Source organism: Bacteroidota bacterium (assembly GCA_016195025.1).
Classification (GTDB): Bacteria; Bacteroidota; Bacteroidia; order Palsa-948; family Palsa-948; genus Palsa-948.
In genome coordinates this window covers 1-57,671 of sequence record JACQAL010000057.1, presented here as the reverse complement: position 1 = coordinate 57,671, position 57,671 = coordinate 1, and the positions used below count along the sequence as shown (strand labels likewise).

Here is a 57,671-nt window from a genome sequence, read left to right as displayed (position 1 = left end):
TTCTCCGTACATGTTCTTGTGAAGGAAATTATCTTCCGTGGAATATTTCAGGGAAACTTTTATAGAGGTATCGAGCGAGTTAATGTTCATCAAGCCGAACGCAATTAATTTTTGTTCGAGGAAAGTCAGCCCCCTCCCTGTTTCCCTCCCCCGTTGGGGGAGGGTTGGGGTGGGGGCAGATGAAAATAGATTCGGTAAAACTGAAGCCGAAAAAATATTCTCTCCGAATATCATTTGCTCGAAGGTTTTTGGAACTCGCGAGAAATCTTTTACAGGAGTCCGGAAAAGAAAAAGCAAAAGCAGTTCAGTTGAAAGAACAATTACTGCTAAAAAAGAATATCGCCTGAGGAAATTCACCGAGCCAAAATTAATCTTTTGGCGCGAATGTAAAATAAAGCAATTGCAGAGAAGATGAGCGCTTCTCCCGCTATGAAAATCCACCAGTCAAAATGCGTGGGAGTATAATGGCTGATGGCATCAAGCACTTCGCCTTTATAAGTTTGAATGCAGTGGTAACAATCAAGCACAAACGAAAAAATCACAACAAAACTTCCTGTGGAAAATAAAATCCATTCCTCCCAATTTATTTTTATAGAAGAAATCTTTTCATTGTAATAAATAAGAATGAGTGTTGCGTAAATCATGGTGAGAGAAATTAGTATTGGCGCAATCACCGGACCCACCCACGGAAGAGGAATCAGAAAAAGAATATCCCTAGTGAAAAGCGATTCAGGCCAGTTGAGCAGAACTTTCAGGAACACATAATAAAAAATATCCCATACTGCGAAGCAATAAAGAAACCACGCGAATCGTTGTGTAGAATTTTTTCCTGCAATAATTCCGATTCCTGCAAGCATGATGATGGTGGCAAGTTCTCTTCCAATTTCAGTGATAGCAATTAAATTATTCATGTTCGTTAAAGGGAAATTAAAACCAAGCGGATAATAAATTGCGCGGAGGTAAACCACCACTGCCGATTCAAGGTAACCCATGGCAATGCTGAAGAGCGTGAGCCAGATGAGAGTTCGTTTCATGATTTTTATTGCAACGTTAAAGCTGTTAAGATATTTTTAGTTTAGTTTTTTAACAATGTAAAAAGTCATTTGTTGAAATAAATTTAAGAATTAAATGTTTTGTTATATTTTCTTGGCATAATTTTGGATTTTAATAACAAAACTAAGCAACATGAAAAAATTTCTTTATATCCTTCTTATTACAGGAACATCTGCAATTGCTCAGGAGAAACCGAATCCGCCTGCGCCAAAACCACAGGTAAATCCCAATGCTTCGCCCACCGCAGCTGAAATAACTTTTGAAGAACTTTCACATGATTTCGGAACCGTGAAAAAAGGTTCGTCCATCGTTTATAAATTCAAATACAAAAACACCGGCAAAGAAGCGCTCGTGATTAATGAATGCCGTGCGGGATGCGGCTGCACCAAACCTCATTGCTCGAAGGAGCCGCTTAAGCATGGCAAATCAGATTACATAGAAGTGCATTACGACAGTACGCGCGTTGGAAATTTTGCCAAGGAGGTCACTATTTCTTCCAATGCGAAAACTCCTCTGGTAAATCTTGTAATCAGAGGCATGGTTGTTGAAGAAACGGAAGGAACCGATGCTCCTGCAAAGGATGAAGAAAAAATGAAATCGAACGAAAACAAGAAGTAACATAATTCAAAATATATTTTAACTTTGTTCACATTAAAAAAAAGTATCATGAAAAAAACAATTTTATCTCTCGGAATTTTAATTTGTATTGGAATCCTGAGCGGAGTCGAAGGATCTTTCGCACAGGAAGCACCCAAAACAACTCCGAAGCAGGAACCGGTCAAGACCGCCATTACGCCAACTCCGATTGCGCCTCCGGCACAGGATGCAAAAGCAAATCCCAATGCTCCTGAAATAACTTTTGAAGAAACTGCACACGATTTTGCAACACTTCAGAAAGGAGACGAATGCTCGCACGAATTCAAATTCAAAAATACCGGCAAAGAGCCGCTCATCATTTCGAATTGCCAGGCATCGTGCGGATGCACCACTCCTTCTTGTCCGAAAGAACCCATTGCTCCGGGTGCAAGCGGAGTCATCAAAATTAAATACGATAGTAACCGCGTGGGAGTTTTCACAAAAACAGTTACGATAACTTCAAACGCAAAAAATTCTCCTCTTACTCTTTCTATCAAAGGAACCATTGAAGGTCCTGCACAGGAAGAAGCCTTTCCCGGAACGAAAAACGGAGGAATGGGACAATAAAAAAAGTAAAGTAAAAATTCAAAGAACTCACAACTAAAAAATCAATTATGAAAAAAACAATTCTTGCAATCGCGGCAATCCTGTTCACCGCGTTTATCACCAAAGCTCAAACAGCAGCACCGGCACCAGCTCCTGCTCCGCAAAACACAGCGACTGTTGCTCCTGAAAATCCAAATGCCCCGGACATTATTTTTGAAAATGAAAATATTGATTACGGAACAATAGAAAATGATGCAGACGGCAACCGCGAATTCAAATTCAAGAATAAAGGAAAAGAGCCGCTGATTATTTACAGTGCGACCGGTTCATGCGGATGCACGGTTCCTACTGCACCTAAAGACCCGATTAAACCGGGAGAAACCGGAGTAATCAAAGTTCACTACGATACAAAGCGCGTGGGAAGTTTTGAAAAAACTGTTACGGTTTCTTCCAATGCAAAAACTCCGAGCAAAACTTTGAAGATTCACGGCACCGTGAAGGCAGCTCCAACTCCTGCAGGAACTGTTACTGCTTCTCCGTCTGTTCCGCCAACAAATCCTCACTAAGTTTTTTTTGAAATTGTGAAGCGATTTCAAAAATTTATCCCGTACATTTTTATTTTGTACGGGATATTTTTTTTCTTTTTTGTCATTCTGAGCGGAGTCGAAGCAACCGCACAGGAAAAAAAATCAGGCGCATTTCTTAAAATTAAAAATCCAAAATACAATTTTGGTTTTGTAAAGCAGGGAACCACCGTGAAAATTGAATATGAGTTTACGAATTCAGGAACGGATACTCTTCGCATTTCAACTATAGAAGTTACCTGCGGATGCACGGTAGGAGATTTTCCGCATTACCCGATTAAGCCCGGAGATTCGGGAATAATTCTTCTTACCTTCAACACCAAAGAAAAATATGACAGGCAAGATAGAACGGTGGATGTAATTTCAAACGCTTCAAATTCTCCTACAAAACTTCGTTTCAAAGGAGTGATTCAGGAAAATAAATCAGAAAAAAAAAGTAACAGGTAAAATTTAAGATGTAATATTTAAGAAAGAAAAATTATTGTGATACATTTGCCAGTAAATATTACCTATTAAATCTTCGATATTAAATTACTGCAATGCCAAAAATTTCTCACAAAGCGAAGCAAATGCCTGCATCTCCCATCCGCAAACTGGTTCCGTATGCAGAGCAGGCAAAAAAAATGGGAAGAAAAGTTTATCATTTAAACATTGGTCAGCCGGATATTGAAACTCCCGAAACAATGCTGAACGCTATTAAAAATTTTTCACCGAAAGTAGTGGAGTATTCTCACAGCGCAGGAATTGAAAGTTACCGAAGAAAACTTGCAGGGTATTACAAGAAGCACAGCATTAACATAGATTTTTCCGACATCATTATTACTACAGGCGGCTCGGAAGCAATTGAAATTGCAATGATGACTTGCCTGAACGAAGGAGATGAAATAATTATTCCCGAACCTTTTTACGCAAACTATAATGGATTTTCCACGCGGGCAGGAGTGGTGGTGAAGCCGGTTCGTTCTAATATTGAAAGCGGTTTTGCTCTTCCTTCCATTACCAAGTTTGAAAAAGTGATTACGAAGAAAACAAAAGCAATTATGATTTGCAATCCGAATAATCCAACCGGTTATTTATATTCCAGAGAAGAGTTGGAAGCGCTTCGCGATTTAGTTCTCAAGCACGATTTATTTTTATTTGCCGATGAAGTTTACCGTGAATTCTGCTATGATGGCGAAGAACATTTTTCTGTGATGCGTTTGAAAGGAATTGAAAACAATGTCATCCTTCTCGATTCCGTTTCGAAAAGATATTCCGCCTGCGGTGCAAGGATTGGCGCGCTCATTTCTAAAAACAAAGATGTGATGGCGTATGCTTTGAAGTTTGCGCAGGCGAGATTGAGTCCGCCAACTTTCGGACAAGTTGCAGCCGAAGCTGCCATTGATACTCCGCAATCTTATTTTGACAAAGTGAAAAAAGAATATGTTGCACGAAGAGATTATGTGATTGATGCGCTGAATAAAATTGAAGGAGTGTTTTGCCCGAAACCTGCCGGAGCATTTTACTGCATTGTGCGCCTGCCGGTTGATGACGCAGATAATTTTTGCCAGTGGCTTCTTGAAAAGTTCGAATACAAAAACCAAACGGTGATGCTTGCTCCCGCAACAGGATTTTATTTTACTCCTGGTGCAGGCAAAGATGAAGTGCGCATTGCTTACGTGTTAAAGATTGAAGATTTGAAAAATGCGATGAAGTGTTTAGAGGAAGCACTGAAAGTTTATCTGGGAAGAAAAGTAACCGAACGGGTGAAAGAGAAAGCAATTTAATTTTTTCCTCTCAGCGCTCTCCTCACACTTCCATATTTTAAAAGTAATTTTTTCGCAGAAGAGTAGGGGAGTTTAAGTTCGCGCATAATCATTTTTGTTCCGCGCTCTACCAGTTTGTTGTTCGAGAGATGCATGTCCACCATTTTATTTCCTCGCACACGCCCGAGTTTTATCATCACCGTGGAAGAAATCATATTCAAAACTAATTTCTGTGCGGTGCCGCTTTTCATTCGTGTGCTTCCGGTTACAAATTCCGGACCGACAACAACTACAACCGGATATTTTGCTGTGAGCGCAACCGGCCTGCCGGGATTGCAAGTGATGCAAGCAGTAATAATTTTATTTGCGTTGCATTTTTTCAACGCACCAACTACATAAGGCGTTGTTCCGCTTGCGGTAATTCCAATCACAACATCTTTTTTAGAAATTTTATTTGCTTTTAAATCTTTCCAACCTTGTTCCAAATTATCTTCAGCAAACTCAACTGCTTTTCTAATTGCTTTATCTCCACCTGCGATAAGTCCAATTACTTTTCCGTGTTCCACTCCATAGGTTGGCGGGCATTCCGATGCATCTACAATTCCCAATCGTCCGCTTGTTCCTGAGCCAATGTAAAATAATCGTCCGCCAGTTTTTAGTTTGCTTACAATTACTTTTACTAATTTTTCTATAGCGGGAATCGCTTTCTGAACAGCGCGGGGAACAGTTTGGTCTTCCTTATTTATACTGACAAGAAGTTTTTTCACATCCATCTTTTCAAGATGGTCGTAGTGAGAATCTATTTCAGTAATCTTTTTCATTTCTTCTTTCTCAGTTTTTCTTGCTTTATTCCTTCGCTGAAAAGATTTTGTTTCCATTCCTTGAAATCATCGTTGCAAAGCATTGTAAAGTTATCATCAATCGTATAAGTAAGCTCTTTGCTTTTGAAAATATATTTTATGTGCTCGGTGCTTTTCCTATCTGAACTTTTAATTTTTGAAGCGCAGCCGGTAAAAAGTTTTTCCAGTTTTTTCATTCCATCGAGCGGTAAAATGATTTTTAATTCTCTTGGCATTTCTCCGTCAGGAAAATCCGGATCCTTCCATAGAATTTCTTCAGTGGTATCTTGCTTTGTAAAAATAAAAGTATGAGTGTATCCGCCCCAGTCGCCTCTATATTCTTCGGTGAGGGAAAAGGATTGTTTGAATATTTTTTTTAGCGTGTCATTTTGAGAGAAGCCGTGAGAATAAACAAATAAAAATGAAAGTAGAAAAAATAAATTTATTCTAATGAAATGCATCAGTAAAGTTTTGGAAACTTTTGGGGATTGCTCTCGTGCATCAAATCATAAACCGTTTCGAAAACATCTTCAGCATTCGGCTTGGAAAAATAATCTCCATCGCTTCCGTAAGCTGGACGATGCGCTTTTGCGGAAATAGTTTTTGGTTCCGAGTCGAGAAAATTATATCCGCCTTGCTCTTCGAGAATTTTTTCCATCATGAAAGCCGAAGAACCGCCTGGCACATCTTCATCCATAAAAATAATTCTGTTTGTCTTTTTCAACGATTCGACAATGGAATGATGAATGTCGAAAGGAAGCAAAGTTTGCACATCAATCAATTCAACCGAAATATTTTTCTTTTCAAGATGAGTGATTGCTTCCATTGCAATTCTGCAATTGGGTCCGTAAGTAACGAGCGTAACATCATTTCCTTCTTTGAGAATTTCAGGAACACCGAGCGGATTTCCGAACTCGCCAAAATTCACAGGAGATTTTTCTTTCAAGCGGTAAGAATTCAGCGGCTCAATAATTATTCCCGGTTCATCAGAAGCGAGCAGCGTGTTGTAAAATCCTGCGGCCTTTGTCATATTTCTCGGAACACAAACGTGAATTCCGCGCAGCGCATTTATCACCATTCCCATAGGAGAACCGCTGTGCCAGATTCCTTCGAGGCGGTGACCGCGTGTGCGGATAATCACCGGAGCTTTCTGCCCGCCTTTCGTTCTGTACTGCACTGTTGCCAGATCATCGCTGAGAATTTGCACCGCATATAAAAGATAATCGAGATATTGAATTTCTGCAATCGGACGAAGCCCGCGCATTGCCATTCCGATTGCCTGCCCAATGATTGTGCACTCGCGAATTCCCGTATCGAACACGCGATGCTCACCATATTTTTTTTGCAAACCTTCCAGCCCCTGATTCACTCCTCCTATTTTTCCTGAATCTTCTCCGAAAATATGTACGGCAGGATATTTTGAAAGTATGGCGTCAAAATTTTCGCGTAGGACTTCTCTTCCGTCAATCATTTTTTCTTCTGAAGAAAATTCTACGGAAACTTCTTCCACTTTCAATGCTGAAAAATTTGATTCGCTGTGCAAGTGAGAAGAATATCTTTCAAAGTTCAGCGAGAGTTGTTCTTTAATCCAATGAGAAAGTTTTTCTCTCGCAGAATTATTTTCTTGAGTAACCCATAATGCTTTTCTCGCTATGGAAATCACATCTTTTCTTGTCGGGTCAATGGTTGATTTCAATTCATTGATTAATTCTTCTATTCCATTGATTTCACTTAATAAGGAAAGAACAATATTCAATTCTTCTTTTATCGGAACATTAAAAATTTTCCACGCATTATTTTTTGCTTCGCGCGCGCGGAGTTTTGCATCCGCTTCTATTTTATCCAACTCATCCGAGGAAGCAATTGCAGAATTTAAAATCCACTCGCGCATTTTTTTGAGCGGGTCGAAATCAATTTCCCATTGCAGGCGCTCCTTCGATTTATATCTTTCGTGCGAACCGCTCGTGCTGTGCCCTTGTGGCTGCGTCATTTCATCTACGTGAACTAAAACCGGAACGTGTTCCTCGCGCGCAATCTTCACTGCCTTCTCATACGTTTCGCAGAGATGCGGAAAATCCCATCCGCGTGTTTTCAGAATTTCATAGCCGTTTTTATTTTCATCGCGCTGAAATCCTTTGAGCGCTTCAGAAATATTTTCTTTTGTTGTCTGATATTTTTTAGGAACGGAAATTCCAAAATTATCATCCCACACCGAAACAATCATCGGCACCTGCAAAACTCCTCCGGCATTTATTGCTTCCCAAAACATTCCTTCGCTCGTGCTTGCATCGCCAATTGTTCCGAAGGCGACTTCATTTCCTTCATCGGAAAAATTTTTGAACTCTTCGCTGTGAAGATTCGGATTGTTGCGGTAAAATTTTGAAGCGAGCGCCAGCCCGAGCAATCGCGGCATCTGGCTTCCCGTAGGAGAAACATCGGAAGAAGAATTTTTAATCTTGGTTAAATCTTTCCACGTGCCGTCAGAATTCAGAGAGCGCGTTGCGTAATGCCCGCCCATCTGCCTGCCCGCGCTCATCGGGTCCGCTTCCACATCAGCGTTCGCGTACAAACCTGCAAACCATTGTTCGAGAGTAATTGTATTTGTTGCGAGCATAAATGTCTGGTCGCGGTAATAGCCGGAGCGGAAATCTCCTTCGCGAAAAACTTTTGCCATCGCAATCTGCGCAACTTCTTTTCCATCTCCGAAAATTCCAAACTTGGCTTTGCCCGTGAGAACTTCTTTTCTGCCGAGTAAACTTGTTTCGCGGCTTTCGTTGGCAATGCGGTAATCGCTGAGAATTGTTTTTTTGAATTCTTCGAACGATAATTTTTTTTCCACGCTTGCAGTTGTAGATTTTTTTGCCATAATCAATACGGACAAATATAATGAAAGATGGCTATGCGATTAACGATTTTAAGGATGGGGAAATCAAATTTTATCAGCATATATCTTGCCTTTGTTATCTTCGCTTTCTTATGAAATGGATTGCAAAAGCAATTGTTCAGAAGGGAATTTCGTTTCTTCCCTATAGCCACAATATTAATTTTCTTTTTCAAAAATATATTACGCGCGGAGTTTTTCTTTCCGATGAATATTTTGAAGACAGGTTAATTCACTGCGCGAATCATTATAAATATTTCAGAAAATATAATTCCACAAAAGATTTTTCTCATTTAGAAATCGGAACGGGATGGTATCCGGTAGTTCCGGCAGGAATGTTTTTGTATGGAGCATCCAGCATTACCACTGTTGACTTAACGCGGCTAAGCAACCCGCAATTTACACTTGCTACTCTGAGAAAATTTCACGAATACCATAGAAAAAATAAATTAGAAAAATTCCTCCCTGGAATTTCTGAAGAAAGATTGAAAATTGTTTTGCACGAAGCAGAAAATCCTTCCAAAGATTTTTTTGATTTGCTCGAGAAGCACAATATTGTTTACATGGTGATGGATGCGCGAAAGCTTTTTCTTCCGGATGCGAGCATGGATTTAATTACTTCGAACAATACGTTTGAACACATCTATCCCGAAATCCTGGAAGGCATTCTCCAAAAATTAAAATTGCTTTGCAAAAGTGGCGGAGTCATGAGCCACGCAATTGATTTGAGCGACCATTTTGCGCATATGGATTTAAGCATTACCATTTACAACTTTCTGAAATTTTCCGATGTACAGTGGAAATGGATTAACAACAATGTTCAGCCGCTAAACCGTCTGCGGATTTATGATTACGAAACGCTTTATAAAAAACAAAATATTCCAATTGCCGAGCGAATTGACCGTGAGCCGCTGATGAATGATTATAAAAAAATAAAAGTAAATGAAAAATATTTATCTCACCCTTCTGAAGAAAATGCGGTGAGCCATTCGCATCTTGTTACAGTGATGTAATCACATTCCAACATCCATTCCGTCCGTATTCATTTTCATATTTTTTCGTTTGAAAAGCGAAGTGTCAAATTTTCCGAAGCGGTAAGAAAAATTAAGGCGCACAAAATGAGGGTCACGGATGCGCGAAGTAGTTTGAGAGAAGAAGGTGGAATTGGTGATAGTTTGATTTATATCTGTTCCGAAAATATCGCGAACATTCACACTCACGCTCGCGGCTTTATTTTTCATGAATTCATATTTGATAGCACCGTCAATTGAATAGCGCGGATTAATATAGCCCTGCGCAGTGGAAGCAGGCGATTGCTGCCATCCACTCATGCCGCCATATTTATTATCACCGCGCGTTACGGGAACATTTGTTTTTGAGCGGTACTCAAATGCGATTTGCAAACTGATATTTTTCGGAAGTTTGAAAGTGAAATTTTCTTTCGTGAACCAGGAGAATCGCTCATTGGAAAGATTGGCTTCAAGATTTTTTGCATTAAGCACAGCATAATAAAAATTAAAGTTGGTTGTAAACTCCAGCCATTTTTTTATTCCATGCTTGCTTGTAAGTTCTGCGCCATACACTTCGCTTGAGTTTGCGTTTTCATACGTACTGAGAATTATATTCCGGTGAAGCACAGTATCATATTCTCTCTGCTGATAGTTTGTAATAATGTTATCTGTGTTCTTAAAATAAACAGTTGCCAGAAGATTATTTTCCCGGTTAAAAGTTTTCAGATAAGAAAACTCGAGCGAGTGTGTAAACTCAGGTTTCAAGGCGGGATTTCCTCGTTTCAGATTAAGCGAATCGGAATAATCGGTGAAAGGAATGATTTGAAAAAAAGACGGGCGGTTAATTCTTCTCGAATAAGAAAACTGAAAATTATCTTTTTTGGTTAAATCATACGTGGAAGAAAAACTTGGAAACAAACTTATTGGATAATAATTTTTAAATGTTTTATTTGAATCCAGAAGTTCTCCGGTATAAAAAGAACTTTCTCCACGTAAACCAAATTCCCAGTTGAATTTCTTTTTCTGGATTCCAAAAGTTGCATACGCTGCATAAATCTGGTCAATATATTTATAATTGGTGCTTTGATTTTTTATCAATGTAAATTCTCCGGTGCTGTCGTTCTTAATAAAATTTTTTGTCAAACTTCCAAAATCCCTGTAAGAGCCGCGGATTCCGGTTTCCAGTTTCTTTTTAGTTGAATCTTTGGAATTAAACGGAAGAACCAAATCAGTTTGCCCGGTGAACATTCCATTGTGGCCGGTTCCATCCATGTTTTGAAAAATATCTTTCCCGATATGATTTCCGTTTACATCAGAATATTTTGTGGTATAATCTCCGCTAGCCAGAAACTGGCTTTTGTTATAATTTAAATCGGCAGTCCACTCCTGTTCTTGCCGGGGAAAAAGATGTTTGTATTGAAGCGAAGCACCTGTATTGGAAAATTGCCGCGATGTGCCGGAAGTTCTGTCATAGGAAGAAGAATTTTTATTTGGAAAGGTCGTATCAGTTCTTGTAGTAAGTTCATCAGAAGGAGAAAATTTTCCATGCACATAATTTCCTGAGAGCGTAAAAGTATTTCTGTTATCCATAAACCAGTCAAATCCTCCGCGCGTCATCATGAATAATCCATCGGTGATTGATTTCTGATTCTGAGAAATAGTTGTGAGCGGATACCCGATTAAATTTTCGCGATTGGTTTTTCCGGTAGTAAGTGAATAGCGCTCGTTGTACATTGAGCTGAGAAAAATATTTATTTTTCCGTTGCGCATATTTATATCTGCACCGCAATTGGCTCTTGCATATTGGTCAACACCGAGGCGAACATTTCCGTTGTAGCCCATGCGCCTGTCTTTTTTCAAAACAATATTTAAAATTCCCCCTTGCCCGCCCGATGCATCGTACTTTGCAGAGGGATTTGAAATTATTTCCACGCTCTGAATTGCATCGGCAGGAATCTGGTCGAGCGTTAGCGTAGTTGGTTTTCCGTCTACAAAAATCTGCGGCTCGGCATTCCGCATGGTAACATTTCCGTCCACATCCACGCTCACGGAAGGAACTTGTTTCAACACATCCTGTGCAGTTCCTCCGGCAGAAACAATATTTTTTTCAACGTTAAAAACTTTTTTATCCAGTTTTAGTTCCATTACATGTGCGCTTGCTTCTACCGTTACTTCTTTCAGTTGTGTTGCATGAGGTTTCAATTTTATATTTCCCAAATCTTTGTCGGCATTCATCATCCCTTGCATTCCCTCTTTCATATTTACTCCAAACGCAACTGAAATTTCTTTAGTAACATAACCCAGTGCAGTAACTTTCACTCTATAATTTCCCATCACATTTATTTTTTCCAAACTGAAATCACCGTTTGATTCCGTCAATTGCCCTGCAACAACTGCATCTTTTTTTTTCATTTGAAGCGCCACCGGGTCTATGAGTTGAACCGAAGCAAACTCAACCGCTTTGTTAGTGGTGCTGTCAATTATTTTTCCATATAAATGACCGACTTTCATTTTCTCTACCATGTCTTTCCAATTTTCTTTGCCGCCACCGCCACCGCCTTGCCAGTTTCCTTGTCCGCCACCGGGCCATTGCTGAGAAAAGGACTGGAGAATAAAAAATAAAAAAGATAAAGAAAAGAGAAATTTTTTTTCCATGCGCAATAATATAGTTTTTTTCTTTGCTGAAGAGAAGATTTGTTGGTTTAACAATTTTTAACTCACTTTATTTTCTATTCGACTGAGATAAAATTACTACTGCCATCATAATAAATCCAACTCCCATTCCTCCGAACATTCCGATTTGATAAGCATCGAAATACCAGCCGAGCGCCATGCCAATAAACATGCAGCCGACAAATAGCAACCCGCCCGCTTTTTTTGCTGCAGATTTTTTTTCTGTGTTTTGATTTTGTGTTTCCATTTTTTTGATTTAGATTTATTATTTATCCGAATGAATAGAAATATGTTTTGAATATTTATGATGATTTTCTTCCAGTCCTTCGCAATCCATGCATTTTAATTCTTCCGCGCCCATGAGCCATCTTCTTCCCACCATGTCGCCATCCCACGTATCGGTTTCGTTTTGCACATCGTCAAGAATGTGATTCATGTTTTTTCCTATGTAAATTGTTTTTCCCTTCGGCAAGCGAACTTCCACATGCACTTACTGGTTGCGCCATTTTTCATCTTTGGGAATAGAAAAATACGGCATGAGTTCAATCAGAGAATCCTTCTGAGAAATTTCATAATTAATGTTTCGCGCAAAGTGAAGCGCTTCTTTTTTGTCTTTGCCATGCGCTTCATTATATACTACAATTTCTGCGCTGTCTTTTTCTCCTTTCACAATATCGAGCGAAGGATAACCAAAATAAATGTTAGCGCTGTCAGAAGAAATCAAATGATGTTTTCGGAATGAAAAATGAAAACGTCTTTTGCGGTAAGTTTCTTCTTCGTTCCATCCGTTTGCTTCTTTCACATGAAGAAAAAGAGTGTCGCATTTTGTTTTTTTCATAGGGAGAATTTGCCTGCTCGATGCTTCTTCTGAAAACTGATTTCCGATTTGCACGCCCATCGTGACAGCAAGCGCAATTCCGATGAGCCATAAAACTCCCGCGGAAATATTTACAATCCGGTTGCTTCCTTTTATTCCGAGAAGCATTTTCATTCCTCCGTACACGAGCATGATAAGCGGAATGCCAGCAACGAGCGCAATGGCGATGGAAGCAAGCATCATCTGGTCTCCGTTTTCAAAAAATGTATAGAAGAATTCGTGAAGAGAAATAGAATGATTGTCTATTTGAATCACTCCTGATTTTCCAAAGAGAGAAGCGATGATGCAAATAAGAAGAATGGAACCGAGAATCACAAAAAACACTCCGAGTAATTTTGCAAACGCTTTGAAGAATGCGCCAAACACTGAACTAGCAAAATCCACAAACTTGTCTACAAAATCTCTCGCCTTTCCCGATGAAACATTTTGTTTTACTTCTTGTCCCCAACTTTCCATTTTCTTTCCGAAGTGGTGCATTTCTTCTTCCACTTTTTTTCCGATGTTGGAAATGTTCACATCTTCTCCGCGCATTTCCAATTTTTCCGCGGTGGTTTTTGCCTGAGGAATCACAATCCACAATACTATATATAAAAGAAGGCCGAAACCAAAAGTGAAAAAGCAAACTACAAGCGCGAGGCGAAGCCAGAGCGGGTCAAAGTTGAAATACGCACCGATACCCGAGCAAACTCCTCCGAGAATTTTATTATCGGTGTCTCTGAAAATTCTTCTTCGTCTTCCTGTCGAAGTGTAAGTTGCTTGTTCTTTTTTAGATTCTTCGCTATGGGATTTTTCTCCGGCAAAATCTTCCGGCTTGCCCATCACTCCGATTACATAATCCACATCGGTCATCAGCACGACTTGTTTTCTGTCAGATACTTTTTCCGAAAGCATTTCCGCAATCCGGTTCTCAATGTCCGCCATGATTTCGTCTCGTCCTTCCGATTCGGAAAAATATCCGCGAATGGTGTTCAGGTAACTGCTCAGTTTCTGATACGCGTCTTCATCTATATGAAAAATGATTCCGCTGAGATTGATGGTAACTGTCTTGTTCATTGTAATTGGTTTTATTGTTTCGTACTTTTCGTACGGTTTCGTTTTTCGAGATTTATTATTTTGTGATTTTGTTTACTGATTTTACAAGTTCCTCCCAGGTAGATTCCAATTCTTTCAGGAATTGTTTTCCCACCGGAGTGAGTTTGTAATATTTTCTTGGTGGTCCTGATGTGGATTCTTCCCAGCGATAGCTGAGAAGCCCCATGTTTTTAAGGCGGGTGAGCAGGGGATAAAGCGTTCCTTCCACCACTACGAGTTTCGCGTCTTTCATCTTTTCAATAATTTCAGTGGGATACGCGTCGCCGTTCGTGAGCGTGGCAAGAATGCAAAATTCCAGGACTCCTTTTCTCATTTGCGCCTGTGTGTTGTCTATGTCCATTTTTTATTTTGTGTTTTATTTTTCTGATTGACGATACAAAGGTATACATAAAACAGTATCATGCAACACATAATACCATGTTTAAACGCGTATCATGTATAACTTACTTAAAATGAAAGAGAATAATTTCAGTTGAAACGAAACTTTTCTGAGTATTTTTGTGTCAAATGCAATTACACCGATACAAAATCATTTTCTAAAATGAATCTCACGCAAAATTTCCAAGAACTTTTTTCAGTGAATGCAGTAATCAGCATGCTCACGCTTACTGTGCTTGAAATTGTTCTGGGCATTGACAATATTATTTTCATTGCAATTGTTGCCGGAAAACTTCCTTCGCGGCAAGAGCAGAGAAAAGCACGGGCTGCAGGATTATCGCTTGCGCTTATCATGCGGATACTTTTATTATTCAGCATTACTTGGGTAATCGGATTGAAGGAGCCATTGTTTTTCATAGGAGAATTTGGCGCAACGGGAAGAGATTTGATTTTATTTTCCGGAGGAGTTTTTCTTCTTATTAAAACTACTTTGGAAATTCACAATAAGATAGAAGGATATGATGAACTTTCGAAAAATATACGAGCAGGTGCAATGAATGCCATTATTATGCAAATAGTTTTTATTGATATTATCTTTTCGTTCGATTCAATTCTCACTGCAGTTGGATTGGTAACAAATGTTTTAATCATGATTGCAGCAGTAATTTTCGCTATGATAATCATGCTTTGGTTTTCTGAAATTGTAAGCGACTTCATCAACAAGCATCCCACCATTAAAATGCTTGCGCTTGCTTTTCTTTTAATGATTGGAATGATGCTTATTCTCGATTCATTTCACTATCACGTGCCGCGTCAATATATTTATTCTTCCATGCTTTTCTCCCTTTTGGTGGAAGGATTGAATATGAGAATGAGAAGTAAAAAAGCGAAAAGAGATTCTCAAAAATAAATTTCCAGTAGAAAAAAAATTGCGAAGACAACGCTTGCAATTCCATTCATTGTTGCGAATGCAAGATTTACTTTGCGCAAATCATTTGGTTTAACGAGCGTATGCTGATAAATAAGAAGTGAAATAAAAATTCCTGCGCCAATCCAATAGCACAAATGAAATCCAGCATAATATCCTGCAAATAAAACTAAGCTTGCAGAAATCAAATGAAGTATTCGTGAAAAGAGCAAAGCATTTTTTTTCCCCATTAACACCGGAATTGATTTTAAATTTTGCGAATGGTCGAATTCTTCATCTTGTAAAGCGTAAATAATATCGAAGCCGCTTACCCAAAATAAAACCACGAACGAGTATAATAGAGGAAGCAGTTTGAATTCTTCTGTCACAGCGAGAAATGCTCCGATAGGTGCAAGTGAAAGTCCAAGTCCGAGAATTAAATGGCAGAGCGGTGTAAATCTTTTTGTATAACTATATCCGAGAATAACGAGCAGCGCAACTGGCGAGAGATAAAAACAAATTTGATTAATGAAAAAAGTTGTAACGATAAACAAAACACAATTTATAATTACAAATACAAGTGTATTCTTCTCAGAAATAATTCCGCTTGGCAGTTCACGTATTTTTGTTCTGATATTTTCTTTGTCAAATTTATTATCCGCCCAGCGGTTGAATGCCATGGCTGCGCTTCGAGCGAAAATCATGCACAAGATGACTAATCCCAATAATTTCCAGTTCAATTCTGAGTTTGTATTTTTTACTCCCAGAAAAAATCCAATGACTGCAAAGGGCATTGCGAAAATGGTGTGGCTGAATTTTATAAGTGAGAGATAGTTTCTGACAGCTGACATTGCGGGCGAATGTACAAATGAATCCTATTCGTAAATTCGCACTCATGGAGGAAATCATTGTCAGTACATCCAACCCCCGCATAAAAAATGTAATCAAACTCAAGGAAAAATCTTCCGAGCGGAAGTTGCAGGATTTGATTGTAGTGGAAGGCGCACGCGAAATTCTAAGAGCGAAAGAAAATAAATTTGAAATCAAAACTCTTTTTGTCTGTGATATTGTCAATCAAAAAAGGCATAAAGAAATTTTTTCTGGCATTCATCATCTCGTCAGAGTAAGTAAAGAAGTGTTTGAGAAAATTGCTTACCGTGAAAACTCAGACGGGCTTCTTGCGCTCATCAAATCAAAACATCTTCGTCTTTCCGATATAAAACTTTCTGCGAATCCTATTCTTATTATTCTTGAAGCAGTGGAAAAGCCCGGCAACCTCGGTGCTATTGCGAGAACTGCGGATGGAGCCGGAGCAGATGCCGTAATTGTTTGCAATGCGAAGACGGATATTTATAATCCTAACGCAGTTCGTTCCAGCATTGGATGTGTTTTTTCCAAACAAATAATTGCCGCTTCATCCGAAGAAGTTCAAAAATTTCTTGAGGAAAAAAACATTACTCCTTATGCTGCTGCGCTTACGGGAAAAAAGAATTATACCGATATAGATTTTTCCATGCCATGTGCAATTGTTTTTGGCACCGAGGCAGAAGGTCTTTCACAAACATGGCTTTCTTTTTCGGAACAAATAAAAATTCCCATGTCGGGGAAAATAGATTCGCTGAATGTTTCCACAAGTTGTGCGGTGATGGTGTATGAAGCGGTTCGACAAAGAGGGCTGGCAGCAGGGAATTAAGAATATTCTTTTTTATATTTGTAGGTATGAAAAAATATTTCGCAATAGTTTTGTTTTTTATTTCTTCTTTACTCCTTTCTCAGGAGAAAAAAGTTCAGTACACAAAAGATTTTGATTTCAAGAATGGAATTTACCTTTCCTTTTCCGATTTCAAAAATAATAATCCTGTTCTTGCGTCAAAAATAATTTCTGCTTACAATAAATCCGACCGTGATTTTTTTGAAAAAGTCCTTTCTAAAAATTCTTTTTCCATCCTTGATTCCTCCGGAAAGGAACAGCAGTACAAAACGCACGACATCTGGGGTTTTTGCCAGAATGGAACCGTGTACATTAATTACGGTGCGGACTATTCGCGTGTTACCATTATCGGGAGCATTTCACATTTTGTGGCTTCGGTTCAGAGGCAAATCGGGGGAATGTATGATCCGTTTTATTACAACGACCCGTTTTACAATCCAACCAGGTTTGTCTATGTATCGGAGCAATTTATTCTTGATTATGAAACCGGAAAAATTTCTGAATTCAATATGCAGAATATGGAGCTTCTTCTTTCGCGCGATGAAGAATTGTTTAAAGAATTTTCCGCGTTGAAAAAAAAACAAAAGCGCGATTCTATTTTTCTCTACCTGAGAAAATATAACGAGAAGCACCCGATTTATTTTCCGGAATAAAATTCAAAACTCAAACCGATAAGTTTCCGGAACCGGATGTCCATTCAGAAGAAAATGCAATGCATGCTGTCGCCAAATGAAGGATACGAATTGCACGAATGAAAAATGAATTGTGAAAAGCAGAAGATATCGACAATATATAAATGAAAAGAAATGCAATTTTCTTTCTCACGATAAGTGCTATTCAAAAATAATTTTCTTTGGATGAAGCGTTTGAAAACTTCCATCCGCATTTTTCTTTTTTATATTTTCAATATACACAATGCCCCTTCTTCCTACCAGAATATTTGGATTTGCCCATGTTTTAGAAATAATTTTTCCATTTACATGAACGGTTTCCGTGAAGAAGCATCCTTTCAAAAAAGATAAAGAACCATTTTTTATTTCATTTTCTGTATTATATTTTTTCACTTTTATTGTTTCTGGTTCAGTCGAAGAATTTTTATTCTGACCTAAGCAAATGATAACTGATAATAGAAAAGAAAAAAGCAAAATTTTTTTCATTCGCATTTCGAAAGTTCGTAGCAGTTTGTGCTTCGATATTAACATGGCAAACATACAACAAAAAATTTCTTTTTCAAAAACTTTGTATTTGTATATTCGCAGTCCAAATTTTATTTAAACAATGAGCGAAGGCCGCCAGGTAATATTCTCGATGGTAAACGTGAGCAAGATTTTGCCACAGAACCAAAAAGCAATTCTAAAAGATATTTATCTCTCGTTTTATTACGGGGCGAAGATTGGTGTGCTCGGATTGAACGGTTCGGGTAAATCAACATTGCTGAAAATTATTTCAGGGAAGGATACGAGTTTCATAGGAGAAATTCATAAGTCACCTGGCTACAGTATGGGCATGCTCGACCAGGAGCCGGAACTTGACAATAAAAATACTGTTCTGGAAATTGTCCGCGAAGGGGCGCAGGAGCATGTGAGTATTTTAAAGGAGTACGAGGAAGTGAATAATCTATTTTCCGATCCGAAATATTCTGAACCCGATGCAATGCAAAAACTCATAGACAAACAAGCACGTTTGAATGATTTGATTGAGAAGTTTGATTTATGGAATCTCGATAACCGTTTGGAGCAGGCGATGGATGCATTGCGTTGCCCGGAGAGCGATACGCCTGTAAAAAATCTTTCCGGAGGAGAAAGAAGGCGAGTTGCACTTTGCAGATTATTAATTCAGGAACCCGATATTCTTCTTCTCGATGAACCGACAAACCATTTGGACGCAGAGAGTGTTGATTGGCTTGAACAACATTCAAAAAATTATAAAGGAACCGTCATAGCCGTAACGCACGACAGATATTTTCTTGACAACGTTGCCGGATGGATTTTGGAATTGGACAGAGGAGAAGGAATTCCATACAAAGGAAATTATTCCGAGTGGCTCAAGCAAAAAACAAAACGTTTGGAGCAGGAAGAAAAAACAGAAAGCAAGCGTCAGAAATATTTAAAGCGCGAATTAGAGTGGGTGCAGAAAGGAGCGAAAGGACGGCAGGCAAAACAAAAAGCGCGTTTGCAGAGTTATGACAAGATGATGAGCGAAGATGTGAAATCAAAAGAAGAGAAACTGGAAATATTTATTCCGAACGGTCCGCGCCTCGGAAACGAAGTTATCGAAGCGAAAGGAGTTTTCAAAGCGTTCGGAGATAAATTGCTCTATGAAGATTTGAATTTCAAACTTCCTCCTGCTGGAATTGTTGGAATCATTGGTCCCAACGGTGCGGGAAAGACAACTATTTTCCGGATGATCATGGGACAGGAAAAACCGGATAAAGGAAAATTTATTATCGGTCCCACTGTAAAAATAAGTTACGTTGACCAGGCGCATACGGATATTGATCCGAAAAAAACTTTATATGAAGTAATAAGCGGAGGTCTCGACAATATTTTACTGGGAGGAAAACCGATGAACTCGCGCGCGTACATTTCGCGTTTCAACTTTGGCGGAACCGACCAGGGAAAAAAATGCGGAATACTTTCGGGTGGTGAAAGAAACAGATTGCATCTCGCACTTACGTTGAAATCCGAAGCCAACGTTCTTCTTCTCGATGAGCCGACCAACGATTTAGATGTGAACACGCTTCGCGCGCTGGAAGAAGGTCTGGAAAACTTTGCAGGCTGTGCTGTAATTATTTCCCACGACCGCTGGTTCTTGGATAGAGTCTGCACGCACATTCTCGCCTTCGAAGGAGATTCAAAAGTGTATTGGTACGAAGGAAGTTATTCTGAATATGAAGAAAATAAAAAGATGCGTCTTGGTGATGTAACTCCACATCGTGTGCGCTACAAGAAACTTGTTGTGTGAAGCAAATCCGCCACATAGAAAACCTTCACATCTCTCTTTGGCTGATGAAAGATACATGCTGGCTCATGCAATGGAAATTATTTGGCGTAACCATGATTGTTCCTACGCTTGGTGTTGCAATTGCAATTACAGTTATGAATTGGAGAAACCGCGATGATGAATTCTGGATTAACCTTGCAATTTGTTTTTGGATTTCTGCAAATGCTTTCTGGATGTGCTGTGAGTTTTTTCAACATGAAGAATTAAAATTTTATTCTGCGTTTCCTTTTGCACTCGGTTTCTTATGTGTGGGATGGTTTTATGGCAAACGCCTGCTGAGAAAAGAAAGCCCATTGGAATAAGCAGTTCCTTTCATTCCTATATATTTGCATCTTCATGAAACCCTCCATTCCAAAAGGCACGCGCGATTTTTCTCCTGTTGAAATGGTGAGGCGCAATTTTATTTTCAAAACCATCCGCGAAGTGTTTGAGCGCTACGGCTATCAGCCCATTGAAACTCCTGCGATGGAGAATCTTACCACACTTGAAGGAAAATATGGAGAGGAAGGAGATAAACTACTCTTCAGAATTTTGAACTCAGGTCCGATAATGGAAAATGTAAAAGGTCAGATGGTAGATGTGAAACTACAGGACTTGACAGAAAAAGGTTTGCGCTATGATTTGACAGTTCCTTTCGCGCGATATGTAGTTCAACATCAAAATGAAATTACTTTTCCTTTTAAACGCTACCAGATACAACCTGTTTGGCGTGCAGATAAGCCGCAGAAAGGACGCTACAGAGAATTTTATCAATGTGACGCAGATGTTATTGGAAGCGATTCGCTTTTGAATGAAGTGGAGTTAGTGCAAATCATCTGCGATGTTTTCTTTAAACTAAAAATTCCAGTAAGAATCTTATTAAATAACAGAAAAATTATTTCCGGAATTGCTGAAGCTATTGGGGCTTTGGATAAAATGCTTGATATTGCAATCGCAATAGATAAATATGATAAGATAGGATTAGATGGGGTTATAAATGAACTAAGAGAAAAAAAGTTTAATGACGAACAAATAAAAAAAATTGTTGAAGTTGCAATTATGCAGACCGGAGAAGCTGGCTATGGCAAATATTTGAAAGAAAATATAAATATTAGTAAACTCAATTTATTAAAAAACGGACTTGATATTTCAAAATCTTCGTTGATTCAAAAAGGAGTGACAGAATTAGAATATATTTTTGAATCTGCCAATAATCTTGGAATAAAAATATATTTTGATTCTACTCTTGCTCGCGGACTCAATTATTACACAGGCACCATCTTTGAAGTAAAAGCAAATAATGTGCAGATAGGAAGCATCTGCGGTGGCGGGCGCTACGATGACCTTGCAGGAATTTTTGGTTTGCCGAATGTTTCAGGCGTTGGAATCTCTTTCGGCATTGACAGAATCTTTGATGTAATGAATGAATTGAATCTGTTTGAGAAGTTGAATTTGTCTGCGTCTACTACTAAAGTTCTCCTCGCACATTTTGGAGAAGCGGAAAGAAATTATTGCATTGGAGTTGCTTCTCAATTACGTTCAGCGGGCATTAACACTGAGATTTATCCGGATGTTACCAAGAAGATTGCTAAGCAATTTGATTACGCGAACAAAAAACAAATTCCGTTTGTGATTGTGGTTGGAGGCGATGAAATGAAATCAGGGGAACTTGCGTTAAAGAACATGGCAAGCGGTGAGCAGACAAAAATGAAGGTTGATGATATTATTGCAAAACTTAAATAGAACCGTCATTGCGAGAACGTTTCGTTCGAAGCAATCTCCCGGATATTTTTTCTGTGGGATTGCTTCGCTTCGCTCGCAATGACGAATCACGAATATGGCTGCTTATAAAATAACTTCCAAAATAGATTTCGCAATTATTCAGAAAATAATTGCTGAAAAGCAAACACTTGCTTTATCGGATGAGGCAAAGAAGAAAGTTGCAAAGTGTCGTGAGTATCTTGACAAAAAAATAAAATCCAGCAAAGAATCCATTTACGGAATCAACACGGGTTTTGGAGCGCTGTACAACAAAACCATTCCCAAAAAAGATTTAGAAAAGTTGCAGGAAAATTTAGTGATGTCACACGCCTGCGGAATGGGAGATGAAGTTCCACAAGAGATAATTAAGTTGATGATGTTATTGAAAATTCAAGGGCTTTCCCTCGGATTTTCCGGAATTTCGGTTGAACTTATTGAACGATTAATACTACTTTATAACCAGCAAGTTATACCTGTCATATATACTCAAGGTTCATTGGGTGCTTCAGGTGATTTAGCACCGCTTGCGCATCTCTCGCTTCCGCTGATTGGAAAAGGAGAAGTGTACTTTGAAAATAAAAAACAAAGCGCAGAATCTGTCCTGAAAAAATTAAAACTTGCTCCGTTAAAGTTTAAAACAAAAGAGGCACTTGCTCTGCTTAATGGAACTCAATTCATGAGCGCTTACGGAGTCTGGATGCTGCTCAAAGCAAAACATCTTGCTGATTGTGCGGATGCAGTTGGAGCAATTTCTCTGGATGCGTTTGATTGCCGCCACGAACCCTTCAAAGAAATAATTCATAAAGTGCGCGCACATGCGGGACAAATGATTGTCGCGAAGAATATCAAAAAATTATTGGACGGAAGTCAGCTTGTCAAGCGAAAGAAAGAACATGTGCAGGATCCGTATTCGTTTAGATGTATTCCGCAAGTACACGGTGCTTCACGCGATGCGATTGAATTCGCTGAGAAAACTTTTCTGACAGAAATAAATTCTGTCACCGATAACCCAACTATTTTTTCTGATGAGGATGAAATTATTTCTGCCGGAAATTTTCATGGACAGCCATTAGCCATCGCTTTAGATTTACTCGCGATTGCTCTTGCAGAACTCGGAAGTATTTCTGAAAGGAGAACCTATCAATTAATTTCGGGGCAGAGAGGACTTCCTCCTTTTCTCATCGCAAATCCCGGAGTGAATTCAGGATTTATGATTCCGCAATACACTGCTGCAAGTATTGTTTCTCAGAATAAACAACTCTGCACTCCATCTTCTATTGATTCAATTGTTTCTTCCAACGGGCAGGAAGACCACGTGAGCATGGGCGCGAATGCCGCTACAAAATGTTTTCAAGTTGTAAATAATCTTGAACGGATTCTTGCTATAGAATTATTTACTGCAACACAAGCGCTTGAATTCAGACGCCCACTGAAATCTTCCTCAGCTATTGAAAAAATAATTTCTGATTATAGGAAGGAAGTAAAGTTTATCAAAGAAGACAAAGTGATGTTTGAAGAAATTCGGAAATCAATTTTATTTCTTCAAGAAAATAATTTTATTCTTTAAATTATTTTTTTCCTTCCATCTGCTCATCCGCTCTTTTCTTTTCAGCAATCCGATAGTTGAGCGTATTCACATATTGCGCTGCTGCATTTTTTCTTCTAATCTCGAATGATTTTTTTGCCCACTCAAGAGCCACATCTAAATTTCCTTCGCGCTCGCAGGCAACTGCCATGTTATAGTTCGCATGCCAGGAAATTTTTCTGTCGGTGTTCAGCGCCTCCTTTTTCCAGATTTCCATAGCGCCTTTCCAGTCATTAATCTTTCTTGCTTTTTTTCCTGCTTCTTTCATGAAATCATTTCCGCGCGTGTAAAAATATCTCGACACATTAATCCACTGGGGAGAAATTCTGAAACCATATTTATCCCCTGCATGGAAACCTGTTTGCTTCACACACTCGCGTTTATTCGGCAGTGACGCAGTAGCCGCTTCCGGTGTCGGACCTTTTCCATCAAAGTTTTTGAAATCTGAAAAACGGAATTCATCCACAATTCTTTTTTCTTTCGGAAAATAAATTCTCCAGCCGGTTTTTATTTCTACTTGTGCGTGCGTGTAAAATTCTGAGGTAGTGATTACCTGGTCTTCCACCGGATGATTTGCCGCCTGGCAATCGCGCGAATCCCAAATACGATCGTGGTTCACATCTTCCGCAGCATCTTTAATTCCATTCTTGTTCAAATCCCAGCAGGGAAAATGCACCTGCACCGGTTTTGAATCGTAAGTCAAACGGGAATCCGAATCAAAAGATTCAAGGACAATCAGCGCTTCTGAATTATATTGCTGGCATAAAAGTTCAACTTCTTCCCATGGAAGCAGTGGTGCAAAAACTTCCGTGCCGGTTCCTTTGTATTCAATAGATGCCTGAGTGATTGTATAGCGCGGTGTGCGCTGCATGATTTGCATTAAACCGGAAAGCGTTTGGTCGGCTCCTTCTCTGTCCTGATAAATTCCTTCTCCGGTTAAAATTCCCTCCACAACATTCCATACCTGATTTTTTTTGTCGGGCTTTGTTCGATTGACGAGTGTGAATTTTTGAATGTCAGGCGGAAGAGTTACATCTGCCGGTTTCAAAACTTCCAAACCAATCGTTGAGGTGCAACTTGTAAAAGCAATGGCAAGAAATAAAAAAGTCCCGAAGAATACTGGATTAGTCCTTCGGCTAATAAAAATTAGTTTCATAATTTTATTTTTGGAAATTAATTCAAGAATGATGCCACTATTTCTTTATAGAATTTTCTCCCATGAAAACATACTGAATAATGTTTGCACCCATCTTCAATGCTTTCTGCCGTGTCTCTTCCGAATCATGATGCACTTCGGGATCTTCCCAACCATCACCGATGTCGCACTCAAAATTAAAAAGGCAAACCAATCTTCCGTTGTAAATAATTCCAAATGCCTGCGCGGGTTTTCCATCGTGCTCGTGAATTTTCGGAATGCCATTGGGGAAATCATATTTCTGATGGAAGATGGGATGGGATGGAGGAAGTTCAACAAAATCAGTTTCAGGAAAAACTTTTTTCATTTCCCTGCGAATAAAAATATTCATTCCGTAACTGTCATTGATGTTCAGAAATCCTCCGCTTATCATATAGTTCCGCAGATTCTCTGCTTCTTGCGTGGAGAAAGAAACATTTCCATGCCCGGTCATGTGTACAAAGGGGAAATTAAAAATGTCTTTGCTTCCGGTTTCCACCACATTTTCTTCTTCATTAATATTTGTTCCGAGATTTTTATTGCAGAAGCGAATTAGATTCGGAAGAGAAGTCGGGCTCACATACCAATCACCGCCACCGTTATATTTCAAGCGCGCGATTTGGTAAGTGGGTGGGGAAAAAGAAAACAGCAGGGAAATAAAAGCAATAAGGGAAATAGAGGAAATAAATTTTTTCCCCACGCTTCTATATCCCACATTTCTCTTATATCCCATATTCCCCTTTTTTAAAAGTTTGGCTTCAGCATATACTTCGAATAAAATTTATCAATCACGCTCACCACTTCATCGGCAGTATCGGCAACAGAAAATAAATCCATGTCTTCAGCGCTGATGTTTCCTTCTTTGAGTGCAGTATTTTTCAACCAATCGGTAATTCCTTTCCAGTAATCTTTTCCAACGAGAACAATCGGAAACCTTGCGACTTTATCTGTTTGAATAAGTGTGAGCGCTTCGCTGAGTTCATCGAGCGTACCGAATCCACCGGGCAATGCTACAAACCCCTGCGAGTATTTCAGAAAAATTACTTTGCGAACGAAAAAGTATTTGAATGAAATTAATTTATCGTTATCAATATATGGATTTGGTTTTTGTTCGAAAGGAAGTTCAATGTTCAGCCCAACGGATTTTCCTCCGCCTGCTTTCGCTCCGCGGTTTGCCGCTTCCATAATCCCCGGCCCTCCGCCTGAAATTACTCCGTAACCGGAGCGCGTGAGTTTGAAAGCAATTTCTTCCGCGAGTTTATAATAGCGCGTTGCTTGTTTTGTTCGCGCGGAACCAAATACGGAAACGCAGGGACCAATCTTCGACATTTTTTCAAACCCTTCCACAAACTCCGACATAATTCTGAAAATCTGCCAGGCGTCCGTAGCTTTTATATCGCTCCAGTCCTTTTGTTCAAATGCTTCACGAATGCGCGCATCATCTTTGTTTGTCATAGAAGAAAGTTAAGAATTAATTTTTACAACGAACAAAGTTATTGGTTATTTGGAAATAGAATTATAGAAATTATTGCAGAATTTCCTTGCGAAGATATTTTGCAGTATAGGAAAATTTATTGTCGAGAATTTCTTCGGGCGTTCCTTCGCATACAATCGTTCCGCCTTTTTCTCCGCCTTCTGGACCAAGGTCAATAATGTGGTCGACAACTTTTATTACATCCATGTTGTGCTCAATGACGAGAACCGTGTTTCCGCTTTCAACTAATTTATTCAGCACTTCCAAAAGAATGCGGATGTCTTCGAAATGCAAACCGGTGGTTGGTTCGTCAAGAATGTAAAATGTTTTTCCTGTGTCGCGCTTGGAAAGTTCAGTAGCAAGTTTCACGCGCTGCGCTTCTCCTCCGGAAAGTGTAACCGAAGATTGTCCGAGTGTAATATAACCCAGCCCCACATTTTTCAGCGCGCGGATTTTCTGAATAATATTTGGAATCGCTTCAAAAAAATTTACCGCTTCCTCAATACTCATATTTAAAACATCCGAAATAGCTTTCCCCTTGTAACGTATTTCCAAAGTTTCTCTATTATATCTTTTTCCTCCGCAGGTTTCGCATTCCACATATACATCGGGAAGAAAATTCATTTCAATTGTGCGAACGCCTGCTCCTCCGCAGGTTTCGCAGCGGCCGCCTTTCACATTGAAAGAAAATCTTCCGGGCTTGTATCCGCGGATTTTTGCTTCGGGAAGTTGAGAAAATAAATTTCTAATATCAGAAAAAACTCCGGTGTACGTAGCAGGATTAGAGCGGGGAGTTCTTCCTATAGGCGATTGGTCAACTTCAATCACTTTATCAATGTGTTCAAGCCCTTCGATGTATCCATACGAAAGCGGTTTCTGATGCGAGCGATAAAAGTGATGGCTGAGAATCGGGTAAAGGGTTTCATTGATGAGCGTGGATTTTCCGCTGCCTGAAACTCCGGTAACACAAATAAATTCCCCCAGTGGAAATTTTACAGAAACACTTTTAAGATTATTACCTTTTGCGAATTTGAGTTCAAGAAAATTTCCGTTTCCTTTTCTTCTTGTATGAGGAACAGGAATAATTTTTTTTCCAGAAAGATAATCTCGTGTCAAAGATTTTTTTTCACCATCTGTCATCTGCCATTTTCCATCTGCCATCACTCCGACAATTTTTCCTCCGTGCATTCCTGCTGCCGGACCAATATCAATTACATAATCAGCAGCGAGAATCATTTCTTTATCGTGCTCCACAACAATCACCGAATTCCCTATGTTGCGGAGATTCTGAAGCGCATGAATTAATTTTTTATTGTCGCGCTGATGCAATCCGATACTCGGTTCGTCAAGAATATAAAGCACATTCACTAACTGCGAACCGATTTGTGTTGCAAGGCGAATTCGCTGTGCCTCACCGCCTGAAAGCGTTTGCGCGCTTCTGTCAAGAGTGATGTAATCTAATCCAACATCAATCAGGAATTGAATTCGCTTTCTGATTTCTTTCAGGATTTCTTTAGCGATTATTTTTTTTGTTTCATCCAAGCGGTTTTCAATTCCATCAAACCATTTTTGTAATTCAGTTATATCCATCTGCGATAAATCGGAAATACTTTTGTTGCCAATTTTAAAATATTGCGCTTCTTTTTTCAGGCGTGAGCCGTTGCATTCGGGACAAATTTTTTCATTCATGAAATCTTCCACCCACCTGCTGAGCGATGGAGAAGTTGATTCATCATTCTGGCGGATTAAAAAGTTCACGATGCCTTCGAACGAAAGAGAATAATTAAAGGCGGTGCTGTGCGGATCATTCTGCACTTTGAAAATTTCATCCGAGCCGTAAAGAATAATATTCAGTGCGTGTTCAGGAATTTTTTTAATCGGGTCGCGCAATGAAAAATGATATTTATGCGCGATGGCCTCGAGTTGCCTGAAAATCCAGTTGCCTTTAAATTCTCCTATGGGAATGATTCCTCCTTTGAAAATACTTTTATTGAAATCGGGAATTATTTTGTGAACGTCAATTTCGCTTATATGTCCGAGCCCGTTGCATTTCGGACAGGCACCATAGGGAGAGTTGAAAGAAAAAGTATTCGGCTGCGGTTCATCGTAAGAAATTCCTGAAGTCGGGCACATTAAATTTCTGCTGAAGTAAGTTGCGGTATCTTTCTTTTCTTCGATAATCATAATCGTTCCTTTTCCATGCTTCATCGCAAGAGAAATAGAATCGTTCAAACGTTTTTCATTTTCAAATCGCACTTCCACTGTGTCAATAACCAATTCTACATCGTGAACTTTATAGCGGTCGAGCGACATGTTATGTTTCATCTGCACAATGTGTCCGTCCGTTCGAACTTTTGTAAAACCATTTTTTCTGAACTGCTCAAAAAGTTCGCGGTAATGCCCTTTGCGTGCACGAACAATAGGAGAAAGGATTGTAATTTTTCCCCCCTTGAATTTTTTTCGAATCAAATCCAGAATTTGTTCGGAAGTGTAGCGCACCATTTTTTCGCCCGTGACATACGAGTACGTATCGGACACGCGCGCGAAAAGCAATCGCATGAAATCATAAATCTCCGTAATGGTTCCAACCGTTGAACGCGGATTTCTGCTCACGGTTTTTTGTTCGATGGAAATTACCGGGGAAAGTCCGGTGATTTTATCCACATCCGGTCGCTCCATCTCTCCGAGAAACTGCCGCGCGTACGCAGAAAAAGTTTCAATGTATCTTCGTTGTCCTTCCGCATAAATCGTATCGAATGCGAGCGAAGATTTTCCGCTTCCGCTCAAACCGGTAATGACAACTAATTTATTTCTTGGAATGGAAACATCAATATTCTTCAGGTTGTGAACGCGCGCGCCAATCACTTCGAGGAACTCAGTTTCCGATTGCACTTCAGGAATTAATGCTTCAACTTCGCTCATTACTTTTTGACGGAATCAATAGAGGAAGGGGAAATTTCTGCGGAAGAACTCACGGTCATTCCCAAACTATCGGAAGAAGCAAGTCGCGCCAGATATTCTTCGTTGAAACCCGGCTTTGGAAAATCGAAAGTGTAAGATTTTTTTTCTTTGTTCGAGAGAGAATTTTTTCTCAGCCATGGATTAAAGTATTTCAGAATTTTATAACTCACATTATTTTTCTGCGCGAATGTTGCGAGGTCGGTTACGCTGCTGTCAATAGAAATTTTTTGCGTGGGGATTGGCGGATATAAATCTTTTGTGCGCAACTGGTAGCCGTAATTTTTGGGATTTGAAATTATTTCTTTCACTGCAAGGATTCTGAAAATATATCGTGAAGTTTCCTCGTTCAGCGATAAATCATAGTAGGAATTTGCTTTTTGTTTCTCGATTTGATTTTTCAAACCATCCATACCTATATTATAGGAAGCAGCCGCAAGCGTCCAGTTGCCGAAAGTTTTATACGCTTCTTTAAAATATTTGCAGGCGGCTTCGGTGGATTTTTCAATCGAGTAACGCTCGTCAATCTCATCATTAATTTCCAATCCATATTGTTTTCCAGCACCATCCACAAATTGCCAGAAACCCGTTGCGCCTTTCGGAGAAACAGAATTAGTAAGATTGCTTTCAATGAGCGAAATATATTTGAAATCATCGGGCACTCCGTTTTTTTTCAGGATGGAAGAAATTGCAGGAAGCCATCTGTTCGCGCGCTTGTGCATTAAAATTGTCTGCGAATGAAAATAGGTGTTCACTATTAATTCTCTTTCCATGCTTTCAATCACTGTGAAATCGTAAAGTGGAACTTTTTCTCCTGCAAAATCCAGATTCTTCGGGACAATGGTTCCGAAAATTTTATTGTTTGCGAGAAATGATTTCCAGTAAAGTTCATCATCGCTGGTTTTCTTCGCAGAGAAAATGAAAAACTCCAGCGGAATCAATAGCAATAAAAAAAGAATGGCAAATCCCCAGATATTTCTTCCGCGCTTTGAAAGTTTTTTGAATTTATGAAAGATGTTTTTCTGCATGCTTCACTAAATCTTTTGCGGAATTCTTTTCGAGATTTTTTTCTTCCTGATTAAAAATATTTTTTTTGATTCTGGTCACGGCAAACAGGAAAAAGAAAACTGTTATAGGGAAAATGGAGAACAAAGAAAACTCTTCGATTCCCCACGATGAAATTTTTGTTTCCATAATGTAAACAATGACCAGCGAAGAAAAACCTATTCCACCAAATAATACCGCAATTCTCTTTTCAGTAATACCTCTATAAAATAAATTATGCGTAGTGTGGTCGCGCCCGCCAACAAACGGGGAAGTTTTTTGCGCAAGGCGGTTTATTATCACAATGGTGGTATCAGCGAGCGGAAGAATATATGCAACTGCTACCATTAAAAGTTGCTTCGACACAAAAATGGAATTATTCATGGAAGCCGAATCGTTCCAGAAGTAAATTATTCCGATAGCGGCAAGCATTAGCCCGATGACCTGGCTTCCTGTGTCGCCCATATAAAGTTTGGAAGGATTCCAGTTGAAAAATAAAAATCCGGAAAGCGAACCAATCAACCCGATGAGCACGAGAAAATGAATATTGTTGTGCGCGCCAGAAAAATAAATCAGTATTGCAGCAGCGGAAAAAATAAAAATGGAAACAATGGAGGCAATCGCATCCATGTTGTCAAGCATGTTCACCGAATTCATAATTCCGACTACCCAGATAATTGTCAGAAAATAATTCATCATCATGTCTGAAAAAATTCCGATGTGAATTCCGGAATAGCAAAGAATTACTCCGCATAAAATCTGTACGAATAATTTCAAAAGCGGTTTTGTGTTGTAGGCATCATCGCTTAATCCCATCATAAAGGCAAGCGTTGCAGTGCCGAGTAATCCGACAACTTTTTTGTTCCATAAAACTTCCTGCGCCTGAAAAAACATGGAGTAGGATGCGAGTGAAATCAGAAACACAATATAAAATGAAATTCCTCCAAGCGCGGGTTTGGATGTGTTTGCCCAGCGGATGATGGTTTCTTTTTTATCCCGTATTCCAAGCGTGTGCGCAAAGCGGAGGAACAGCGCATTAATAAGGAAAGAAAAAAGAAATGCGCAAGTAAAAAACGCAATGTAAAAATATATCATAGTAATAATAATGAAGAATAAAGATAAGAAATTTTAGCGAGAGTGCGGATTATTTCCTGAACAAGCCGTGAAGTTCCGCGTCAATTTTCCGAATAATTTTTCCCAAGTCATCTTTCTTTTCCGAAAATTTATTTTCATCTATGTCAATGATGAGCAGGCGGCTGGTTTTATGCTCGTCTTCGTATTTTGTAATCCATGCTTCGTAACGTTCGTTTAACCGCTGAAGATAATCGAGGCGGATTGCTTTTTCATATTCGCGACCGCGTTTTTGAATTTGCTCGACCAAAGTTGGAATAGATGCGCGCAGATAAATCAGCAAATCGGGCGGCTGAACAAACGACTGCATAAGATTGAAAAGTGCAATGTAGTTTTCAAAATCGCGCGTGGTCATCAAACCCATTGCGTGAAGATTGGGAGCAAAAATATTTGCGTCTTCGTAAATGGTTCTGTCCTGAATAATATTTTTTTTATTCTTGCGAATTTCAATCACCTGCTGAAAACGGCTGTTCAGAAAAAAAACCTGGAGATTAAATGACCAGCGCTGCATGTCTTCATAAAAATCGTTGAGGTACGGATTTCCGTCAGCATCTTCAAACTCCGGAGTCCATTTATAATGTTTTGCGAGAAGCGTGGTGAGTGTGGTTTTTCCGGAACCGATGTTTCCTGAAACCGCAATATGCATGTTTGAGGCAGGGCTACTTTTCGTTTTGGACATGGTATATATCTAATGATTTTTGTTTGAGCAAATATAATTTTTCTTTCTCGCTGCGGGCGTATAAAATTTCGGTTGTTGGTAAATTTATTTCTCCCTCCGAAAGAGTTTTTATATTATAACTTTTTAGTTTTCCATCTTTGAAATAAATAATTTCATCGTTGCTGATTTGAAAACTCCCGATTCCTTTTAGCGGAATTGTTTTGTTGTATGTTCCGTAAATGTCGAAAACAAAAATACCTTTTGCGGAATCATTCAGAAAAACTTTATTGTTTTGTTCTATGAGAAAATCAGGATTGACTTCCTGCATGATTTGCCGGGTAATGTTTTCGGTTTTGTTTGTCTGCTGAAAATTTTCATCGAAGCGGATGAGTTCAAAATTCTGCTTGTTGTAAATCCAGATTCCATTATTATGCGAAGTGCATACCAGCGATGTTTGATTATAGCCGAGCATTTCAAGTGAAACGGGATTTGCCGAAGGAGAAAACATATTATCGAGAACAACGATTTGCTGGAATGATTCGTAAAACACCAACACCTTCAGCGAATTTGTTACATCCACTGAAGAAATATTTCCAAGATTTTTATTGCTGTATGTTTTCAGAAGATTTCCTTCCGAATCATATTTCTCAAGATTGCTTCCATTAATAATGTAAATGTTTCCAAGATTATCGGTAGTAAAATTTTTGGAGGAAACAGGAATGGATTTTACAAGCGTGAATTTGGAATCGCTTATAGTGAATCCGAAGAAAATAAAAACGATGTACAAAATATTTTTCATTTTTTTTTCTGAGCCGATGAGGAGATTTGAACTCCTGACTTTTGGTTTACGAAACCAACGCTCTACCGCTGAGCTACATCGGCAAAAATAATTCCATTTATTTCATTGCTAAAATTTCTTCCACATATTTTCTTTCATTGTACAATCTTGGAATTTTATTTTGTCCCCCCAGTTTATTTTTTTCTTTCAGCCAGTTGTAAAAAGTTTCTTCTTTCATTTTTCTCACAACCGGCAAGCGAAGCACGAAATTATTAAATCGTTTCGCTTCGTAATCGGAGTTTAAAGATTTCAATGCGTTGTCCAGAACTTCCGTGAAGTAATTCAAATCTTCGGGTGATTTTTCAAATTCAATCAGCCATTCGTGCGCACCACTTTTTTCATCCTGAGTGGAGTCGAAGGACATGAAAACGGGAGCGGCTGTAAATTCTTTCACAAGCGAATCTGTTTTCTCGCAGGCAATTTTAATTGCTTTCTCAGCGTTGTCAATGATTACTTCTTCTCCAAAAGCATTCAGAAAATGTTTTGTGCGCCCTGTTATTCTGAAACGATATGGATTAGTGGAAGTAAATTTAATTGTATCGCCCAATTGATAGCGCCACAAACCGGCATTGGTTGAAATCACCATCGCGTAGTTCTGTCCGGTTTTCACTTCTTCCAGCGGAATTATTTTTTCACTTTCCCCGTTATCCATCGGAATAAATTCATAGAAGATTCCGTAATCAAGCATGAGTAAAAGTTCGCTTGATTTTTTCTGGTCCTGCAAACCAAAAAATCCTTCCGATGCATTGTACAGTTCAAAGTGATGAACATTTCCTTTTCCATAAAGTTGTTTGAAGTTTTCTTTGTAGGGAGAAAAATTCACGCCACCGTGAAAATAAACTTCAAGGTTCGGCCAAACTTCTTTTATATTTTTCTTCCCGGAAATTTCCAGAATACGTTTCAGCAAAACATTTGTCCACGATGGAACGCCCGCAATGCTCGTTACATTTTCATTCATAGTAGCGCGCGCCATCTTCTCCAGTTTTTCTTCGAAGTTGCTGAGAAGCGCAATGGATAATTCTGGCGCACGCAAAAATTCTGCCCATAACGGAAGATGTTTCATAATAATAGCGGAAACATCTCCGTGATACGATTCATAATTTTCAAAACTATCGGTGTAATGGCTTCCGGCAAGTGCGAGATTTTTTCCTGTGAAAAGTTGCGTTTCAGGATAATTGTTGCAATAAATCGAAACCATATCCTTGCCGCCTTTGTAATGACATTCTTCGAGCGATTCTTCGCTCACGGGAATGAATTTGCTTTTATCGCTCGTGGTGCCGGAAGATTTTGCGAACCATTTTATTTCGGTGTTCCATAAAACATTTTGCTCGCCTCTGCGAATTCGCTCGATGTATGGCTTCATTGTTTCATAATCCTGCAATGGAATTCTTCCGGAAAAATGATTGTAGGTTTCGATAGAGCGATAAGAAAATTTTTTCCCCCATTCTGTTTCCCGTGCTGCGTCAATTAATTTGCGGAACCATTCGCGCTGCACTTCATGCGGATATTTCATGAACAATTCAATCTGGTGCATGCGTTTGGTCATGAGCCAGGAGGCGAAGGAATTCAGCAATGCCATAGGATGACGAATTTACAAATTACTACTTTCGTGCCATGAGATTGACGGGAAGAATTTACAAGATGGAATCGCAACTTGCGGAACAGGTTATTTACCATTTGCCTGTGGAGAATGAATTAATCCCGATGAACGAATTGGTTGGCTCAACTATTTCACTCACGTTTCAGAATGAGATTTATTGCATGGAGTGCGGAGAAAAAACCAGAAAATCTTTTCAGGGATTTTGCTGGAATTGTTTTTCTACTTCTGCGGAAAATTCAGAATGCATTCTCCGTCCCGAACTTTGCCTGGCGCACGAAGGAAAAGGACGCGATATGGAATGGGAAAAGAAACATCACTTGCAGGAACATTTTGTTTACCTCGCGCTCTCAAGTGAAATAAAAGTTGGAGTTACGCGCTCCACACAAGTTCCCACGCGCTGGATTGACCAGGGCGCTTCTGCGGTAATTCGTTTGGCAAAAGTTCCTTACCGCTATCTTGCGGGAGTGATTGAAGTGGAGTTCAAAAAACATTTTACTGATAAAACGAACTGGCAAAAGATGCTGAAGAATGAATTGCAGAATATTAATCTTGTTGAAGAAAAACAAAAAGCAAAACAATTTCTTCTTAATGAACTGAAGCAATATTTTTCCGAAGACGATTCTATCACACAATTAAATTATCCCGTTATAAAATATCCTGCGAAAGTGAAGAGCATTGACTTTGAAAAACAAAATCTTCTTTCAGGAAAACTAATTGGCATCAAAGGGCAATACCTTATTATGGAAGATAATTCTGTGCTGAATGTTCGCAAGCATAACGGCTATGTGGTAACAGTTGAATTTTAAAATTTCATTCTCACTTCCGCCTTCACATCTGTTTTTGTGTGCCCGTCAATTTCATCGTTACCGGAACTGATTACGCTTTTGTTGGAGTAATACGTTTGTCCCCAGCGCAGCCACACATCAATGTTGCGCGTAATTTTTATATCGGTCATCACATACACGCGGCTTCCTTTATAATAATAACTCGGAATGGAATAGGCGCCAGGCACATCTTCTTCGAGCGCGTAAATGCGCGTGTCATACGTTTTGGTATCGAATAATGCATAGCGCAAAGTGAGCGAGACGCGGTGAAAAATATTTTTCCAGAGCACATCTTCATAGAGCAAAATGCCGTTGTCTTTATCTTTCGTTGGATTATCGAGCAGCACATATTCCACGCGGCTGCGAAACATAAGCGCAGGAGAAACGAGATAACTGGCATTCCAGCGATACGTTGTTTGCGCGTAGGGCACGATATAATCAATTTCGTTGGCTGATTTTGCGTTGGTGAATTTATCTTTCGTCCGGAATTTTATGTAGGTGTCAAACTTTTTATTGGGAGTCCATTGCGCCTGCAAAAGAAAATCATTTCCATGCGAAGGAGCATTCACCGATGATTTCAGCCACGGAAAAATAAAATTATCATAGAATGCATTCAATGTGATGGCTCCGGTTGGCTTCACGGTAACTCCCATATATAATCCCTGTTCGTTGGATTGTGGCGGGCTTCCTTCGGCAAACGCATTGATGAATAAACTCTGATAATTTTTCTGAATGTTGCGGTGAAGAACAGACAAAGAAAGTTTCGGGTCGAGGGAAGCAATGCAGCCGTTGAGATAAGCAATGCCTCCGTTGTTGCTCATTGCGGCTTCTCCGAAGAAATTCAAATTGTGCAGAAGAAAAGAATAATCCGCACTGAAGTTGGTGAGTTGCTTTCCGCGAAAATCAAATTGATTGTAAGCGCTTGGTGTCGGCTGAAGCGGAGCGCTCAGCATCGTTTGTGTTCCTGTTACTCCGAAAGTAAATTTTCGTTTCAGGTAAGATGCATTTCCTCCGTAAACTGTTTGCGTAATGTTGTCTTTGCCCGCAAATTCTCCGGGAGTGCGGTAATAACCTGTTGTCTGAAACGCGGACACAGCGGCATCTTCTCCGGGAATAAGTGAATCCGTTTTTATGAGCGTGGCATCCAATTTATTTCTCGAAAAAAATCCTGTGAACTGAAAAGATTTTCTTCCCAGCGTTGCAGCGGCACCGCGCATGTACTGATTCACCATGGTGGAAGTGAACGGGCGCAGGCCGGTTGCATATTTTTTTATCGCCATGGCATCGGCAGTTTTTCTATAGGCAATTCCGCTCCATGCCACTAATCCCTGCCCGAAGTTAACCTGGTAATCTCCTATGGCAATCGTTTTTACAAAACCTATGTTATGAGCAAAAAGATGCGCGGAAAAAAATTTGAAGCCGTCATGAAATTTTGAATTCACAATCGAATCTTCTTTTGGCGGATAAACAAACTTCAGATTTTTTTTGTAGAATAATTCGCCCGCATCTTTTTTTGCCGTGAAGCCCGCGCTCACATTTGTTCCTGAAGTGAAACGATAACGTTCATACAGCACATCCGGACTTCCCATATAGCGCGAGTTCGGACTTTTGTAAATACCGGTTGTGTCAGGATCAAATCCTTTTGATTGCTCCAGCACTTTTTGCCATCTTGAAAGAATCTGGTGATTGCCGTGCAGAAGAATTTCTTTGAAAGTGAGATGCGGCTGCCCTGTAATATCTTTCACTTCTATATAAGGAAGAATATGCTGAATGGTGAGCGGATCGAAACCGTCAATGCTCTGAAGTTCATAAATGGAAATCAGTTTTCCGTTCTTCTCAATATGGTCAAGAAGATTGTTGACTTGAACTTCATCGAGCAGGGTGAGAGACATGAGTTCTTCTTTGCTCGTGCTGTTGAGGTTGATCGGATGCAGTTTGAAATTATTCAGCACATCGAGCAAAGTTGAGTAATCAATGTTTTCGCTCTGCGCGTCTTCGGCAATGCTTTCCAATTTTTGCTCTATGAAATTATCAATGGTGTCTTGGGAAAAAGAATCGTGAGAAAGTAAAAAGCAGAAAACTGCAATGAACAATCGAACAATCGAATCCTGATGGTTATCGGGAAACAATTGAATGACAAATAAAAAATTTCTATTTCGTAATTTTCGTATCATTTTCGTTTTTCGATGATTTTTCAAACTCGTAAATCAATCCCACATGCGGAGAAAATCCAAGAGCGGAATGATACGTTGTGGAAATATCCAATTTGAATTGTTTGAGATTAATTCCAAAACCGAAACAACTCAGTGATGGATTTGTTGCAACTCCCGCCCGCACATACAGCACATTCACCGGGCGATATTCAATTCCTGCTTTGAGCATTTGTTTGGTGTCAATATCTTTTTCTGCTTCCACCGCGAGCAAAACCTTTTGTGAGAATTTATAATCCATCCCGATGCGCATGATGGTGGGAATGCGTTCGTCATTATACGAAGCGAGTTTTGCTTTTGTGAGATTGAAAACATGAACTCCGAGCGTAAGATTTTTCAGCGGCTTCGCCTGGATTCCCATTTCGGCTACGAAAAAATTCTTCATTCCGTAAAATGCGTCACCGAATTTCATAGACATATAATCCATCGCGATGCCGGCAGAAATTTTTTCTCCGAAAGATTTTCCGAACGCGAGCGCAATTTTATTCTGGCTGAACTGCGAATAGCCGAAACTGGAAACAAGCACTCCGAAAGTTCCGCCTTTCACCGGAGCGGCAAGCCCGAATGCTTTTGTGCTGAGTTCTTTCATGAGGAAAGGATTCTGGTAAACAATTCCGGCAGAAAATTTTTTCTGAAAGCCAAGTCCTGCCTGATTGTTTTGCACCGACCAGACATCCGCGAGCGAAACGGAAGCATTTCCCATTCCTGCAGAGCGCGCACCGAGAGGAGAATTATCTGCAATAGCAGATGGCAGATGGCAGATGGCAGATGTAAAAATCAGAAGAGTGATGAGTAAAGTTTTTTTCATTTTAATTGACTGAGATAAAGTTGTACAGTATTTTCTAATCCTAAATATATTGAATCTGAAATCAACGCATGCCCGATTGAAACTTCGAGCAAATGTGGAATATTTTTTTGAAAGTAGTTCAGATTTTCTAAATTCAAATCATGACCGGCATTTAATCCGATTCCGAGTTCGTTGGCAAGTTTTGCAGATTCAATAAAAGGTTTGATGGCTTCAACTTTGTTTCGCGAAAAATTCTTTGCATAGGATTCTGTGTAAAGTTCAATTCTATCCGTTCTAACTTTTTTTGCGTTCTCAATGTATTTCAGATTTGTCTCGATGAAAACAGAAGTTCGGATTTTATTTTTCTTCAGTTCGGAAATTATTTCTTTCAGAAAACTTTCGTGCCTGATTGTATCCCATCCTGCGTTTGAAGTCAAAACTCCGGGCGGGTCAGGCACAAGCGTTGCCTGATTTGGTTTTACTTTCAAAACTAATTCCAACCATTCCTTCGAAGGATAACCTTCAATATTAAATTCTGTGACGATGAGCGGTTTTATTTTGAGCACGTCATCATAGCGAATATGCCTTTCATCCGGGCGGGGATGAACGGTGATTCCGTTCGCGCCAAAGCGCTGAATGTCCGCTGCCGCTTTCTGCACATCGGGCAAATTTTCTCCGCGCGCATTGCGAAGCGTGGCAATCTTGTTTATGTTTACACTTAATTTTGTCATTGCAGTTCTGGTAACGAAGAAACGAATTTTAGTTATAAATTTAACGAATCAATACTCGTTTTCATTCGTAATATTCGTTATCAGATTCGTTACTTCGTTACCAGTAAATTTGTGAACATTGTAGCAAGCGGGCACGAAAATATTAAATGTATATTTGTAACAGCGGCATGTTTATAAATCTTTTTCGACTAAAACATTTTGCCGCTTCGCACGTTTAACTTTGAAAAGCGAAAAAAATGCTCGCGCACGAATTGATTACAGACGAAGTTCCACCGCTGAAACCCACCGACACAGGCAGGAAAGTTCTTGACTGGATGGAGGACTTTCGCGTTTCACATTTGCCGGTGGTGAAGAATAAAGAATTTGTCGGACTGGTTTCTTACAGCGATATGCTCGACATAAACAATCCGAAAGAAACGCTCGACCACATGCGCGTGTCCTATATAAAAGCGTTTGTGCGCGAGGACTATCACATTTTCGATGTGCTGAAAGTAATTTCAAATTATAATGTGAGCGCGGTGGCGGTGCTCGATGATGAAAATAATTATAAAGGAGTGATTACTTCCGATTCCATCATTCAGAAAATTGCCAACATGCCTTTTGTGCACGAACCCGGCAGCATAATGATTCTTGAAATGAACACGAAAGATTATACGCTTTCGCAAATTGCGCAGATAGTGGAAGGCAATGACGCGAAGATTCTGAACATGCACATCAGCGCTCATCCCGATACAACTAAAATAGAAGTTACGCTGAAGATTAACAAAGATGATTTATCTCCGATTGTTCAAACTTTCAGCCGCTATAATTATAAAGTGAAAGCCATTTTTCAACAGAGCAAATTAGGCGAAGACATGAAAAAGCGCTACGAAGAGTTCATGCACTTTCTTAATATCTGAAACCTGCGAATCAAATACTTTTTCGCACTTTCGCATAATGCGGCTGCTTATTTCCTTCCTGACTTTTATTTTACCATTTTTTCTTCATTCACAAGAGAGAGATTCCCTGAAAAATATTTCTGACACTTCAAAAATTTCAAAGAAGAAAAATTATGTGGTGGTGAATGAAATAAAAGTTATGGGAAACAAAGTAACGAAACTGCATATCATTACAAGAGAAATTCCTTTTTCGCTGCGCGATACTCTTTCGAGAAAAGAAATTCCCCAATTGGTTGTGCGCATCAAACAAAACCTGCTCAACACTTCGCTGTTTAATTTTGTGAAGGTGGATACAGTTATTGACAACTATAATCACATTGACTTCTCAATCAATGTTGCGGAGCGCTGGTACACCTGGCCCGTTCCGATTTTTGAAGTGCAGGAAAGAAACTTCAACACGTGGTGGGAAACAAAAAATTTTCAGCGCGCCAATTACGGATTCTATCTCAACCGCGATAATTTCAGGGGAAGAAAAGAAGAGTTGAGTTTTTATTTTCAGTTCGGCTATACAGAAAAATACGGGCTCTCCTATACAATTCCTTATCTTACCAAACAGCAAACGAGCGGTGCCGGAGTTTCTTTTACCTACGCGCGCAACCGCGAAGTGCCTTATAAATCGGAAGACAACAAGGTGGTTTACTTCAAAAATCCGAATGACTATGTGCGCGAAGAGTTCAGCACAAAACTTCATTATACCTACCGCGATGGAATTCACAACAAGCATTATCTCGAAGGCAGGTTCGCGCAGGTGTTCATCAACGATACGCTGAAAAATTATTCCAGCGATTATTTGCTGAACAATGAAACGCAGATGAAATATTTTGCCGTGGATTATTCTTACCGCAGCGATTTCCGTGATAACAAACCCTACCCGCTGCGCGGATATTTCTGGGAGTTTGAAGCCAAACAGTTGGGTTTTGGAATTCTGCACGATGAAAAATTAGATGTGTCGAGCGTTTCATTAACTGTCCGCTCCTATGAAAAATTGTTCAACCGGTTTTATCTTGCCGAAGGTTCGTTCGTTAAATATTCTCCCGGGAAAAACCAACCTTACTATGTGCAGCGCGGGCTGGGCTGGAGCGATTACGTGCGCGGCTATGAATATTATGTGGTTGACGGACAGAGTTACGGCTTTGCGAAAATGGGATTGAAGTACGAAATTTTAAAACCGCACGTCCGCTCAGTAAATGTTCCGGCACTGAATAAGTTCAGCACGTTTCATTATGCGCTGTATGCCGAACTTTTTTTCGATGGCGGTTATGCCAGCGACCAACAGCATTACAAAATGAATCCGCTCGCCAATAAATTTATTTACGGCTATGGCGCGGGAATTAATTACGTAACCTATTACGATGTAGTAATCCGCTTTGAATATTCTTTCAATCAACTGGGCGAACATGGATTTTTTGTGCATTTTGATTCGGGAATCTGAATATATATCTACTAATCTACCAATATGTACTAATTTACTAATAATGCAAGTTGCTACCTTCAATAATGGTCATTTATATGGATAACATCATGCGAGGATAACATCATGCGAAAAATGCGAATGTATGCGAACACTGCGAACAAAATGCAAAGAAAAATTCGCGGTGTTCGCATTTGTTCGCGGCATTTGCATTATTTTATCAATTCCTATCATTCAATAGGTGGCAACTTACATTAATAACAACTTGAATTTTTGTATTTCATTAGTACATTGGTAGCCCTTAGTAAATTAGTAGATTAAACTTTTATCTTTGAGCCATGACCATTGCCATTTACGGGCGCGCTGTTTCTTCCGCTGCTTCTGCCGAAGCGCTGCTGCGCGTTGTGCGCAAACTTGAAAAATCGGGAGCCGATGTTTTACTCTACGAGCCGTTTCTGAAAAGTGCGGGAAAAAAAATCAAGGCGAAAAAAGTTTTCACCAGGCACAGCGAACTGAGGGGAAAAGCAAAATTTCTTTTTAGCATTGGCGGTGACGGAACTTTGCTTGAAACATTAACGCTCGTGCGCGATTCCCAGATTCCCGTGATGGGAATAAATACCGGGCGGCTGGGTTTTCTTTCCAGCATTTCTTCCGAAGAAATTGAACCCGCAGTTGATTCGGTGCTCGGAGGAAACTATTCGCTCGACAAGCGCATGTTATTGCAACTTGATGTGAAAGGAAAATTATTTGGCGATTGCAAATTTGCGCTCAATGAAATTGCCGTGCAGAAAACAGAATCCTCCGCCATGATTACCATTCATGCTTCGCTGAACGGAAAATTTCTTAACTCCTACTGGGCGGATGGATTGATTGTGGCAACGCCCACCGGCTCCACCGCTTATTCGCTCAGTTGCGGTGGTCCCATTGTAATGCCCGATTCAGATAATTTAAGTATCACGCCCATTGCTCCGCATAATTTAAATGTGCGCCCCGTTATTATTTCTTCGGGCGATGTGATTACGCTGGAAGTGGAAGGGCGCAACCCGAATTTTTTGCTCTCGCTCGATTCGCGCGCGGAAAATATTCAATCGGCAGGAAAACTTACCATCCGCAAGGCAAAATTTCTTCTCTCGCTTGTTAAATTAGAGAACCACGATTTTCTTTCCACGCTCCGCAACAAATTAATGTGGGGTGCGGATAAGAGAAATTGAACCGGATTGAATTGTTAGCAATCCACAATATTTTTTCCCTACCTTCGTTGTCAAATTTCCGTCCGCGATAAATCGGGATTCAGAGCAAAAAAACGAAATAGTACGTCCCGAATAAAAAATCGGGATTCAGAGCAAAAAAATACGAAATAAGAAAATGAAAGATATCCGATTAGTTTTAGTATTTCTTGTGGCTTGGAACTTGGGACTTGGGGCTTGGAATTTTTTATCTGCTCAGGACAACAGCATGTACGTTCCGCATCCCATTAAAACTTCTCCCTCAAGCGCGGAGTTGGGAATTTTTCTTGGCGGCAGTTATTACTTAGGCGATTTGAACCCGGGCGGGCATTTCAACCGCTTCACGCGCCCTGCTGCGGGCGGATTGTTCCGCTATAACTTCAACACGCGCTTTTCGGCAAAGGGAATTGTTTCGCTGGGTAACATTGAAGCCGATGATGCGTATTCGAAAAATGAACAGCACCGCAACCGCAATCTTTCTTTCCGTTCACGCATTCTTGAATTTGCCGTGGAAGGAGAATTTAATTTTCTTCCCTACACCACCGGAAAAAAATCTTCGGTTACTTCTCCCTATGTGTTTGCCGGCATTGCCGTTTTTCATTTCGACCCGCAGGGATATTACCAGGGCAAATGGTACAATCTTCAGCCGCTGGGAACCGAAGGGCAGGGCACCACGTTTTCAGATGCCAAGCCGTATTCGCTCACGCAGTTTGCCATTCCCTTTGGCGTGGGCATGAAAATAAATACCGCCAAGCGCATCGGCATTAATTTCGAATGGGGCTTGCGAAAAACATTTACCGATTATTTAGATGATGTGAGCGGAACGTATCCCGACCCTGTGCTTCTCGAAGAAGAAAAAGGACCGGTGGCGGCTGCGCTTTCCGACAAGAGTTTGAAAAAAGAAGCCGGCAGGGATACGGGAAGGCAGCGCGGAGATTCTTTTACGAAGGACTGGTATTCCTTCGCGGGCATCATTCTCACCTTCAAACTGCGCGGTGACGAAGGGCATTGCGACATGCCGCATTAAAAGAACAGGGGATAGAGTATTCAATTTATCCTTTTATACCGAAACAACCCGGATTTCCGAAAAACTCCTACTAATAATGTAAGTTGCCACCTATTGAATGATAGGAATTGATAAAATAATGCAAATGCCGCGAACAAATGCGAACACCGCGAATTTTTTCTTTGCATTTTGTTCGCAGTGTTCGCATACATTCGCATTTTTCGCATGATGTTATCCATATAAAATGACCATTATTGAAGGTAGTAACTTGCGTTAATAACGAATTCTCGAATTACGAATAATAGGATGGATTTGTTTTTTCATTCGTAAATTCGTTTTTGATTCGTATTCGTTGATGAATACCAGAAGTTCGAAAACCTGACTACTTTCGGTATAAATGCAAAAAGGTTTCTCCGAAGTAAGGTAGGGAGAAACCTTTTATAAGTTGTCTGTTTGCTGTCAGTCAGGTAATTTTTCTTCTTCTTTCACTTCACACTTCCCGCCAAAGTCCCTTGACAAATAAACAGCGACAGAAAATTTATTTCCTAATTGTGTGCCGTTTAGATAATGATAAACAGGAAAATCGGCAAGGAGAGAAAGATTCCATTTTTGTGCAACAGTGTAATTGATTTGCGGAGAAATGAAAATTAAATTTCCACCTGAAGAATTGATTTTGGAATTTTGGTCTGAAGCGTCTTTATAATCATAATCGCGCCACTCATGACGGGTTTGCAATATCGCTGTCCAGTTTGATGTGCCTAATTTTTTTGCAATGAAGAATGAAGAGAACAGAACATTTCCGTACATATAATTTTTGGTGTCGGTAAAATTATATTCATAGCGGCTGATGAAAAATAATCGTAACCTTTTTTCAGGAAATCCCCTGTAAAGAAAAGATTGTGCTACGATTCCAAAAGCGTGTGTTGAGGGTTGAACATCTCGCGGAAGTTCGGAATTGTCAACGATTTGGAATTCTTTTGAAAAGGGAATTTTTGCTCCTGCTCCGACTGTCCATTCAAAAGGTTTTTCTGTTTTGGAAATCAAATTATATTTCAGAGAGAGCACTGTGTTATTAAATCCAAATCCTGTGTTTGTGTAAGCAGGTTCTATATTATAGGTTTGGGTTTTGTTAATGAAATAACCTAATTCGGTTTCAAGAGTTAATTTTTTCAGCAGACCATAGCCGAGCACAAGCCCCGCATAATTGAAAGAAGCATTTTTCACAAAAGAGAAATCGGATTTGGAATCACCAGAATAATAGGTATCGGAATAACTGTGACGATAGAAAGTAATAACACGCAGGGTTTTTTTATCCAGAACGCCAATATTGGTTGTTCCCCCAACGGGGTTGCCCGGGGAGCAGCACTGTGAAAATGCCGCTCCTGACAACAAGTTAACCAATACTACTATGAAAAAGTGTTTCATTGCATTATCATTTTATTTGTGGAAACCAAAACATTATTTTGATATAAAGCAATGAAATATATTCCTGAAGAAGTTTTTTTATTCATCCTGATTTCACCCATAGAGGTATTCAAAATAAATTCCTCAATTTCTTTTCCCATAACATCGCGAATAACAATTTTACCATCTGAACTGTTGAGATGGTATTTTATTGTTGTGAAATCAGAAGATGGATTTGGATAATTGTAAACAAAATTATTTTCAGATGGATTTTGATAATCAGAAATAGAAGTAAGCACAGCAGGGCAGGTGAAAACATTTTTGTCAATTAAAGTTCCATCACCGAGTTGCCCGTATTGATTTTCTCCAACGGTGCAGACAGAGCCATCGCTCTTGCGAATCAAACTATGTTCCCATCCGCAATCAATCTGAACAACAGTGCCTGTTATGCTGGTGGATTGAACGGGAACAAGTTGGTTGGCGTTATTGCCGTTTCCCACTTCGCCCGAAGCATTGTAACCCCACGACCAAATCTGTCCGTTTGAAAGCAAAGCCATTCCGTGAGGTGAAAGCGGGTCACCGCCTGCTGCCACCTGAACAACATTCGTCAGGTTTATCTGCACCGGAGAAGATTGATTGCCGGAGTTGACTCCATTGCCTAATGCTCCGGTTGCTTCAAGCCCCCAGCCAAAAAGTTGTCCGCTGTTATTGATTGCAAAAATATGATAACTGCCACCACCGATTGCTATAATATTGTTAAGTGTTCCAACATTTCCGACACCATGCACCATATCGGGTGTTTGCGCAGGAGTGCTGCTTACTACTCCTCTTCCGAGTTGTCCGTATTGACTTTCGCCCCACATCCAAACTGTTCCGTCACTTTTAAGCGCAGTGCCCGAACAACAATTTCCGCGTATCGCAATTATTCCTGTCAGGTAGCCAACAAAGTTATATCCTTTCACTCTGTCGGGATAATTTCTTGCTGTGGTTCCTCCATCCCCAAGCTGCCCGGCATAATCAACTCCCCATGCAGCAACGGTGCTGTCAGATAAAAGCGCATACGAAACTCTTTTTGATGTACTGATTTTTGTAACATTCATAAGAAAGCCAACATTACCCAATCCTTTCACTTGGACAGGAGTTAAACGTGCAGTGTTGGTTCCATCTCCAATCTGACCATCGGCATTGTCGCCCCAGGTCCACACAGTTCCATCATTGCGCAATGCCATGCTGTGTCTTAAGCCGGCACCGATGTCAATGATTCCTGTAAGAAATCCCACATTTCCAGTCCCGTGAACTTGAATGGGAGTTGAAGAGTTTATTGTTGTGTTATCGCCAAGCTGACCATTCGTGTTTCTGCCAAAAGACCAAACTGTGCCATCGGATTTTAAAATCACAGTGTGGTCGGCTCCTCCTTCCACTTTAATAATTGGTTGAGCGAATGCAGGCGAAAGCATCGTTGCACCTGCAAATAAAAATGTGTAAATTTTTTTCATGGTAATTGGTTTTAGGGGTTTATGTTTATTGATAAAAAATATTATTGAGAAATTATTATGGTTCTTTCACCACGATGGTTACGCTTTTTGATTGTGAACTAGCCCCATCTGAAACTTTGCAGGTAATAGTATTCCACCCGGAACAGCATGGAGATGTGCCATAGGTAATGGTTGCGCCTCCTCCGATAATATCACCCATACTGCTTCCCCCTTGAGGATTAGTAGTTAACGCCCATGAATAGGTGATGTTGTCACCAGTTGCAGTTGCGGTTATTTGAATTGAGTTGCCCACAAATATGGTATCCTTTTGTGCCTTTAAACTTGTGTAGGACAAGGGAACCGTTGGCGCTTCCTGCTTTTTCTTCTTGCAGGAGATTACCATTGTGAACGCTGCTGCAAGCAGAATGAGCGGAATAAAAAGTTTTGTTTTCATTGTGTTGAGTTTTTAGTTTGAGTTATTGAACGAGCATTTTATTTTTTGAAATCATTTTATCGTTGCTGTAAAGTGAATAAAAATAAATTCCCGACTTCATTTCATTAACAATGACTTCTCCTGATACATTGTTTAATTTGTATTCATGAATCCTTCTTCCGAAAACATCTGTTATAATAAGTTTTCCATCCGGCTGTGCGAGATCGTATTTAATCGTTGTGCTTTCTGAAAAAGGATTAGGAAAATTCTGAGAGAGGGTTAAATTTGAATTATCAAAAGATGCAACGCCTGTTGAACTTCCATTCACACCCGTGAGTGTAAATGAAATTCCATCGCTGGTATTGGCGGCATTTTCAAATCTTCCCTGAGCAGTTCCTGTACCTAAATTTGTATTGGTATGAATCTGATACGTTGCTGTTTCGAAAGAATTGGCTGCGACCGTAAATGTATTTGAGGTAACGGAAGAAGGAAAACAGCCGTTGACATTGCACATGGTCGTGTACCAGCCCGAAGGGCAATTTGTTGATTGAATAATTTGAGTAACACTAATCGTATTGCTCGTGTTGTTTGTAACGCTGCACATATAATACAGCGTGCAACTTCCACTGCAAGTATCAAATGTCTGTGAGCAGGAAAAAGTAAAACTTGTCTGAGCATTCATAAAAGATGCGCTAAGCACAAGTGCTGTAAGAAGAGTAAAGATTTTTGTTTTCATTTTGTTTGTTTTTATTGTTAAAATATTTTCAGCAACAATGTTTTTTTCCTCCGCTTTCCTGAATGGGCGGACAGGGAAGTGAACCATAGGAACAGAATACGCAACAGTCGCCTTCTTTTGGTTTTAAAAGTGTTTTGCAATTTTCACACTGATAAAAAAACTGGCAGGCATCCGTTGGCATTGTTTCTTCTTTCTTGTGTCCGCAATTCGGACAGGTGATTACAGATTGTAATATGATTGTTTTGTTCATGGTTTATTTCTTTTTACAGCAAGCGTCTTTTTCAGTTTTCTTATCGCAGCAGGATTTCTTTTCTTTCTTTTCAAAAGATTTTTTCTGCATATAGAGTTCTGTTATTTTGTCGGCTCTTTCCTTTCCGATTGTTTTGGCGATAATGCCTGACAAATCATTTTTGAATTTTTTCGTTCCTTCATTGCCATAGAGTTCGTCAACGGTTCTGACTTTTACCAATTCTGTTTTTAAATAATTTTCCATTTCAACTCTAATGGTGCTTGCTTCCTGTTCGTTGAGCAATTTATCTTTTAACGCAAATGTTACTGCGTCTTTTGCGATTACTCCTGCTTCCTCAATACTTAATTTATCCACATCCGCACCGCGATACCATTTTCCAGTTGAACGAAATGCCGGAGATAATTTCTCTGCTTCTTTATTATTGAGTTTTTTGAAATCAACTTTATATTTTTCAAAAATCGGTTTTGCAGTTTCATCAGTTTTATCTGCGTTAGCCCACACGATCGCATAAACAGTTCCCGCACGATTGAGCCACGCTTCTTTGATGGAAGGATTTTTTTCCATTTCAAGCAAGACAGGTTTTGCACGGCTTCCGCAGCCGATTTCGGGAGCCGCACCACAAACCAGCGGGACATCATAAAATGTAATTGTTTCGGATTTTGCTTTTTTACAGCAAGCGCATCCGCATAAAAAAACCGTGAGGAATGCAAGAATTATTTTTTTCATTTTCATTTAGTTTTTGATTCTATTTTTTTGACCATTTAATAATCATTTTTTCTTTTGGATTAAAAAATTCTTTTATGATGTCCTCGCCTTCGCTTATTGGCTTGCCAGCGAGTTTATTAATTAGTTTCTGAGGCAAGTTTTCTATAATAAAACCTGAAATGTCAACACAGCACCCCATTTTTTGGGGATTGAATATTTTTTCTTCATCATTTATATCCTGAACAGGCATTGTTATTTTATTTTGTTATTTCTGATTTTGTAACTGTATATCCTGTTGAGTTTATTGCTTTCTCAATTTCAGATACATTTGTTTTTGAATTATCAAATTGAATTTGTGCATTTCCATTTTTATAGGATACATCGGCTTTTACAATTCCATTGAGTTGATTGACTTCGTGCTTTACTTCTTCTTCACATCCTTCACAATTCATTCCGCTGATTGTAAATTCTGCTGTTTGAATATTAGATTTGTCAATGATGATTATTTGTTTTTCATTGTTGGGGAAAAATAGTTGCGAGTAATACGGAAAGGCAATCATCAGTGCTGCAAAAATTGTTACGATAGATAAAAATGTTTTTGACTGAATGAATTTTGGTTTTTCATCTTCCCCGCCTGCCGGACGGGCAGGTTCGCAACCACATTCATCTGTTGGCTTTGGTTTTAATTTCTGATACCAAGCGAAGCCAATTACTAAAATAGTTATACCTATTAAATAAGGTCTTGCGGGTTCAAGCCAAGAAAAAGTTGAAGCAAGCCCGCTGCTGCCTGCGATTAATGCAAGCACGGGAGTTATACAGCATAAAGACGCTGCGATGGCGGTAAGAATACCAGCACCGATAAGTCCTTTTGATGTTTTTTCTCCGCTCATACTACTTCTTCCTTAATAGATTGTGTAATGTGTTTGAAAAATGGTTTTAGGATTTTCAGATTTTCTTCCCTGAGCGAATAATAAATAGTTTGCCCTGTTCTTTGCGATTCAATAATATTCCCGTCTTTCATTTTTCTTAAGTGCTGTGATATTGCGGGAACTGTCATTCCGAGAATGTCTGCAATATCGCAGGGGCAGAGTTTATCTTCTTCTTCCAGCATAAATAAAATTTTCAGGCGAACATCGCTCCCTGCTAATGCAAGAATATTTGAAAGTTGAGAAAATGTTTTTTCATTTTGTGCGACTTTTTTTCTGCATTCCCTGATTTGCACAGGGTCGGCATACACTCGGATACATGTTTCTTTTGTCATTGTTTTTATTGTTTTGAATTATTGTTACATCACTATTACGCCACAAAGATAGTATAATATTTCTTATTTAAGCAAATGTTTAAAAATATTTTTTTGTGGGTGGGTTTCTTTTGTCCCTACTGTCAAGTTACTGCGGGGCTGTCCCCGAAGCGAAAGGGTTGCACCTAACGTTCCGCGGGCTTGCGAAGTGCGGGGTTTCGGAGCACTTCGCTGTCCGCTGGAACAAAGATAATTAAATGCGGGAACTTTATTTTACCGATGTTGCCCGCATTGCGCAAGCCCGCTGTTAACCACATCCGCACCCGTCATGTTTCTTGTCTGTCTGCGGAATTGTCTGCTGAGAAAAATGTTAATTGTTGAGATGGTTTTAAATTTACGGAGTGAAAAGTTGTCGGTTTGCCGAAAAGCACAGCAAGGGCAAACTCTTTACGCAAACAATAAAATGAATTTACCTTGAAGTAGTTTGCGGAATGGGTTTGACCTTGCGGGTTTGGAAGATGGTGTATCGTCACACGCTGTCCATTGACCACTTTGTCTACGCAAGAAATACAAATAAGCCACAGATTCACTTGTCAAAAAAGAAAAAATCTGTGAATCTGTGGCAAAAATAAACTTCTGTGTAAGTCCTATTAAAGATTAAATTTTGTCTTTACTTCTTCGTAACTCTTCCAATTAAGTGTTGGATTTGCTTTAACTTTTGCCGTAGGAATTGTAACCACCCTGAAAGTCATAGCACCCGGATTAGGAACCATTGAAGCAGCCTTTGCGTCAGCAGCAACTACCTCTATGATTTTTGTAGAAGGGTCATAACTAAAAGAAAATGCCACTCCGTAATCAACATGAGGCAGTGCAGACCAATTGCTGCCATCCTGAGCATAACATAAAACAGCTCCGCTGACATTTGCAGCAGAAGGCAATGTATAATCTGAACTCCATTCTTGGTCAACAGTATCTGCCGCCCATGAAGCACTTGTAACGCTGAAAGTGTAGGTCTGCACATTTGCATTACCTGCTGCTCCAGCTGTACCTGTAGCGCCAGCAGGTCCAGTGTCACCTTTTTTGCACGAAAAAATAAACATCAGCGCAATCGCTGAAATCGAAAGAAAGATTTTTGTTTTCATTTTGAAATTGTTTGGTTAATGATAAATTATGAGTTACATATAGATAGATACAATAAAATGTGAAATGGTTGGGAAGATGTAAAAAAAATTATTTGCTCCTTAAAAATGATAACCTATGCCCAGCGATAACCCGAATGAATAAGGATAGGAATTCGCATAAATCCTTTTGGTGATTGAAGTAACCGACCTTCTGTATGCAGGTTCAAGATATAAATTAAATTTTCTTATGTTATACTGAACGCCTGCGCCCAATATCGCGCTTGCATTTGATTTATTCAAGCCATTTGTGCCGTTCTGAATCGTTTCATGTTTTTGTTCCAGTTGCATATTTACTTTATCTGCAATCAACAAATTGAAAGTTGCTCCTGAAAATAAATAGTAATTTAATTTTCCCGATTGTATCTTATACTTCAGCAATAAAGGAATGCTAATAAAATGAAAAGTTTGTTTGCATGAATAGCTGTCTGTTGTGTCCCCTTCTTTCGGTATCGAAGAAGAATTAGGCACTTCAATAGTTCCATACGATGTTGGCATCATATAATGTGGTGAACCGTCAGAGCCGTTCTTTGCAAAAAGTGTTGTTGGTTTTATATTCTGCGATAAAGAAGAAAAAAATGCTCCCGATTGCAGTGTCCAATACTTATTCAAATCGCATCCTAATTTTATTCCAGCAGTATAAGAAAAATCAGGGTTTTCATTTTTATTGAAATCATTTTTATAATTGCTGTTGCTCAAGTAATGTTGTACATATTCAGGTGAGAAAAAGGCAGAAATTGAGATATGAGATAAGAAATTTTGATTTGTTTTTGAACCTTCAGTTGTATTATTTGCAGATGAATCATTTTGTGAAACAGTTTCTTGTTTCAATTCCGATTTCTCTGATGAATCTTTGTTTGCTTTGCCTAAATTTATTTTCACCGAATCATTTTTCACTATAATATTTTCTTGTGCAGTTTGATTTTGTTTTGCAATCTCATTTGCATCATTGTTCTTAATGTTTTTTTCATTAGATAAATTGCTTTCCAGATTATTTTCTTTTTTGACTTCTGAATTTTCTGAAACCAAATTTCTTTTTATCGTTTCATCATAAAAAGATTTTTTTGACTTTGTTTTTTCAAACACTTCTTTAGAATGAATAATCTCCGCATTTGTCTTTTTTCCCTTTACAGTAATATTATTTTCTGATAAATTATTACTCTGTGAATTATCCTCATTCGTTGCAACTAAAGTATTTATTACATTCTTCTTCGCTGATATTTCATTTATTTCATTGCTTTTAGCAGAAACATTTTTTGAAGCATTAAAATACTCATATGACAGTATGAATATCAACGCTACAGCAAGAATAGCCGAGAGTGTTTGAAAATAAAATACCCTTCTTTTATAAACCGCTGTCTTCTTTTTTTCTAAAGATGCTTCCAGTGAACTCCAAATTTTTTCAGGAGGTTTTATTCTCAACGGCTCAACATTATCTCTGAACAAATCGTCTATGTTGTTTTCGTCCATCATGCGTTAGCTGTCATCTGAATAGTTTCTGTTTTAGCAATTTCCTGTTTTAAAATTTCTCTCGCGTCAAATAAATTTGATTTGGATGTTCCAATCGTTATACCCAGCAACTCAGCAATTTCGCTGTGCTTCATTCCTTCAAATACATATAAGTTAAAAACCATTTTGCATTTTTCAGGCAATTCCTGAATAAGTTTAAGCAGCTCTTTCGAATTAATTTCGCTCAATGTATTTTCCTCATAATAAGTATCGCAATTTATCGCATCAATATTAATTACAGTAAATAAATTCGATTTGTCTTTATATTTTCGTATCGCTACATTAATTATAATTCTTCGCATCCATCCTTCAAATGATCCCTGATGCCTGAAACTTTTTATGTTATTAAACACTCTCATAAATCCCTCCTGCAAAGTATCTTCAGCATCTTCTCTGTTTCTTGAATATCGAATACATACTGTAAACATTTTAGGCGCAAATAATTTATATATTTTATTTTGAGATGCCGTGTCTTGCTCAATGCATCCATTGATAAGTTGTTCTTCGCTATTAAGTGACAAAGTATTCCTCCTTTTAAACATAGATACTAAAATAAGAAAAATGGTTGGGTTAATTGTTATTTATTTTTGTTGCTAATATTTTTTTCTTCGTGTGATTGAGCAAGTGCAAATGTGCCCAGATTCTTCATCGGGGCTCTTTTGCATTTGCGGAGTTATTTCATGCTTGTAAAATTGTCCTGCGGAGAAATTGTAATGCTGTCTGTGCTTGTGCAATGACTAATTGAGAAAGTAACTGTCCCGCTACCTTATTATATGTTGTTTTGAAATGCTGTCCGCTACCTGCGTACCTGTCCACGAAGCGAGAAATGGTCGCTGTATTTGTCCTTTGTTTTGGTCAGAAAGTTCAACCGTCAACCGCTAAATTGTCTACGGAGAAATGTCTTTAGTGCGGTTGTGGTTAACACTGAATATCTGTAACAACCTGCGCGACTCATGCATCAATCGCTGCTACTCATGTATCAATCTGCGCGACTCCTTTAACAACCTGTGCTGTTGCTGTAACAATCTGCGCGACTCTTATAATAGTATGCGCGACTATTATAACAACCTATGCTTCTCTTCTAACAACCTTCACTGCTCTTAGAATAATCTTCGCTTCTCTTATAACAACCTGCGCGACTCTTATAATAGTATGCGCGACTATTATAACAACCTATGCTTCTCTTATAACAACCTGCGCGACTATTACATGAGTGGCCAACATTGCCACATGAGGAACTCGCCCTCTTCCCCCTCTCTTGCTAAAAGAGAGGGGTGTCCGCAGGACGGGGAGAGTTTCTTACTGAATTACCACATAAATAAAGTCAGTCCAATTATAAGGGTCGGGGTTCGTGTGGCTGAAGAGCGGGTGTTTCGCCTTGCTCAATGGAGTTGCGGTTGCCGTTTTGCTGGTTTTTGCGCTGGTTTTTTTGGTATGACTCACGGGCAGCACGCTGGTATGCTGTATGCCAATAACGGTATTGCTCGGAAGGTCGTGTAATATAACATCGGTTTCAAGAGTAAAGTGAGTGATGAGCCCCGGCTGCGGAGGCGGAGTTCCTTTTGCAGTGGTGATGCCATATCTCCACATGTGCCCTTCGTTTCCTTTCTTTGCTTTTTTTGAGTGCAACTGCACAAAGTTGGGTCCGGAGGCAATCACTCCGAAGTCGGGTTTTTTGCCGCCTGTTCTCTTTTTCAGCGTAAAGCCAATGCGTATGACCACCGCTTCGCCTGCCGTAACATCGCCTGCCGCCACCGCCACATCTCTTGCCACCCCCTGCAGGTAGTCGGCATCTTTATCCAATTGCAGAATGAGGTCGTTGCGCTTTCTCTTGATTTGCTTTTCCAATGCCGGGTCTTTTGTTTTGAGCCAGGTGCCGTAATCGGTGAGCAGGGAAGTTGCTTTGGCTTGCAGCGTGCCGTCAGATACGGGCGGAGCGGTGGCATCGGGGTCGCCAGTAAAATGAACGGTGTCATGTGCGAATGCGCCCAGGTCAGGAGTGTTCAGTTTTTTGTAGGTGCGTGAAATCACAATTTTCGGAAGATTGCTCGAAGTTGCGAGCAGGATAATGAGCCGTGATAACTCTTGGGCAGTGATGATTACTTTTTTCATTTGATTTTGTTTTAATTGGTTGTTTAGGGATATGATGTATGGAAACAGATGATTCCATAAACAAACCAGAAATATTTTTCAGGAAGGAGTTTTTACAGTATGGCTGCCCGCAAATCTTTAAAGTTGATTCTTGGGGAAATAAAAAAACCGCCTCAAAAGGTGTTTTAACATTCAGTTCTTTTTTCAAACTTCCGTGCCTTCTGTAAAGAAGATAAAAGACAAGGAATTTCATCAGGTCTGTTTTCATTGCTTCTTTGCAGGCATACCGCTCTCTGAGAATGGTATTTGACTTGATGATGCCATTGGCTTGTTCCACCATGCCGTTTGTTTTCGGAGTGCTTGGTTGAGTAAGACGATGGTCGATATTGCTTTACACACCTCTTCCATTTTATCGTTCACCAGCGCATAAAAGCCGTGCGAAATAAATTTCATTTCCGAGCCGATTAAGAAATATGCTTTCAGCACTTCTATTTTTCCGCGCACCGCAAGCACCATTTTCGCTTTGTTGCTTCCATGCCGCATGCAAAAGGAAAAGTTCAGGACAAGGGAAAACACAAAGGCATTCACAAGGGCGTGAAAACGAAAACTGCAAAAATGCAGAAGCCGAAGAGCGAAGTGAAGTAAGGTTGTTTTAAAAAATTGTTTTCAATTCCGTCTGGCACAAACACCGAACGGAATTTTTTTTGTGTAGCGTTCATGTGTCAGAACTTTACCCAAAATAAAATTTCATATCCTTTTCGTTCGCCATATTCATTGGTTCTATCCATCATCAATGCCACGCTCGTAATTTTTGATTCAAGCCGGAAGGTCGCCTTATTAAAATACCAATCCTGGTTCACACGCAAAGCGCTTGCATCTTCAACGCGAATTGTATCATGAACAACGGTAGCATTCCCATCCATGATTGCTTCTATATTTTTTACACAGCATTGTTTAATCTGTTCGACAGAAAGTTTTTTTGTAAAATCCGGTGCGCCATCTTTGTCAGCATACACTTGCAGCGCCCCGATGTATGCCGCTTTAAAAATCCAGAAAGATAATTTCTCTCCCTCGGGAATGAACATTGTTTTTAGTAACATGGTTTGTCCTTCATACGAGCGGTTGCAATACCAATCTCCCTGAACACACTCTGCTAAATTTGCCGGAGCCAATTTCATTCCGGTCAGTTCCTCATTGTGTTCTTTAAAAAAATCTTTATCGTTAATCATCAGCGATTGTGATATTCTGCCTGCCCATACTATGTCCTGAGAAAATACTTTATGATTCGGATTTGTAAAAATGGCTCGCTCCACAAATTTAAAATAGCACATCGCTTTTAAAGCGCGTAACTCTCCTATATCATCCAACTTCCAATGCAATGGCGCAGCATCCGTAATGATTACTTCAAGTTTATTTGTTTTAGCATTCCAGTACCACTCCTGGTTAACTTTAAGCGCCTTGAACATTTTCATAGGAAGCGTGTCCGCTTTAAGCATCATTTCTCCTTCACCTGTTTGGGGATTAATTTGAAAAACACTATCTCGGTGTATTCCGTACTCCTTTATTTCTTTCAAAGGAATTTTTTTAGAAGAGGGACCATCATTATCCATATCGTAATCATAAACCGGGACCGTTCCCTTCTTTGCCGTATTTACAAGAACAAAAATCAGAGATGAAAGAGAACCGCGCGTTGAATGCCCTTCGGCAGCGACACAGTGAGATGAATCGCGGTTGTAAGTGCGCGGAGATGTTGGGTCAGTGTTATAATACCGGTCAAAAAAATCTATAGCGGAAAACGGGTCCTGAAAATAAATGCTCGAAGCCGACCAGATACTATTCTGATTATCCGAACTGCCTGTTGCTGTTTTTTGCGCTTCCGCTTTTTGTGAAAACACCAGCAAGCCGATGGTTCCTGTTAGGATGGTTATTTTTTTCATGTGATACAAAAAATTAATAGTATGTAATTATTCTTTCCATTCTGCATTGCGGGTGCGGAGCAACTTCCGGGAAATCACTGAAGACAGTGGTTCGGTTTACCCAGTTTCCTTTCGTGTCGTATTCATACTCAAATTTATATTCCGTAGGTTTTTTATCCATACCCGAACGATAATCGGTTATTGTAATGACATTCCCATTATTGTCATACTTAAAATATTTTACAAACTCCTTTGCGGAGGATTCACCGCTGCTGCCACAGCACCATATCCTTTCTTCCGTTTTATTTCCTTTGTCATCATACTTGTGTGTCCATTTCCTGTAAATGCTTCCATCCTTGTTGTGCTCAATGGATTCGAGCATATTTCCTTTTTTGTCATACTGATAAGTAACATTTGATGTCATTTTATTTTTGTAATAACTACAATCTTCAATTTTATTTCCATTGTCATCGTATTTTATTTTCTTATTCAAACTGTCTTTCGGCTCATAAAAATTTTCTTCAGTGAGAATCCCCTTTTCGTTATGCGTGTATATGTTTTTAGAAGTTACCATTCCTTTTGCATTGCTATTGTCTTTTTCAATCATCTTACCCTTATCATCATACTTGCAGATTATTTTGCCTGACGGTTTTTCCTTGTCATCAAATTCGTTTTCCTCAATTGTATTTCCCTTGGTGTCGTATTTGTAAATTATCTTTTTCCGTAATTTGTTTTCGTTATAAGAAGATGATTCCGTTATTTTCCCGTTGCCATCATATTTGTATGTTATCTTACCGGTTATGGTGTCGTGCCTGTAATCTATGGTTTCGATTTTGTTTCCGCTAACATCGTACTTTGTGATTGTTTTGTATTCTTTATTGTCTTCGTAATAATGCTTCTTCTCGGTAGTTCGTCCTTTGTTATCAAATGACAAAAACTCATTCATGTCAGCAGATAAATCATATATGCAAGGATATGCTTTGTGCAACATTGTCCATTTCGCGGGCTTATCGCTCCATGCTGTATTCTCGTAGGCAGTCAGATGAATACTCTTCACTTTTCCGGTTAAGTTGATGCGCTGCAAATCGGTTGTTTCTTTGCCCTGCGCATAACAGTTCAAAACACAAACCGACAGGATGATTAGAATCAGTATGGTTTTTTGAATCATAAAACAGTTGAAATAAAATTTGTTAAAGTCAAAGTTCCAAAAAATATTTGCTCAGCGAAAATTATTACAAGGAAAGTATTAACAATGAAAAAAAATTTACTGCTTAAACTGCGGATTAGCACTTGAACCCGAGCCCCCGTAAGGATTCGGAGACATGAATCGCAAAGAAATTTCGAGTCCCCCGTACGCGCTAAGCTGTTTTGTATAGTTGAGTACCCGCGAAGTTGCACTTCGTGGGTGAGTAGTTCGTAAGCTCGGCTTACAAAAACACTCATCGCAAATAATAATGTTGTTCT

58 protein-coding genes and 1 tRNA gene (1 of these 59 running past the window's edge) are annotated in these 57,671 nt (G+C 39.5%); 18 read left to right on the top strand and 41 right to left on the bottom strand.

Annotation, left to right across the window (positions count from 1 at the left end; genetic code table 11):
- Positions 1 to 234: the beginning of a M15 family metallopeptidase gene (locus tag HY063_11310; protein MBI3502371.1), read on the bottom strand. It extends 483 nt beyond the left edge of the window; the window shows 234 of its 717 coding nt (coding positions 1-234); its start codon is at positions 232 to 234; its stop codon lies beyond the left edge, outside the window.
- A 119-nt stretch (positions 235 to 353) separates the two neighbouring features.
- Positions 354 to 992, bottom strand: coding sequence for a hypothetical protein (locus tag HY063_11305; GenBank protein MBI3502370.1), 639 nt, complete (start codon positions 990 to 992; stop codon positions 354 to 356).
- Between the two features lie 193 nt (positions 993 to 1,185).
- On the opposite strand from HY063_11305, the gene HY063_11300 reads away from it, so the two are divergent.
- The 5 genes from HY063_11300 (at position 1,186) to HY063_11280 (ending at position 4,585) form a co-directional block, all read left to right on the top strand.
- A complete protein-coding gene (locus tag HY063_11300; GenBank protein MBI3502369.1) occupies positions 1,186 to 1,671 on the top strand; it encodes a DUF1573 domain-containing protein in 486 nt (161 codons plus the stop codon).
- Positions 1,672 to 1,719: 48 nt separating this feature from the next.
- Positions 1,720 to 2,256: a DUF1573 domain-containing protein gene (locus tag HY063_11295; GenBank protein ID MBI3502368.1), complete on the top strand. Its 537-nt coding sequence runs from the start codon at positions 1,720 to 1,722 to the stop codon at positions 2,254 to 2,256.
- A gap of 47 nt (positions 2,257 to 2,303) precedes the next feature.
- A complete protein-coding gene (locus HY063_11290; GenBank protein MBI3502367.1) occupies positions 2,304 to 2,801 on the top strand; it encodes a DUF1573 domain-containing protein in 498 nt (165 codons plus the stop codon).
- A 54-nt stretch (positions 2,802 to 2,855) separates the two neighbouring features.
- On the top strand, positions 2,856 to 3,266 hold the full coding sequence (locus tag HY063_11285; protein ID MBI3502366.1) for a DUF1573 domain-containing protein: 411 nt from the start codon (positions 2,856 to 2,858) through the stop codon (positions 3,264 to 3,266).
- A 92-nt stretch (positions 3,267 to 3,358) separates the two neighbouring features.
- A complete protein-coding gene (locus HY063_11280; protein ID MBI3502365.1) occupies positions 3,359 to 4,585 on the top strand; it encodes a pyridoxal phosphate-dependent aminotransferase in 1,227 nt (408 codons plus the stop codon).
- Here HY063_11280 and HY063_11275 read toward each other — a convergent pair.
- Genes HY063_11275 through HY063_11265 form a run of 3 tightly spaced genes read right to left on the bottom strand, consistent with a single transcriptional unit; the run spans position 4,582 to position 8,269 of the window.
- Positions 4,582 to 5,385, bottom strand: coding sequence for an N-acetylmuramic acid 6-phosphate etherase (locus tag HY063_11275; GenBank protein ID MBI3502364.1), 804 nt, complete (start codon positions 5,383 to 5,385; stop codon positions 4,582 to 4,584). The two genes, HY063_11280 and HY063_11275, sit on opposite strands and share 4 nt — an antisense overlap.
- Positions 5,382 to 5,864, bottom strand: a complete 483-nt coding sequence (locus tag HY063_11270) for a hypothetical protein (GenBank protein MBI3502363.1) — start codon at positions 5,862 to 5,864, stop codon at positions 5,382 to 5,384. Before HY063_11270 ends, HY063_11275 begins: the two co-directional genes overlap by 4 nt.
- Positions 5,864 to 8,269 (bottom strand): transketolase, encoded by a 2,406-nt coding sequence (locus HY063_11265; protein MBI3502362.1) that lies wholly within the window; start codon positions 8,267 to 8,269, stop codon positions 5,864 to 5,866. The genes HY063_11270 and HY063_11265 overlap by 1 nt, the downstream gene beginning before the upstream one ends.
- A 110-nt stretch (positions 8,270 to 8,379) precedes the next feature.
- Between HY063_11265 and HY063_11260 the strand changes: the two genes are divergently transcribed.
- The gene (locus tag HY063_11260; GenBank protein MBI3502361.1) at positions 8,380 to 9,297 is read left to right on the top strand and encodes a class I SAM-dependent methyltransferase; all 918 of its coding nucleotides are present in this window, start codon (positions 8,380 to 8,382) and stop codon (positions 9,295 to 9,297) included.
- Here the strand turns inward: HY063_11260 and HY063_11255 are convergent, their stop codons facing one another.
- The 5 genes from HY063_11255 to HY063_11235 all read right to left on the bottom strand — a co-directional run bounded on the left by HY063_11255 (position 9,298) and on the right by HY063_11235 (position 14,276).
- On the bottom strand, positions 9,298 to 11,949 hold the full coding sequence (locus tag HY063_11255; protein MBI3502360.1) for a TonB-dependent receptor: 2,652 nt from the start codon (positions 11,947 to 11,949) through the stop codon (positions 9,298 to 9,300).
- Positions 11,950 to 12,016: 67 nt separating this feature from the next.
- Complete coding sequence (locus tag HY063_11250) at positions 12,017 to 12,214, bottom strand: hypothetical protein (protein ID MBI3502359.1); 198 nt, start codon at positions 12,212 to 12,214, stop codon at positions 12,017 to 12,019.
- A gap of 18 nt (positions 12,215 to 12,232) precedes the next feature.
- Positions 12,233 to 12,457, bottom strand: a complete 225-nt coding sequence (locus HY063_11245; GenBank protein ID MBI3502358.1) for a hypothetical protein — start codon at positions 12,455 to 12,457, stop codon at positions 12,233 to 12,235.
- Positions 12,458 to 13,897: a PspC domain-containing protein gene (locus HY063_11240; GenBank protein ID MBI3502357.1), complete on the bottom strand. Its 1,440-nt coding sequence runs from the start codon at positions 13,895 to 13,897 to the stop codon at positions 12,458 to 12,460. It abuts the gene before it with no gap.
- 55 nt (positions 13,898 to 13,952) lie between these two features.
- Positions 13,953 to 14,276, bottom strand: a complete 324-nt coding sequence (locus HY063_11235; GenBank protein ID MBI3502356.1) for a PadR family transcriptional regulator — start codon at positions 14,274 to 14,276, stop codon at positions 13,953 to 13,955.
- 201 nt (positions 14,277 to 14,477) lie between these two features.
- Here HY063_11235 and HY063_11230 point away from each other — a divergent pair, with 201 nt between their 5' ends.
- On the top strand, positions 14,478 to 15,224 hold the full coding sequence (locus HY063_11230) for a TerC family protein (protein ID MBI3502355.1): 747 nt from the start codon (positions 14,478 to 14,480) through the stop codon (positions 15,222 to 15,224).
- Here the strand turns inward: HY063_11230 and HY063_11225 are convergent.
- On the bottom strand, positions 15,215 to 16,072 hold the full coding sequence (locus tag HY063_11225; GenBank protein MBI3502354.1) for a 4-hydroxybenzoate octaprenyltransferase: 858 nt from the start codon (positions 16,070 to 16,072) through the stop codon (positions 15,215 to 15,217). The two genes, HY063_11230 and HY063_11225, sit on opposite strands and share 10 nt — an antisense overlap.
- 44 nt (positions 16,073 to 16,116) lie before the next feature.
- Between HY063_11225 and HY063_11220 the strand changes: the two genes are divergently transcribed.
- The gene (locus HY063_11220; protein ID MBI3502353.1) at positions 16,117 to 16,914 is read left to right on the top strand and encodes an RNA methyltransferase; all 798 of its coding nucleotides are present in this window, start codon (positions 16,117 to 16,119) and stop codon (positions 16,912 to 16,914) included.
- Between the two features lie 26 nt (positions 16,915 to 16,940).
- Positions 16,941 to 17,585, top strand: coding sequence for a hypothetical protein (locus HY063_11215; GenBank protein ID MBI3502352.1), 645 nt, complete (start codon positions 16,941 to 16,943; stop codon positions 17,583 to 17,585).
- 180 nt (positions 17,586 to 17,765) lie between these two features.
- On the opposite strand, the gene HY063_11210 is transcribed toward HY063_11215, so the two are convergent.
- On the bottom strand, positions 17,766 to 18,089 hold the full coding sequence (locus tag HY063_11210; protein MBI3502351.1) for a hypothetical protein: 324 nt from the start codon (positions 18,087 to 18,089) through the stop codon (positions 17,766 to 17,768).
- Between the two features lie 121 nt (positions 18,090 to 18,210).
- Here HY063_11210 and ettA point away from each other — a divergent pair, with 121 nt between their 5' ends.
- The 4 genes from ettA (at position 18,211) to hutH (ending at position 23,242) form a co-directional block, all read left to right on the top strand.
- Complete coding sequence (gene ettA / locus HY063_11205) at positions 18,211 to 19,896, top strand: energy-dependent translational throttle protein EttA (protein MBI3502350.1); 1,686 nt, start codon at positions 18,211 to 18,213, stop codon at positions 19,894 to 19,896.
- Positions 19,893 to 20,237 carry a hypothetical protein gene (locus tag HY063_11200; protein ID MBI3502349.1) on the top strand — a complete coding sequence of 115 codons (345 nt, stop codon included), beginning with the start codon at positions 19,893 to 19,895 and terminating at the stop codon, positions 20,235 to 20,237. The genes ettA and HY063_11200 overlap by 4 nt, the downstream gene beginning before the upstream one ends.
- A gap of 28 nt (positions 20,238 to 20,265) precedes the next feature.
- A complete protein-coding gene (locus tag HY063_11195) occupies positions 20,266 to 21,657 on the top strand; it encodes a histidine--tRNA ligase (protein ID MBI3502348.1) in 1,392 nt (463 codons plus the stop codon).
- A 94-nt stretch (positions 21,658 to 21,751) separates the two neighbouring features.
- Positions 21,752 to 23,242, top strand: coding sequence for a histidine ammonia-lyase (hutH, locus tag HY063_11190; GenBank protein MBI3502347.1), 1,491 nt, complete (start codon positions 21,752 to 21,754; stop codon positions 23,240 to 23,242).
- 1 nt (position 23,243) lies between these two features.
- Here hutH and HY063_11185 read toward each other — a convergent pair whose 3' ends face one another.
- The 10 genes from HY063_11185 to HY063_11140 form a co-directional block, all read right to left on the bottom strand.
- Positions 23,244 to 24,416 (bottom strand): tetratricopeptide repeat protein, encoded by a 1,173-nt coding sequence (locus HY063_11185; protein MBI3502346.1) that lies wholly within the window; start codon positions 24,414 to 24,416, stop codon positions 23,244 to 23,246.
- Between the two features lie 37 nt (positions 24,417 to 24,453).
- Positions 24,454 to 25,167 (bottom strand): DUF4159 domain-containing protein, encoded by a 714-nt coding sequence (locus HY063_11180; GenBank protein ID MBI3502345.1) that lies wholly within the window; start codon positions 25,165 to 25,167, stop codon positions 24,454 to 24,456.
- 11 nt (positions 25,168 to 25,178) lie between these two features.
- Positions 25,179 to 25,889 (bottom strand): TIGR00730 family Rossman fold protein, encoded by a 711-nt coding sequence (locus HY063_11175; protein ID MBI3502344.1) that lies wholly within the window; start codon positions 25,887 to 25,889, stop codon positions 25,179 to 25,181.
- Positions 25,890 to 25,959: 70 nt separating this feature from the next.
- Positions 25,960 to 28,830 carry an excinuclease ABC subunit UvrA gene (gene uvrA, locus HY063_11170; protein MBI3502343.1) on the bottom strand — a complete coding sequence of 957 codons (2,871 nt, stop codon included), beginning with the start codon at positions 28,828 to 28,830 and terminating at the stop codon, positions 25,960 to 25,962.
- Positions 28,830 to 29,894 carry a lytic transglycosylase domain-containing protein gene (locus tag HY063_11165; protein ID MBI3502342.1) on the bottom strand — a complete coding sequence of 355 codons (1,065 nt, stop codon included), beginning with the start codon at positions 29,892 to 29,894 and terminating at the stop codon, positions 28,830 to 28,832. The genes uvrA and HY063_11165 overlap by 1 nt, the downstream gene beginning before the upstream one ends.
- Complete coding sequence (locus HY063_11160) at positions 29,872 to 31,005, bottom strand: undecaprenyl/decaprenyl-phosphate alpha-N-acetylglucosaminyl 1-phosphate transferase (protein MBI3502341.1); 1,134 nt, start codon at positions 31,003 to 31,005, stop codon at positions 29,872 to 29,874. The genes HY063_11165 and HY063_11160 overlap by 23 nt, the downstream gene beginning before the upstream one ends.
- A gap of 49 nt (positions 31,006 to 31,054) precedes the next feature.
- A complete protein-coding gene (locus tag HY063_11155) occupies positions 31,055 to 31,687 on the bottom strand; it encodes a deoxynucleoside kinase (protein ID MBI3502340.1) in 633 nt (210 codons plus the stop codon).
- A 13-nt stretch (positions 31,688 to 31,700) separates the two neighbouring features.
- Positions 31,701 to 32,498, bottom strand: a complete 798-nt coding sequence (locus HY063_11150; GenBank protein ID MBI3502339.1) for a hypothetical protein — start codon at positions 32,496 to 32,498, stop codon at positions 31,701 to 31,703.
- 11 nt (positions 32,499 to 32,509) lie between these two features.
- Positions 32,510 to 32,581 (bottom strand) — tRNA-Thr (locus tag HY063_11145).
- 14 nt (positions 32,582 to 32,595) lie between these two features.
- The gene (locus tag HY063_11140) at positions 32,596 to 34,116 is read right to left on the bottom strand and encodes a GH3 auxin-responsive promoter family protein (GenBank protein MBI3502338.1); all 1,521 of its coding nucleotides are present in this window, start codon (positions 34,114 to 34,116) and stop codon (positions 32,596 to 32,598) included.
- A gap of 35 nt (positions 34,117 to 34,151) precedes the next feature.
- Here HY063_11140 and HY063_11135 point away from each other — a divergent pair, with 35 nt between their 5' ends.
- Positions 34,152 to 34,943, top strand: a complete 792-nt coding sequence (locus tag HY063_11135) for a DUF2797 domain-containing protein (protein MBI3502337.1) — start codon at positions 34,152 to 34,154, stop codon at positions 34,941 to 34,943.
- Here the strand turns inward: HY063_11135 and HY063_11130 are convergent.
- The 3 genes from HY063_11130 to HY063_11120 are packed head-to-tail and all read right to left on the bottom strand — an operon-like array spanning position 34,940 to position 38,689.
- Positions 34,940 to 37,135, bottom strand: coding sequence for a helix-hairpin-helix domain-containing protein (locus HY063_11130; protein MBI3502336.1), 2,196 nt, complete (start codon positions 37,133 to 37,135; stop codon positions 34,940 to 34,942). The genes HY063_11135 and HY063_11130 overlap by 4 nt on opposite strands.
- Complete coding sequence (locus tag HY063_11125; protein MBI3502335.1) at positions 37,113 to 37,979, bottom strand: hypothetical protein; 867 nt, start codon at positions 37,977 to 37,979, stop codon at positions 37,113 to 37,115. Before HY063_11125 ends, HY063_11130 begins: the two co-directional genes overlap by 23 nt.
- A complete protein-coding gene (locus HY063_11120) occupies positions 37,976 to 38,689 on the bottom strand; it encodes a pyridoxine 5'-phosphate synthase (protein ID MBI3502334.1) in 714 nt (237 codons plus the stop codon). Before HY063_11120 ends, HY063_11125 begins: the two co-directional genes overlap by 4 nt.
- A gap of 236 nt (positions 38,690 to 38,925) precedes the next feature.
- Here HY063_11120 and HY063_11115 point away from each other — a divergent pair, with 236 nt between their 5' ends.
- From HY063_11115 to HY063_11100, 4 genes are all read left to right on the top strand, one after another.
- Positions 38,926 to 39,588 carry a CBS domain-containing protein gene (locus HY063_11115; GenBank protein ID MBI3502333.1) on the top strand — a complete coding sequence of 221 codons (663 nt, stop codon included), beginning with the start codon at positions 38,926 to 38,928 and terminating at the stop codon, positions 39,586 to 39,588.
- Between the two features lie 37 nt (positions 39,589 to 39,625).
- Positions 39,626 to 41,059 carry a hypothetical protein gene (locus HY063_11110; GenBank protein MBI3502332.1) on the top strand — a complete coding sequence of 478 codons (1,434 nt, stop codon included), beginning with the start codon at positions 39,626 to 39,628 and terminating at the stop codon, positions 41,057 to 41,059.
- 317 nt (positions 41,060 to 41,376) lie between these two features.
- Positions 41,377 to 42,249 carry an NAD kinase gene (locus HY063_11105; GenBank protein MBI3502331.1) on the top strand — a complete coding sequence of 291 codons (873 nt, stop codon included), beginning with the start codon at positions 41,377 to 41,379 and terminating at the stop codon, positions 42,247 to 42,249.
- Positions 42,250 to 42,403: 154 nt separating this feature from the next.
- Complete coding sequence (locus HY063_11100; protein MBI3502330.1) at positions 42,404 to 43,291, top strand: hypothetical protein; 888 nt, start codon at positions 42,404 to 42,406, stop codon at positions 43,289 to 43,291.
- 438 nt (positions 43,292 to 43,729) lie between these two features.
- Here HY063_11100 and HY063_11095 read toward each other — a convergent pair whose 3' ends face one another.
- From HY063_11095 to HY063_11020, 16 genes are all read right to left on the bottom strand, one after another.
- Entirely contained in the window at positions 43,730 to 44,695 is a 966-nt protein-coding gene (locus HY063_11095) for a hypothetical protein (protein MBI3502329.1), read from the bottom strand.
- Positions 44,692 to 46,170 (bottom strand): T9SS type A sorting domain-containing protein, encoded by a 1,479-nt coding sequence (locus HY063_11090; GenBank protein ID MBI3502328.1) that lies wholly within the window; start codon positions 46,168 to 46,170, stop codon positions 44,692 to 44,694. Before HY063_11090 ends, HY063_11095 begins: the two co-directional genes overlap by 4 nt.
- Before the next feature lie 55 nt (positions 46,171 to 46,225).
- Positions 46,226 to 46,603: a hypothetical protein gene (locus HY063_11085; protein ID MBI3502327.1), complete on the bottom strand. Its 378-nt coding sequence runs from the start codon at positions 46,601 to 46,603 to the stop codon at positions 46,226 to 46,228.
- 22 nt (positions 46,604 to 46,625) lie between these two features.
- Positions 46,626 to 47,318 (bottom strand): T9SS type A sorting domain-containing protein, encoded by a 693-nt coding sequence (locus tag HY063_11080; GenBank protein MBI3502326.1) that lies wholly within the window; start codon positions 47,316 to 47,318, stop codon positions 46,626 to 46,628.
- 28 nt (positions 47,319 to 47,346) lie between these two features.
- Complete coding sequence (locus HY063_11075) at positions 47,347 to 47,568, bottom strand: hypothetical protein (protein ID MBI3502325.1); 222 nt, start codon at positions 47,566 to 47,568, stop codon at positions 47,347 to 47,349.
- A gap of 3 nt (positions 47,569 to 47,571) precedes the next feature.
- Positions 47,572 to 48,294 carry a hypothetical protein gene (locus tag HY063_11070; GenBank protein ID MBI3502324.1) on the bottom strand — a complete coding sequence of 241 codons (723 nt, stop codon included), beginning with the start codon at positions 48,292 to 48,294 and terminating at the stop codon, positions 47,572 to 47,574.
- A 19-nt stretch (positions 48,295 to 48,313) separates the two neighbouring features.
- Positions 48,314 to 48,523, bottom strand: coding sequence for a hypothetical protein (locus HY063_11065; protein ID MBI3502323.1), 210 nt, complete (start codon positions 48,521 to 48,523; stop codon positions 48,314 to 48,316).
- A 7-nt stretch (positions 48,524 to 48,530) separates the two neighbouring features.
- Positions 48,531 to 49,163, bottom strand: coding sequence for a mercuric transport protein MerTP (merTP, locus tag HY063_11060; GenBank protein ID MBI3502322.1), 633 nt, complete (start codon positions 49,161 to 49,163; stop codon positions 48,531 to 48,533).
- Positions 49,160 to 49,534, bottom strand: coding sequence for a winged helix-turn-helix transcriptional regulator (locus HY063_11055; GenBank protein ID MBI3502321.1), 375 nt, complete (start codon positions 49,532 to 49,534; stop codon positions 49,160 to 49,162). Before HY063_11055 ends, merTP begins: the two co-directional genes overlap by 4 nt.
- Positions 49,535 to 50,163: 629 nt before the next feature.
- Positions 50,164 to 50,655: a hypothetical protein gene (locus HY063_11050; protein MBI3502320.1), complete on the bottom strand. Its 492-nt coding sequence runs from the start codon at positions 50,653 to 50,655 to the stop codon at positions 50,164 to 50,166.
- A gap of 99 nt (positions 50,656 to 50,754) precedes the next feature.
- Positions 50,755 to 52,164, bottom strand: coding sequence for a PorT family protein (locus HY063_11045; GenBank protein MBI3502319.1), 1,410 nt, complete (start codon positions 52,162 to 52,164; stop codon positions 50,755 to 50,757).
- The gene (locus HY063_11040) at positions 52,161 to 52,742 is read right to left on the bottom strand and encodes a sigma-70 family RNA polymerase sigma factor (protein ID MBI3502318.1); all 582 of its coding nucleotides are present in this window, start codon (positions 52,740 to 52,742) and stop codon (positions 52,161 to 52,163) included. The genes HY063_11045 and HY063_11040 overlap by 4 nt, the downstream gene beginning before the upstream one ends.
- A 757-nt stretch (positions 52,743 to 53,499) precedes the next feature.
- Positions 53,500 to 54,312 (bottom strand): hypothetical protein, encoded by an 813-nt coding sequence (locus HY063_11035; protein MBI3502317.1) that lies wholly within the window; start codon positions 54,310 to 54,312, stop codon positions 53,500 to 53,502.
- Positions 54,313 to 54,555: 243 nt separating this feature from the next.
- Positions 54,556 to 54,834, bottom strand: a complete 279-nt coding sequence (locus tag HY063_11030; GenBank protein MBI3502316.1) for a hypothetical protein — start codon at positions 54,832 to 54,834, stop codon at positions 54,556 to 54,558.
- Between the two features lie 179 nt (positions 54,835 to 55,013).
- The gene (locus HY063_11025; protein ID MBI3502315.1) at positions 55,014 to 56,228 is read right to left on the bottom strand and encodes a hypothetical protein; all 1,215 of its coding nucleotides are present in this window, start codon (positions 56,226 to 56,228) and stop codon (positions 55,014 to 55,016) included.
- Positions 56,229 to 56,241: 13 nt separating this feature from the next.
- The gene (locus HY063_11020) at positions 56,242 to 57,375 is read right to left on the bottom strand and encodes a hypothetical protein (protein MBI3502314.1); all 1,134 of its coding nucleotides are present in this window, start codon (positions 57,373 to 57,375) and stop codon (positions 56,242 to 56,244) included.
- Between the last annotated feature and the right edge of the window lie 296 nt (positions 57,376 to 57,671).

Bases quoted from the DNA above. Each gene is read 5' to 3' on its own strand.
- HY063_11280 (MBI3502365.1), top strand. From the start codon at position 3,359: ATGCCAAAAATTTCTCACAAAGCGAAGCAAATGCCTGCATCTCCCATC.
- HY063_11105 (MBI3502331.1), top strand. From the start codon at position 41,377: ATGACCATTGCCATTTACGGGCGCGCTGTTTCTTCCGCTGCTTCTGCC.
- HY063_11030 (MBI3502316.1), bottom strand. From the start codon at position 54,834: ATGCGGCATGGAAGCAACAAAGCGAAAATGGTGCTTGCGGTGCGCGGA.
- HY063_11290 (MBI3502367.1), top strand. From the start codon at position 2,304: ATGAAAAAAACAATTCTTGCAATCGCGGCAATCCTGTTCACCGCGTTT.
- HY063_11230 (MBI3502355.1), top strand. From the start codon at position 14,478: ATGAATCTCACGCAAAATTTCCAAGAACTTTTTTCAGTGAATGCAGTA.
- HY063_11080 (MBI3502326.1), bottom strand. From the start codon at position 47,318: ATGAAAACAAAAATCTTTACTCTTCTTACAGCACTTGTGCTTAGCGCA.
- HY063_11120 (MBI3502334.1), bottom strand. From the start codon at position 38,689: ATGACAAAATTAAGTGTAAACATAAACAAGATTGCCACGCTTCGCAAT.
- HY063_11210 (MBI3502351.1), bottom strand. From the start codon at position 18,089: ATGAAAAAAATTTTGCTTTTTTCTTTTCTATTATCAGTTATCATTTGC.
- HY063_11095 (MBI3502329.1), bottom strand. From the start codon at position 44,695: ATGAAACACTTTTTCATAGTAGTATTGGTTAACTTGTTGTCAGGAGCG.
- HY063_11025 (MBI3502315.1), bottom strand. From the start codon at position 56,228: ATGAAAAAAATAACCATCCTAACAGGAACCATCGGCTTGCTGGTGTTT.
- HY063_11220 (MBI3502353.1), top strand. From the start codon at position 16,117: ATGGAGGAAATCATTGTCAGTACATCCAACCCCCGCATAAAAAATGTA.
- hutH (MBI3502347.1), top strand. From the start codon at position 21,752: ATGGCTGCTTATAAAATAACTTCCAAAATAGATTTCGCAATTATTCAG.
- HY063_11130 (MBI3502336.1), bottom strand. From the start codon at position 37,135: ATGATACGAAAATTACGAAATAGAAATTTTTTATTTGTCATTCAATTG.
- HY063_11255 (MBI3502360.1), bottom strand. From the start codon at position 11,949: ATGGAAAAAAAATTTCTCTTTTCTTTATCTTTTTTATTTTTTATTCTC.
- HY063_11050 (MBI3502320.1), bottom strand. From the start codon at position 50,655: ATGAAAACAAAAATCTTTCTTTCGATTTCAGCGATTGCGCTGATGTTT.
- HY063_11270 (MBI3502363.1), bottom strand. From the start codon at position 5,864: ATGCATTTCATTAGAATAAATTTATTTTTTCTACTTTCATTTTTATTT.
- HY063_11110 (MBI3502332.1), top strand. From the start codon at position 39,626: ATGCGGCTGCTTATTTCCTTCCTGACTTTTATTTTACCATTTTTTCTT.
- HY063_11235 (MBI3502356.1), bottom strand. From the start codon at position 14,276: ATGGACATAGACAACACACAGGCGCAAATGAGAAAAGGAGTCCTGGAA.
- HY063_11070 (MBI3502324.1), bottom strand. From the start codon at position 48,294: ATGAAAAAAATAATTCTTGCATTCCTCACGGTTTTTTTATGCGGATGC.
- HY063_11275 (MBI3502364.1), bottom strand. From the start codon at position 5,385: ATGAAAAAGATTACTGAAATAGATTCTCACTACGACCATCTTGAAAAG.
- HY063_11305 (MBI3502370.1), bottom strand. From the start codon at position 992: ATGGGTTACCTTGAATCGGCAGTGGTGGTTTACCTCCGCGCAATTTAT.
- HY063_11215 (MBI3502352.1), top strand. From the start codon at position 16,941: ATGAAAAAATATTTCGCAATAGTTTTGTTTTTTATTTCTTCTTTACTC.
- uvrA (MBI3502343.1), bottom strand. From the start codon at position 28,830: ATGAGCGAAGTTGAAGCATTAATTCCTGAAGTGCAATCGGAAACTGAG.
- HY063_11040 (MBI3502318.1), bottom strand. From the start codon at position 52,742: ATGTTTAAAAGGAGGAATACTTTGTCACTTAATAGCGAAGAACAACTT.
- HY063_11075 (MBI3502325.1), bottom strand. From the start codon at position 47,568: ATGAACAAAACAATCATATTACAATCTGTAATCACCTGTCCGAATTGC.
- HY063_11135 (MBI3502337.1), top strand. From the start codon at position 34,152: ATGAGATTGACGGGAAGAATTTACAAGATGGAATCGCAACTTGCGGAA.
- HY063_11180 (MBI3502345.1), bottom strand. From the start codon at position 25,167: ATGGGATATAAGAGAAATGTGGGATATAGAAGCGTGGGGAAAAAATTT.
- HY063_11045 (MBI3502319.1), bottom strand. From the start codon at position 52,164: ATGATGGACGAAAACAACATAGACGATTTGTTCAGAGATAATGTTGAG.
- HY063_11265 (MBI3502362.1), bottom strand. From the start codon at position 8,269: ATGGCAAAAAAATCTACAACTGCAAGCGTGGAAAAAAAATTATCGTTC.
- HY063_11090 (MBI3502328.1), bottom strand. From the start codon at position 46,170: ATGAAAAAAATTTACACATTTTTATTTGCAGGTGCAACGATGCTTTCG.
- HY063_11260 (MBI3502361.1), top strand. From the start codon at position 8,380: ATGAAATGGATTGCAAAAGCAATTGTTCAGAAGGGAATTTCGTTTCTT.
- HY063_11300 (MBI3502369.1), top strand. From the start codon at position 1,186: ATGAAAAAATTTCTTTATATCCTTCTTATTACAGGAACATCTGCAATT.
- HY063_11020 (MBI3502314.1), bottom strand. From the start codon at position 57,375: ATGATTCAAAAAACCATACTGATTCTAATCATCCTGTCGGTTTGTGTT.
- HY063_11140 (MBI3502338.1), bottom strand. From the start codon at position 34,116: ATGGCATTGCTGAATTCCTTCGCCTCCTGGCTCATGACCAAACGCATG.
- HY063_11150 (MBI3502339.1), bottom strand. From the start codon at position 32,498: ATGAAAAATATTTTGTACATCGTTTTTATTTTCTTCGGATTCACTATA.
- HY063_11055 (MBI3502321.1), bottom strand. From the start codon at position 49,534: ATGACAAAAGAAACATGTATCCGAGTGTATGCCGACCCTGTGCAAATC.
- ettA (MBI3502350.1), top strand. From the start codon at position 18,211: ATGAGCGAAGGCCGCCAGGTAATATTCTCGATGGTAAACGTGAGCAAG.
- HY063_11085 (MBI3502327.1), bottom strand. From the start codon at position 46,603: ATGAAAACAAAACTTTTTATTCCGCTCATTCTGCTTGCAGCAGCGTTC.
- HY063_11165 (MBI3502342.1), bottom strand. From the start codon at position 29,894: ATGCAGAAAAACATCTTTCATAAATTCAAAAAACTTTCAAAGCGCGGA.
- HY063_11225 (MBI3502354.1), bottom strand. From the start codon at position 16,072: ATGTCAGCTGTCAGAAACTATCTCTCACTTATAAAATTCAGCCACACC.
- HY063_11185 (MBI3502346.1), bottom strand. From the start codon at position 24,416: ATGAAACTAATTTTTATTAGCCGAAGGACTAATCCAGTATTCTTCGGG.
- HY063_11155 (MBI3502340.1), bottom strand. From the start codon at position 31,687: ATGCATATTGCGGTTTCAGGAAACATCGGTTCCGGAAAAACCACACTC.
- HY063_11295 (MBI3502368.1), top strand. From the start codon at position 1,720: ATGAAAAAAACAATTTTATCTCTCGGAATTTTAATTTGTATTGGAATC.
- merTP (MBI3502322.1), bottom strand. From the start codon at position 49,163: ATGAGCGGAGAAAAAACATCAAAAGGACTTATCGGTGCTGGTATTCTT.
- HY063_11035 (MBI3502317.1), bottom strand. From the start codon at position 54,312: ATGAAAAAAGTAATCATCACTGCCCAAGAGTTATCACGGCTCATTATC.
- HY063_11065 (MBI3502323.1), bottom strand. From the start codon at position 48,523: ATGCCTGTTCAGGATATAAATGATGAAGAAAAAATATTCAATCCCCAA.
- HY063_11250 (MBI3502359.1), bottom strand. From the start codon at position 12,214: ATGGAAACACAAAATCAAAACACAGAAAAAAAATCTGCAGCAAAAAAA.
- HY063_11175 (MBI3502344.1), bottom strand. From the start codon at position 25,889: ATGACAAACAAAGATGATGCGCGCATTCGTGAAGCATTTGAACAAAAG.
- HY063_11125 (MBI3502335.1), bottom strand. From the start codon at position 37,979: ATGAAAAAAACTTTACTCATCACTCTTCTGATTTTTACATCTGCCATC.
- HY063_11240 (MBI3502357.1), bottom strand. From the start codon at position 13,897: ATGAACAAGACAGTTACCATCAATCTCAGCGGAATCATTTTTCATATA.
- HY063_11100 (MBI3502330.1), top strand. From the start codon at position 42,404: ATGAAAGATATCCGATTAGTTTTAGTATTTCTTGTGGCTTGGAACTTG.
- HY063_11115 (MBI3502333.1), top strand. From the start codon at position 38,926: ATGCTCGCGCACGAATTGATTACAGACGAAGTTCCACCGCTGAAACCC.
- HY063_11160 (MBI3502341.1), bottom strand. From the start codon at position 31,005: ATGATATATTTTTACATTGCGTTTTTTACTTGCGCATTTCTTTTTTCT.